At 44.0% G+C, this 57,671-nt stretch carries 60 protein-coding genes (2 of these 60 cut by a window edge); 24 read left to right on the top strand and 36 right to left on the bottom strand.

All coding sequences use genetic code 11. The annotated features are described in order from the left end of the window. The 4 genes from L5L97_RS09105 to L5L97_RS09090 form a co-directional block, all read right to left on the bottom strand. On the bottom strand, positions 1–322 hold the 5' portion of the coding sequence (locus L5L97_RS09105; RefSeq protein WP_263163187.1) for a fascin domain-containing protein. It extends 797 nt beyond the left edge of the window; 322 of the gene's 1,119 nt are visible here — the first part of the coding sequence; its start codon is at positions 320–322; the stop codon falls past the left edge of the window. Positions 323–666: 344 nt separating this feature from the next. Further along, a complete protein-coding gene (locus L5L97_RS09100; RefSeq protein ID WP_263181088.1) occupies positions 667–1,281 on the bottom strand; it encodes a hypothetical protein in 615 nt (204 codons plus the stop codon). A gap of 240 nt (positions 1,282–1,521) precedes the next feature. Beyond that, positions 1,522–2,007, bottom strand: a complete 486-nt coding sequence (locus L5L97_RS09095; protein WP_263181178.1) for a tyrosine-type recombinase/integrase — start codon at positions 2,005–2,007, stop codon at positions 1,522–1,524. A 507-nt stretch (positions 2,008–2,514) separates the two neighbouring features. Next, positions 2,515–2,733, bottom strand: coding sequence for an Arm DNA-binding domain-containing protein (locus L5L97_RS09090; RefSeq protein WP_081729045.1), 219 nt, complete (start codon positions 2,731–2,733; stop codon positions 2,515–2,517). 176 nt (positions 2,734–2,909) lie between these two features. Between L5L97_RS09090 and sbcB the strand changes: the two genes are divergently transcribed. Beyond that, positions 2,910–4,328 (top strand): exodeoxyribonuclease I, encoded by a 1,419-nt coding sequence (gene sbcB / locus L5L97_RS09085; protein ID WP_131524342.1) that lies wholly within the window; start codon positions 2,910–2,912, stop codon positions 4,326–4,328. 211 nt (positions 4,329–4,539) lie between these two features. Then, positions 4,540–5,430 carry a cytidine deaminase gene (gene cdd, locus L5L97_RS09080; RefSeq protein WP_212599913.1) on the top strand — a complete coding sequence of 297 codons (891 nt, stop codon included), beginning with the start codon at positions 4,540–4,542 and terminating at the stop codon, positions 5,428–5,430. Positions 5,431–5,555: 125 nt separating this feature from the next. Here the strand turns inward: cdd and L5L97_RS09075 are convergent, their stop codons facing one another. The 3 genes from L5L97_RS09075 to L5L97_RS09065 all read right to left on the bottom strand — a co-directional run bounded on the left by L5L97_RS09075 (position 5,556) and on the right by L5L97_RS09065 (position 6,921). After that, positions 5,556–5,789 (bottom strand): DUF1289 domain-containing protein, encoded by a 234-nt coding sequence (locus L5L97_RS09075; protein ID WP_131524340.1) that lies wholly within the window; start codon positions 5,787–5,789, stop codon positions 5,556–5,558. Continuing rightward, a complete protein-coding gene (locus tag L5L97_RS09070; RefSeq protein ID WP_105252887.1) occupies positions 5,764–6,114 on the bottom strand; it encodes a VOC family protein in 351 nt (116 codons plus the stop codon). The genes L5L97_RS09075 and L5L97_RS09070 overlap by 26 nt, the downstream gene beginning before the upstream one ends. Before the next feature lie 102 nt (positions 6,115–6,216). Further along, the gene (locus L5L97_RS09065) at positions 6,217–6,921 is read right to left on the bottom strand and encodes a DUF445 domain-containing protein (protein WP_105253144.1); all 705 of its coding nucleotides are present in this window, start codon (positions 6,919–6,921) and stop codon (positions 6,217–6,219) included. 434 nt (positions 6,922–7,355) lie between these two features. Here L5L97_RS09065 and L5L97_RS09060 point away from each other — a divergent pair, with 434 nt between their 5' ends. From L5L97_RS09060 to L5L97_RS09050, 3 genes are all read left to right on the top strand, one after another. Continuing rightward, positions 7,356–7,736: a VOC family protein gene (locus tag L5L97_RS09060; RefSeq protein ID WP_028760394.1), complete on the top strand. Its 381-nt coding sequence runs from the start codon at positions 7,356–7,358 to the stop codon at positions 7,734–7,736. Positions 7,737–7,991: 255 nt separating this feature from the next. Next, on the top strand, positions 7,992–11,372 hold the full coding sequence (locus L5L97_RS09055) for a DUF748 domain-containing protein (protein ID WP_263181090.1): 3,381 nt from the start codon (positions 7,992–7,994) through the stop codon (positions 11,370–11,372). A 302-nt stretch (positions 11,373–11,674) separates the two neighbouring features. Next, positions 11,675–12,031 carry a glutathione S-transferase N-terminal domain-containing protein gene (locus L5L97_RS09050; protein WP_028760396.1) on the top strand — a complete coding sequence of 119 codons (357 nt, stop codon included), beginning with the start codon at positions 11,675–11,677 and terminating at the stop codon, positions 12,029–12,031. 147 nt (positions 12,032–12,178) lie between these two features. Here L5L97_RS09050 and L5L97_RS09045 read toward each other — a convergent pair whose 3' ends face one another. Continuing rightward, positions 12,179–12,868 (bottom strand): energy-coupling factor ABC transporter permease, encoded by a 690-nt coding sequence (locus L5L97_RS09045; protein WP_263180074.1) that lies wholly within the window; start codon positions 12,866–12,868, stop codon positions 12,179–12,181. 132 nt (positions 12,869–13,000) lie between these two features. Here L5L97_RS09045 and L5L97_RS09040 point away from each other — a divergent pair, with 132 nt between their 5' ends. Beyond that, on the top strand, positions 13,001–13,462 hold the full coding sequence (locus L5L97_RS09040) for a hypothetical protein (protein WP_263180075.1): 462 nt from the start codon (positions 13,001–13,003) through the stop codon (positions 13,460–13,462). A 149-nt stretch (positions 13,463–13,611) separates the two neighbouring features. Here L5L97_RS09040 and L5L97_RS09035 read toward each other — a convergent pair whose 3' ends face one another. From L5L97_RS09035 to L5L97_RS09020, 4 genes are read right to left on the bottom strand one after another with little or no spacing between them, the layout of a single operon-like run. Further along, the gene (locus L5L97_RS09035; protein ID WP_006081200.1) at positions 13,612–13,791 is read right to left on the bottom strand and encodes a Trm112 family protein; all 180 of its coding nucleotides are present in this window, start codon (positions 13,789–13,791) and stop codon (positions 13,612–13,614) included. Between the two features lie 10 nt (positions 13,792–13,801). After that, a complete protein-coding gene (lpxK, locus tag L5L97_RS09030) occupies positions 13,802–14,797 on the bottom strand; it encodes a tetraacyldisaccharide 4'-kinase (RefSeq protein ID WP_263180077.1) in 996 nt (331 codons plus the stop codon). After that, the gene (msbA, locus tag L5L97_RS09025) at positions 14,798–16,606 is read right to left on the bottom strand and encodes a lipid A export permease/ATP-binding protein MsbA (RefSeq protein ID WP_219252834.1); all 1,809 of its coding nucleotides are present in this window, start codon (positions 16,604–16,606) and stop codon (positions 14,798–14,800) included. A 32-nt stretch (positions 16,607–16,638) separates the two neighbouring features. Continuing rightward, positions 16,639–18,957 carry a DNA internalization-related competence protein ComEC/Rec2 gene (locus tag L5L97_RS09020; protein WP_263181091.1) on the bottom strand — a complete coding sequence of 773 codons (2,319 nt, stop codon included), beginning with the start codon at positions 18,955–18,957 and terminating at the stop codon, positions 16,639–16,641. 32 nt (positions 18,958–18,989) lie between these two features. Here L5L97_RS09020 and L5L97_RS09015 point away from each other — a divergent pair, with 32 nt between their 5' ends. The 6 genes from L5L97_RS09015 to L5L97_RS08990 all read left to right on the top strand — a co-directional run bounded on the left by L5L97_RS09015 (position 18,990) and on the right by L5L97_RS08990 (position 22,131). Next, positions 18,990–19,499, top strand: a complete 510-nt coding sequence (locus L5L97_RS09015) for a DUF2062 domain-containing protein (RefSeq protein ID WP_028760402.1) — start codon at positions 18,990–18,992, stop codon at positions 19,497–19,499. Positions 19,500–19,756: 257 nt separating this feature from the next. Continuing rightward, positions 19,757–20,161 (top strand): phosphate-starvation-inducible protein PsiE, encoded by a 405-nt coding sequence (locus L5L97_RS09010; RefSeq protein WP_028760403.1) that lies wholly within the window; start codon positions 19,757–19,759, stop codon positions 20,159–20,161. 158 nt (positions 20,162–20,319) lie between these two features. After that, positions 20,320–20,622 (top strand): PilZ domain-containing protein, encoded by a 303-nt coding sequence (locus L5L97_RS09005; protein ID WP_105252894.1) that lies wholly within the window; start codon positions 20,320–20,322, stop codon positions 20,620–20,622. 76 nt (positions 20,623–20,698) lie between these two features. Further along, positions 20,699–21,367 (top strand): AAA family ATPase, encoded by a 669-nt coding sequence (locus L5L97_RS09000; RefSeq protein ID WP_028760405.1) that lies wholly within the window; start codon positions 20,699–20,701, stop codon positions 21,365–21,367. Continuing rightward, on the top strand, positions 21,354–21,698 hold the full coding sequence (locus tag L5L97_RS08995) for a replication protein RepA (RefSeq protein ID WP_105252895.1): 345 nt from the start codon (positions 21,354–21,356) through the stop codon (positions 21,696–21,698). Before L5L97_RS09000 ends, L5L97_RS08995 begins: the two co-directional genes overlap by 14 nt. A gap of 235 nt (positions 21,699–21,933) precedes the next feature. Continuing rightward, entirely contained in the window at positions 21,934–22,131 is a 198-nt protein-coding gene (locus tag L5L97_RS08990; protein WP_263181092.1) for a hypothetical protein, read from the top strand. Here the strand turns inward: L5L97_RS08990 and L5L97_RS08985 are convergent. Continuing rightward, a complete protein-coding gene (locus tag L5L97_RS08985) occupies positions 22,058–22,300 on the bottom strand; it encodes a YecH family metal-binding protein (RefSeq protein ID WP_263181093.1) in 243 nt (80 codons plus the stop codon). The two genes, L5L97_RS08990 and L5L97_RS08985, sit on opposite strands and share 74 nt — an antisense overlap. A 128-nt stretch (positions 22,301–22,428) precedes the next feature. Here L5L97_RS08985 and L5L97_RS08980 point away from each other — a divergent pair, with 128 nt between their 5' ends. The 5 genes from L5L97_RS08980 (at position 22,429) to L5L97_RS08960 (ending at position 27,770) form a co-directional block, all read left to right on the top strand. Then, a complete protein-coding gene (locus L5L97_RS08980; protein WP_028760408.1) occupies positions 22,429–24,126 on the top strand; it encodes a sensor histidine kinase in 1,698 nt (565 codons plus the stop codon). After that, a complete protein-coding gene (gene btsR / locus L5L97_RS08975) occupies positions 24,123–24,833 on the top strand; it encodes a two-component system response regulator BtsR (RefSeq protein ID WP_263171093.1) in 711 nt (236 codons plus the stop codon). Before L5L97_RS08980 ends, btsR begins: the two co-directional genes overlap by 4 nt. Before the next feature lie 199 nt (positions 24,834–25,032). Further along, a complete protein-coding gene (locus L5L97_RS08970; RefSeq protein ID WP_219252841.1) occupies positions 25,033–26,493 on the top strand; it encodes a carbon starvation protein A in 1,461 nt (486 codons plus the stop codon). Between the two features lie 182 nt (positions 26,494–26,675). Further along, complete coding sequence (locus L5L97_RS08965) at positions 26,676–27,059, top strand: VF530 family protein (protein ID WP_263181094.1); 384 nt, start codon at positions 26,676–26,678, stop codon at positions 27,057–27,059. A gap of 252 nt (positions 27,060–27,311) precedes the next feature. Then, a complete protein-coding gene (locus L5L97_RS08960) occupies positions 27,312–27,770 on the top strand; it encodes a FlxA-like family protein (protein WP_263181095.1) in 459 nt (152 codons plus the stop codon). A gap of 55 nt (positions 27,771–27,825) precedes the next feature. Here L5L97_RS08960 and L5L97_RS08955 read toward each other — a convergent pair whose 3' ends face one another. From L5L97_RS08955 to L5L97_RS08925, 7 genes are all read right to left on the bottom strand, one after another. Next, a complete protein-coding gene (locus L5L97_RS08955; RefSeq protein WP_263181096.1) occupies positions 27,826–28,773 on the bottom strand; it encodes a hypothetical protein in 948 nt (315 codons plus the stop codon). Positions 28,774–28,830: 57 nt separating this feature from the next. Further along, entirely contained in the window at positions 28,831–29,445 is a 615-nt protein-coding gene (gene ribA / locus L5L97_RS08950) for a GTP cyclohydrolase II (RefSeq protein ID WP_006087423.1), read from the bottom strand. A gap of 272 nt (positions 29,446–29,717) precedes the next feature. Beyond that, positions 29,718–30,074, bottom strand: a complete 357-nt coding sequence (locus L5L97_RS08945; RefSeq protein WP_028760414.1) for a YibL family ribosome-associated protein — start codon at positions 30,072–30,074, stop codon at positions 29,718–29,720. 114 nt (positions 30,075–30,188) lie between these two features. After that, positions 30,189–30,650 carry an anaerobic ribonucleoside-triphosphate reductase-activating protein gene (nrdG, locus tag L5L97_RS08940; RefSeq protein ID WP_105252903.1) on the bottom strand — a complete coding sequence of 154 codons (462 nt, stop codon included), beginning with the start codon at positions 30,648–30,650 and terminating at the stop codon, positions 30,189–30,191. Between the two features lie 104 nt (positions 30,651–30,754). Then, a complete protein-coding gene (gene nrdD, locus L5L97_RS08935; RefSeq protein WP_173496522.1) occupies positions 30,755–32,872 on the bottom strand; it encodes an anaerobic ribonucleoside-triphosphate reductase in 2,118 nt (705 codons plus the stop codon). A 261-nt stretch (positions 32,873–33,133) separates the two neighbouring features. Further along, entirely contained in the window at positions 33,134–33,823 is a 690-nt protein-coding gene (locus tag L5L97_RS08930; RefSeq protein ID WP_263181097.1) for a hypothetical protein, read from the bottom strand. Between the two features lie 119 nt (positions 33,824–33,942). Next, on the bottom strand, positions 33,943–34,431 hold the full coding sequence (locus L5L97_RS08925; RefSeq protein ID WP_105252906.1) for a MarR family winged helix-turn-helix transcriptional regulator: 489 nt from the start codon (positions 34,429–34,431) through the stop codon (positions 33,943–33,945). A gap of 146 nt (positions 34,432–34,577) precedes the next feature. On the opposite strand from L5L97_RS08925, the gene L5L97_RS08920 reads away from it, so the two are divergent. Next, positions 34,578–35,588 carry an NADP-dependent oxidoreductase gene (locus tag L5L97_RS08920; RefSeq protein ID WP_198572213.1) on the top strand — a complete coding sequence of 337 codons (1,011 nt, stop codon included), beginning with the start codon at positions 34,578–34,580 and terminating at the stop codon, positions 35,586–35,588. A gap of 135 nt (positions 35,589–35,723) precedes the next feature. Here the strand turns inward: L5L97_RS08920 and rssA are convergent, their stop codons facing one another. Continuing rightward, positions 35,724–36,671, bottom strand: coding sequence for a patatin-like phospholipase RssA (gene rssA, locus L5L97_RS08915; protein ID WP_263181098.1), 948 nt, complete (start codon positions 36,669–36,671; stop codon positions 35,724–35,726). 250 nt (positions 36,672–36,921) lie between these two features. Here rssA and L5L97_RS08910 point away from each other — a divergent pair, with 250 nt between their 5' ends. From L5L97_RS08910 to L5L97_RS08895, 4 genes are all read left to right on the top strand, one after another. After that, positions 36,922–38,277, top strand: coding sequence for a DEAD/DEAH box helicase (locus tag L5L97_RS08910; RefSeq protein WP_263181099.1), 1,356 nt, complete (start codon positions 36,922–36,924; stop codon positions 38,275–38,277). 203 nt (positions 38,278–38,480) lie between these two features. Beyond that, on the top strand, positions 38,481–38,918 hold the full coding sequence (locus L5L97_RS08905) for a DUF3010 family protein (protein WP_263181101.1): 438 nt from the start codon (positions 38,481–38,483) through the stop codon (positions 38,916–38,918). A gap of 48 nt (positions 38,919–38,966) precedes the next feature. Beyond that, positions 38,967–39,491, top strand: coding sequence for a M48 family metallopeptidase (locus tag L5L97_RS08900; protein WP_263181102.1), 525 nt, complete (start codon positions 38,967–38,969; stop codon positions 39,489–39,491). A gap of 90 nt (positions 39,492–39,581) precedes the next feature. Beyond that, the gene (locus L5L97_RS08895) at positions 39,582–40,037 is read left to right on the top strand and encodes a hypothetical protein (RefSeq protein ID WP_105253145.1); all 456 of its coding nucleotides are present in this window, start codon (positions 39,582–39,584) and stop codon (positions 40,035–40,037) included. Positions 40,038–40,408: 371 nt separating this feature from the next. On the opposite strand, the gene L5L97_RS08890 is transcribed toward L5L97_RS08895, so the two are convergent. From L5L97_RS08890 to L5L97_RS08875, 4 genes are all read right to left on the bottom strand, one after another. After that, positions 40,409–41,710 (bottom strand): peptidoglycan DD-metalloendopeptidase family protein, encoded by a 1,302-nt coding sequence (locus L5L97_RS08890; RefSeq protein ID WP_028760425.1) that lies wholly within the window; start codon positions 41,708–41,710, stop codon positions 40,409–40,411. A 264-nt stretch (positions 41,711–41,974) separates the two neighbouring features. Further along, entirely contained in the window at positions 41,975–45,031 is a 3,057-nt protein-coding gene (locus L5L97_RS08885; protein ID WP_263181103.1) for an AAA family ATPase, read from the bottom strand. Then, positions 45,028–46,173: an exonuclease SbcCD subunit D gene (locus L5L97_RS08880; protein WP_263181104.1), complete on the bottom strand. Its 1,146-nt coding sequence runs from the start codon at positions 46,171–46,173 to the stop codon at positions 45,028–45,030. The genes L5L97_RS08885 and L5L97_RS08880 overlap by 4 nt, the downstream gene beginning before the upstream one ends. A gap of 382 nt (positions 46,174–46,555) precedes the next feature. Further along, positions 46,556–47,329, bottom strand: coding sequence for a TSUP family transporter (locus tag L5L97_RS08875; RefSeq protein ID WP_263181105.1), 774 nt, complete (start codon positions 47,327–47,329; stop codon positions 46,556–46,558). A 156-nt stretch (positions 47,330–47,485) separates the two neighbouring features. On the opposite strand from L5L97_RS08875, the gene L5L97_RS08870 reads away from it, so the two are divergent. Beyond that, positions 47,486–48,373 (top strand): LysR family transcriptional regulator, encoded by an 888-nt coding sequence (locus L5L97_RS08870; RefSeq protein ID WP_263181106.1) that lies wholly within the window; start codon positions 47,486–47,488, stop codon positions 48,371–48,373. A gap of 153 nt (positions 48,374–48,526) precedes the next feature. Here the strand turns inward: L5L97_RS08870 and L5L97_RS08865 are convergent, their stop codons facing one another. The 5 genes from L5L97_RS08865 to L5L97_RS08845 all read right to left on the bottom strand — a co-directional run bounded on the left by L5L97_RS08865 (position 48,527) and on the right by L5L97_RS08845 (position 52,155). Then, complete coding sequence (locus L5L97_RS08865) at positions 48,527–48,928, bottom strand: ribonuclease E inhibitor RraB (RefSeq protein ID WP_028760430.1); 402 nt, start codon at positions 48,926–48,928, stop codon at positions 48,527–48,529. A 22-nt stretch (positions 48,929–48,950) separates the two neighbouring features. Beyond that, positions 48,951–49,181, bottom strand: coding sequence for an RNA-binding S4 domain-containing protein (locus L5L97_RS08860; RefSeq protein ID WP_028760431.1), 231 nt, complete (start codon positions 49,179–49,181; stop codon positions 48,951–48,953). 74 nt (positions 49,182–49,255) lie between these two features. Continuing rightward, positions 49,256–49,792, bottom strand: a complete 537-nt coding sequence (locus L5L97_RS08855) for a GNAT family N-acetyltransferase (protein ID WP_028760432.1) — start codon at positions 49,790–49,792, stop codon at positions 49,256–49,258. An 83-nt stretch (positions 49,793–49,875) separates the two neighbouring features. After that, complete coding sequence (locus L5L97_RS08850; RefSeq protein WP_028760433.1) at positions 49,876–50,154, bottom strand: peptidylprolyl isomerase; 279 nt, start codon at positions 50,152–50,154, stop codon at positions 49,876–49,878. Between the two features lie 171 nt (positions 50,155–50,325). Beyond that, positions 50,326–52,155 (bottom strand): DUF885 domain-containing protein, encoded by a 1,830-nt coding sequence (locus tag L5L97_RS08845; protein ID WP_263181108.1) that lies wholly within the window; start codon positions 52,153–52,155, stop codon positions 50,326–50,328. 79 nt (positions 52,156–52,234) lie between these two features. On the opposite strand from L5L97_RS08845, the gene L5L97_RS08840 reads away from it, so the two are divergent. Beyond that, on the top strand, positions 52,235–52,744 hold the full coding sequence (locus L5L97_RS08840; protein WP_028760435.1) for a diguanylate cyclase domain-containing protein: 510 nt from the start codon (positions 52,235–52,237) through the stop codon (positions 52,742–52,744). A 70-nt stretch (positions 52,745–52,814) separates the two neighbouring features. Here the strand turns inward: L5L97_RS08840 and L5L97_RS08835 are convergent, their stop codons facing one another. The 6 genes in view from L5L97_RS08835 to L5L97_RS08810 are tightly spaced (at most 13 nt apart) and all read right to left on the bottom strand, a layout consistent with a single transcriptional unit that may run on beyond the window. Next, entirely contained in the window at positions 52,815–54,062 is a 1,248-nt protein-coding gene (locus L5L97_RS08835; protein ID WP_212599897.1) for a tetratricopeptide repeat protein, read from the bottom strand. After that, complete coding sequence (locus tag L5L97_RS08830; RefSeq protein ID WP_131524316.1) at positions 54,062–54,685, bottom strand: energy transducer TonB; 624 nt, start codon at positions 54,683–54,685, stop codon at positions 54,062–54,064. The genes L5L97_RS08835 and L5L97_RS08830 overlap by 1 nt, the downstream gene beginning before the upstream one ends. A gap of 1 nt (position 54,686) precedes the next feature. Next, positions 54,687–55,091, bottom strand: coding sequence for an ExbD/TolR family protein (locus L5L97_RS08825; RefSeq protein ID WP_037428129.1), 405 nt, complete (start codon positions 55,089–55,091; stop codon positions 54,687–54,689). Between the two features lie 13 nt (positions 55,092–55,104). Beyond that, positions 55,105–55,632 (bottom strand): MotA/TolQ/ExbB proton channel family protein, encoded by a 528-nt coding sequence (locus L5L97_RS08820; RefSeq protein WP_113938836.1) that lies wholly within the window; start codon positions 55,630–55,632, stop codon positions 55,105–55,107. Continuing rightward, the gene (locus L5L97_RS08815) at positions 55,632–56,987 is read right to left on the bottom strand and encodes a MotA/TolQ/ExbB proton channel family protein (RefSeq protein ID WP_263181109.1); all 1,356 of its coding nucleotides are present in this window, start codon (positions 56,985–56,987) and stop codon (positions 55,632–55,634) included. Before L5L97_RS08815 ends, L5L97_RS08820 begins: the two co-directional genes overlap by 1 nt. After that, on the bottom strand, positions 56,987–57,671 hold the 3' portion of the coding sequence (locus L5L97_RS08810; protein ID WP_113938838.1) for a DUF3450 domain-containing protein. Its footprint extends 98 nt past the window's final position; the window shows 685 of its 783 coding nt (coding positions 99–783); its start codon lies beyond the right edge, outside the window; its stop codon occupies positions 56,987–56,989. Before L5L97_RS08810 ends, L5L97_RS08815 begins: the two co-directional genes overlap by 1 nt.

Raw genomic sequence — 57,671 nt, 5'->3', positions numbered from 1 at the left:
GAAACGCATTTGACGCTATGGAGGTTAAGACCCCACTGGCGCTGTCGCTTAGAACTGCGACATTGAACTTTTCCCAAGGACCAATCGATGCTTGGCAGTTTACGGTTCCAAATCCATTCCCATTAAAAACTGGCGAAGCTTCACCCGCCATTCGTAAATAGTTACTCGGAAAGGCCATAGACTCAAAGGAGACTGTGCCATCGCCGTTACGAATAGCGTTAAAAATCTCCCATGGGTTTTTATCTGGATCATTTTGGTCTGCCTGACAATTAACGGTACCAAAGCCATTACCATTGAACTGTGGTGAATCCTGTCCAGACATTCTCAATAAGCATTGTGGAAATTGATTGGATCTGATCATAACAGGAAATGTTGAGGGGAATATTGGATCACTATTTGAGGCAGAAGTGTTAAGCGTGCTCATAACAAAAGTCCTTTTTAGTTAACTAACAAAGCTATACATCGTCATTGATAACATAGCGTTTTAATGAGCTGAAAAACTGCATCTAGCAGCCCCTAAAAGAAGGCTGTAGCGATCAGTTCATCATTTTTAAGGTTAGTTCAAATGTGACGTTTAACAAAGGCTCACTTCGCTGGATGTTCAACAACAATCGCGTTAGTGGCAATAGTGAACTGATTGAATCATTCATGCGATATTTTGATGTTTTACCGCCCCACTTTATCGGGCGGCAGCCGAGACATTATGTATTCTAAACCTGCTTGATAGCCTGCGGTTTCTGTTGTGTCACCATTTTTGGCGACTAAATAAGTGGCTTTAAACATCATCAACTTACAGACGGTTAGATAATAAAAATCATCGTCTTGCTTGAAAGCACAAAACTTTTTCCACGGTATGGTGATGGATTTACCGCTAGGGGGCACAAACGTTAGCCTCGAGGCTGTGGCGGTCACTGTGTGGCGCCCTTCTAGGCTCGCAAGGCTCTGTAAAGTTGTGTTTTCAATCGTTCGATCCAGAGTGGTTATCTTGCCTGCAAATTTGTTAGCTTGATTTTCGGCGATGTTTTTTAATACAAATTTCCACACAAGAAGGTAAGTGATAGCGCAAATTGCGATTGCGATATATGTCTCTGGGGAGTGAATTTCTACGAAAAAATAAAACATTAGTAACGGGGATAATAACGGGACCCATAGGAGTAATGCACGAATGATAAGGGCATATAACCACTTAGCTAAACGAGCATTCTTTGCAATGCGTGCTGAATTTATTCTTTCCGCGATTGTGATTAACTGTTCCCGCGTGATTAAAAATTTTAGTTCCATGACGTCCTTGCTTAACGTTAATCCGAACACTGTGCCAAGTGCATGATTAATTGAGTTGAAATGACTAAACCATAAATAAAGCTAATATTGAACAGATAACAGTTTACCTTGTGTCGAATTGAGCTCCAATGCACCTAATTACAAAGGGGTGTTTCTGCTGCACTGCAACGCAACTGATTTACATACTGAATAAGCTCACCATTTTCTGCTGTCAGCGACAAACATGCCTACCCCTTCTTTCTAACACGACAATTTTTCTAACACGACTATTTTGCTATCACCCAGAGCGGCCAATCTCAGCTTATTTGTCCATTGTTCATAGGCCTCAGTTTGATCATCTAACCAATCATGTTTGTTGTACACCGCCATCACCCCGCCTAATAGATGGCCTAGCATCTTCTCTGCCACATGGGGCAACACCCCAGCTTCTAACATTCTGGTCGATAATGTGCGTCTAAAATCCTGAATACGCCAGTCAGGGATTTCTAGCCTTAGTTTGATCTCGCAGACCAGCTTATTTACTGAAGCGATGTTGCCTGAGCGCTTAAGATCGTTTGCTGCGGGAAAACTCCATAGTGAGTTATAGAGGTTCCACTGTTCTTGCAATATGTCGAATAAGGCGGGACTGATTGGCCTCCGGATTGACAAATTAGTTTTGCTATTATTTATCGGGAAGGTCCAGACCATCGACTCAAGGTCAAAATCAGCCCGTTTGGATTTTAATATTTCTGATATACGCCCCCGTTAGTAAACATGCCTTGATAGCATTGGTTACTGCTTTGGTCGCGCGGCATTTATCAAGCTCACGGATGATTTTGCCACACTCTAGAATGGTGAGTACTCGCGAACCGACTTTGGGCGCGGAGCCCACATCACTGACTCGTAATTGAAGAACATCAACAAGCGACATCATTTGTCGGCGAACGGACCAGCTAAGTACCGTCTTTAACTGTTTGAGTATCTCACCTGCGGTGACTCGACTATGAATTGCCTTTTTATCGAAAAATCTATCCACTCGCCGAGTGTGATACTTTCGACTTTGCGATCAGCAAAAGCATCATAGAGATGTGCTCTAAAGCAGGATTGCTACGTAGCAACAATGCTCGGCTTAAGTGCTGCACTTCGCGCCGATAAAAACTGTTCACAACAATCCCTCAGTGTTGTCTGGTCCACAAATGTGTTGCGCTGTTTCCAAAACGCATAGGGATCTATAATATTTACCCATGAATTTAGTCACACAGGAACCAGCTTACGTGCGTCAGTAAGCTCTAAATCCGGGTAACGACCAAAAGTTAAGCACCCTGATGGATTATCAATCCTAAATCGATACTGCCATGTTATAGTCCCTGCAGGGGTAATACGAACGCTTAAGCCGTCGCGGTCTGCAAGCTCTGGTTTCTCTAAATATGGTTTGCCGTTTATTGCACGTAACCAATTGTCAGATAAAGACATTTTAATTCCCCTGTGTACATGTGATTTTAGCTAATCTGACGCAGAACCCAATATATACAGATTATGTACTCACATCGAAGAGCTGCATACTAAATTGATGTGAATGACAACGAATCCAATTAAAGCAATTTAACTACTGATAACATGAAGTTACATGCTTTAGAGAACGAAAATAAATGAAGATGAAAGACGATAAAGCAGGGTCGATTTTTTGGCACGACTACGAAACATTTGGAGCGAACCCAGCGAAAGACAGACCCTCGCAATTTGCTGGTATTCGCACGGATTTAGATCTCAATATCATCGGCGAGCCTGAGACATTCTATTGTAAGCAAGCCACTGATTATTTGCCGTCTCCGGAAGCAATATTAATCACAGGGATCACTCCACAGTTAGCTAATTTAAAAGGCATCCCTGAAACTGAGTTTATGGGACGAATTCAAGCGCTATTTAGCCAACCAAACACTTGTGTTGCAGGTTATAACTCACTGCGTTTTGACGATGAAGTGACCCGTTATGGCTTTTATCGGAACTTTATCGATCCCTATGCCCGTGAATGGCAAAATGGCAACTCTCGTTGGGATATCATTGATTTAGTGCGCGCTTGTTATGCATTTAGGCCCGAAGGTATTAACTGGCCGACAAAGGAAGATGGCTCTCCGAGTTTTAAGCTAGAACATCTTACCCAAGCGAATGGTTTAAGCCATGAGAAAGCCCATGATGCTATGTCTGATGTGTATGCGACCATCGCTATGGCAAAACTCATTCGCGAGAAACAGCCTAAGTTATATCAGTACTATTTTGACCTGCGCCGTAAGCAAGCGGTTAGCGATCAAATCGATGTGCTCAATATGCAGCCTTTGGTTCACGTGAGCTCTAAAATTAGTGCGCGCAATGGTTGTGCAACGTTGATCTCACCCGTAGCGCACCATCCTACTAACAAAAATGCCGTTATTTGCGTTAATTTAGCCATGGATTTAACGCCGCTATTCGAGCTAGATGTCGAGCAAATTAAAACGCGCATGTATACGTCAAGGGCTGATCTTGCCGAAGATGAATTACCTATCGCAGTAAAACAAATTCATCTTAATAAGTGCCCTTTTATCACCTCGGCAAAAATCCTCAGTGATGAGCATGCCGCTCGTTTAGGCATAGATAAAGAATTTGCCAGAGAGCAGTATAAACGCCTAAAACGTCACCCAGAATTACGCGAAAAACTGGCGCTATTATTTGAGCACGATGACAGCAGAGCGACCACAGATCCCGATTTGATGCTGTATTCTGGTGGGTTCTTTAGCCAAGCTGATAAAGCAAAAATGGAAATCATCCGTCATACCCTACCGCAAAATCTAGCGGCGTTAGATTTGCAGTTTGATGATCCACGTATTCCTGAGATGCTGTTTCGTTACCGCGCCCGTAATTACCCTGAACTACTCGATGATACAGAGTCGCAGCGCTGGCGTGAATTCTGCCAAAGTCGCTTAGCCGATCAAGACTACGTACTTAAATTAGAAAATTTGCTACAAGAAACACAAGCGGATGAGACTAAGCAAAAGCTACTTGCTGCCCTTTGTCATTATTTGCGTGAACTTTAAATTGTGTAAATTCAAGCTTAAGTCTTTTGTTTTATAGTCTTAAGCTTATTTGTGTGCACCAATAGACTCACTCTATACGTGAGTAACATAAGTTTATCACTCTCAATAGCACTGACATTGACAGCGTATAAACGCGAGCTAACTCGCATTTATGCTGTAACAAAATTACTAGAATGTTCTTCCATGAACTTAACAAATAAGGAATAGGGAAATGCAAGATAGATTCATTCGTAGCATAACCCAACTGCCAACGCCGTTAGCCGATGCACTTATCCCAATGTTGCACCAGAATTTTGCTGGACACATTGATGCGCAGCAACTTGCTACGCTAACAAGTGCAAGCAAAATGACCGAAGCAGAAGTGTTATTAGCATTACTGCCGATAGCAGCGGCATTGGCCAAACCGCCTATCAGTGAGTTTTATGTCGGCGCGATAGCCAAAGGTAAAAGTGGCGATATCTACATGGGTGCCAACTTAGAATTACCCGGTGAAGCGTTATTTCATTCTGTACATGCAGAACAAAGCGCTATCAGCCACGCATGGCTCAGTGGTGAAAGCCAAATTGTTGATATCATAGTTAATGCCAGTCCTTGCGGTCATTGTCGTCAGTTTATGAATGAACTGGTTGAAGGGAGCAAGATCAGCATTCATCTACCCGCACAGGAAAGCCATCCTCTGGCCTATTATTTACCCTATGCTTTTGGGCCAAAAGACTTAAATGTCACTTCGCCCTTAATGGCCAAGCAACAAACTGAATTTGCACTAGATAGTGCCGATCCTATGATCATAGAAGGCTTAGATCATGCCGGTTTAAGCTATGCACCTTACACCCAAAGTTTTGCCGCCGTGGTATTAGAAACTCACGATGGTGCAACCTATTGCGGTCGCTACGCAGAAAATGCGGCATTCAATCCCTCTATGCTGCCCATGCAGATGGCCTTATCAAATCTGGCACGCCACAATCGTGAGTTTAGCGATATCAGCCGTGCGGTTTTAATTGAGTCATCTCAAGGAAAAATCAGCTTAGTTGGCGCGACTATGGATGCGCTCCATACCGTTGCCGCCATCGAACTTGAGCACATAGTGGTAGATCCAGTGTAACGTCTGCTTCAAATGCCAAGGGGGTTTCAGAATGCCAACGGCGAAATACGTTTATGCATATTTCGCCGTTCGATTATCCACTTAAAGCTTAAAAATCAATTATCGTAGGTAATTCTGACGGCTAATCATGCACCATCCTGTCTTCTACTAACCGCGTCATTGAACTTAGCCAGATACTCCCCCTTACGCTCCTCCATCCTGATAAAACAAGCTTGCCGCTCCACTTCCGACATAACGCGCCATGCTAAAATTTCATCAAGATGCCTGAAACAACCTAAACAAATATCTTGCTGATCTAAACAACAATTTCGAATACAAGGAGTGACATTAGGATCATTCTGACCAGACGGCATATTCATTGCCACAAGGTTCAACAAAATGGAATCGACGGCCTCCCGGAAAACTAAAGATGTCAGCTGTGATAATGCCACCAGCTGTTACGACAGCCGTCAGAGTCAATTCTAAGTTCTGGCTGTAGATCACAATCAGCGGGCAACCTTTTGCGAGGGTGAAATTCACATCGGCTTGATAGAATCCCCCAGTAATGCCGACATCCATAAAGCAACTGTATTCAGGGCCATAATCGACATAGGTCCATCCAAAAACCTGGCTAAAAAAAGCCTTAGAACTCGCAATGTCGCGACTTGGGATTTCCAAATAATTGATACTGTGGTGACGGTTCATAGACTTCCTTGCTATTTAATCAGGACACAAAATGATGAACATAAAATGCGTAAGTAAAAATGGGAGCCAAAGCTCCCATTCTATTCGCGGCTTTAACTCAGGTTAACCTTGGATTAAGGCTGCGGCAAGTCCAATCAGACCGCCAAACACGCCGCCCCAAATCACTAACCAACCTAAGTGCGTTTGGATCATGTCCTGAACGATTTGTTTCACCATTTGCGGTGTTAACTCGTTTAATCTTTGCTCCACTATGTTAGCAATTTTAGTTTGCAGATCGGCCATCACATTTGGCTGTTCAATTTCTTGTTTCAGCAACTCGTGAAATGCATCGCTTTGTGCCATTTCAACTAAAGAAGCTTTCATCTTCACAATAAACGGCTCTTTTAACGGCAATAAGGCATCTGTGCCACCAAACATAGACAACATGCCGCCAAAGGAAGATTGGGCGACTGTGCTAATTAACGCATCAAAAGAAGGCGCTAAATCAACCTTTTCAATCACTGGCGCCAAGTCTATTTTACTCAGCCCTTCTTTTTCAGACAGGAATCGGTCGATATTTTCAGTGGTAAAAAACTGTTTCATCATCAAATGAGCAATACCCGCCTTAAACTCTTCAAAACGAGAAGGCACAACTCCCGAACCATAGAGTCCGGGGACTTTCTCAAACAACATATAAACTGCAACCCAGTTGGTAATTGCACCCGATAAAGCAAATAATCCGACATTCAGGACAATTGCCGAATTCATCAGGTAACCCACAACGACCAAAGCAGCCGCCAATAAATTCGTCACTAAACTCTTATTCAATCTCATATCCCCTAAGGTGGCATCGATAAGATGCAAAACTCGCCTATATTAACAAGTTAACGGGAGTCAGGTCTAACACTCAAACCACAGTAAACAAACCCGTTTTAAAATCTGTTTTCAGTGCTAAGTCTTGGCGCAAGTGGCAAGATGAAGCCCATCAACTAAGCCGCAGCGCCACTGAGCCACAAGAAGCTGATTAGCCAGTACCAAATAAAGTGAATCTCCTTGTAGAACATTAAGTTAATTTAATGTTCTACAACCTAAAAAAGCAAAAATTTTAATTTACCGTCTGTGAATTATCAACTTGCCTCAACTACACTCAATCAAGATAACGCACAAAAAATATGGCTCAGAATACAGCTGGCACTGAACACTGACAGTTAACCTCGACTCAATACACAAAATTTACCCCAAATAGAATAAAGGATGCGCTTATGGAATCGGCTTTTAACACTGCAGGGGCGTTAAGTTGGCATGAATTGACAACCAATAATACCGAAGAAGCTATGCACTTCTATGCTGAGATTTTTGGTTGGCACTTTAAAACCGTCAAAATGCCCCACGGTAATTATCATATTATTGAAAATCAGGGCGTCAGCATTGGGGGGATCACCGATAGTTTGCTCCCAATGCTTCCCTCACATTGGACTGGCTACATTACCGTTAACGATGTCGATCAAGTCGCTATCAGCGCAAAAAAACTTGGCGGGGATATTCTGTTTGGTCCTGAAGATATACCCGAAGTAGGCCGTTTTTGTTGGATAAAAGATCCACAAGGCGCCATTATTGCAGCGATTAGTTATTTAAATCGCTGATCAAAAATAGCCTCCAATATAGCGAGTATTGACGACTCAAATCATCAGCCATAAGCTGAAACACATGTAGTTATCAATGTAGATGATAGGTTACCACTCAGGAATGTCTTAGATAAGAAGACGTTATTGTCTGTGTAATACCAAGATTTCATTGGTAAAAATATAAATAATTTCTGGAAACCTTAGCGTTATTCGCTAGAATGTCCGTACTTATGGAAGTTTTTCCCTGTCTTATGCATTGGAGCCTTGATATTAATGCTGACCCAGTTATCGCAATTCAGACACTCTTTTTTTGCCCTCCCAAGATACCTGCGAGTGATTATTTACCTAACAGCAGTCTACCTTAGCTATGTCTGCACATTAGGTTTAATCCTCCCCTATGCGATAACCACGCTGGCACCAGAAAAACTCTCAACTCTGCTCGGTCGTCCCGTCACCCTCGGTGATATACGCATTAACCCTTTTAATTTCAAAGTCGAAATCGACCAACTGGCCATTAAAGAAAAAGACGACAAACCTTTTGCTGGCATTGCACAAGTCCAATTCGAAATACACTTTTGGCGATCTGTTTTTAATCGCGCCGCCGTTATCGAAAACATACACATACAAGCGCCCTACGCACATATCATTCGCGTGGAGAAAAAAGGGAAAGCTGGATTCAACTTCGACGATATTCTGCAGACCCTGAACGAGCATTCATCCACGAGCACAGAAACAGCCCCCACAGAAGCCAGTTCACCCGTTCGTGTCCTGCTCAGCCAATTTGTGTTAGATGCGGGACAATTTAACTTCGATGACAAAATTACCCATGCTCAAGTGAACTACCCCAATATCAATCTAAAACTCAGTTCCCTTGATACTGAATATTTGATGGCGGCATCATCGGCATCGATAACACCAGCCATAAAAGTAAACAAAGTTGATAATACGACACCAAACGCCCAATCAACGTCTGACTCACCCATTGTGCCTATCAAGCACAATCACTATGCGATACAACTCAGTGATGATCATGCTGGTGAAATCAGTTTGCAGGGGCAATTCCAATTGTTCCCGCTAAAAGTTGCGGGTGACATCCAAGTCGCCAAACTCAAACTGACACCACTATGGCGATTTATCGACGATCAATTTAATCCCGTCCTCACGGATGGCGAGCTCAGTATTAAAACTCAGTATCAAGTGGATCTTGCCGAGAATGGCGAGTTACAAGTCATCAGCAACAATGGCCAGTTTATTGTTGAAAAACTTAACATTAACGACAAAGATCGCTCAGTGGTAAAGCTCCCCATGTTAGCCCTCGACGGCATTTCAGCCAACTTGAAGCAGCAGAAAGTGCATATCAACAAACTCCACAGCGATGGCCTAACAATGAGTGCCATTTTGAACCAAGACGGGCTCGATCTTGTTGGCTTATTCATGCCTAAATCGTTAAGCGCCTCCACAACGACTACGCAGCCGGTTGCTAAACCAACCGATGCTAAATCGCTAGAACGCGTACAAGTTGCGCAAGTCGAAGAAAAACGTCAAATAGCAGAGACTGCCACTGGTCCAAGCGATAGCGCAAACAAAGCAACGGAAAGCGAATTAGCCGCAACTAACGAGAGTGATAAAACAGAACAAAAGACAGAAGCAACCGCAAATGTCACCACTGATGCCACTAAAGAAACCGCTGCAGAAGTCGCTTCTGAGGCAGATCCTCTGCTGCCAATCAAGCAAACACCAGTAACGACGTCAACTGACACTTGGTTAGTGCAACTCGATGCGCTCAATATTGAAAACTATGACCTTAATCTATCGGAACAAAAGCTAACGGCCACACCGCAGCAATGGCGAGTGTATCCGCTTAATTTTTCAACTAAGGTCATAACGAGTACCTTAACCGCTCCGATTGAATATGAGCTACAACTCAGCCTCAATGGTCAAGGTACTTTGTGCTCTCAAGGCCAAGTCGATGTGACGGGCGAAACCATAGATGCCAATATCCAACTCGATAAGCTGGCGTTAACCCAATTTCAGCCCTATTTAGCGCCCTACGTGAATATCCAGCTCAAGAGCGGTCTATTAAGCTCAGCAGGCAAGCTGACCGCCGATGCTAAAGGCAAAGCCATTTACGGTGGCAGTGTTGAGCTCGATGATTTAGCTATTCATGACAAATTGCGTAATGCTCCACTGGTCAAATGGCAAAAGATGAATATCAATCAACTGGATTTTGACCAACAGAAAAATCAAATCAAAATTGATCACTTAGCCTTTAATCAACCCTACGCCAAAGTGGTGATAGCCAAAGATAGAACCACTAATATCAGCGATCTTATCGTTGAGGCTCCGGCTGCAAATAGCAAGACAACTAAAAACACAACCACAGCCAGTGCTAAGCAAACCGAGCTGCAAACGGCAAGCAAGACAACGCCTGAGTTAAACCTCGATATTCAAAAAATTAGCTTTAGCCAAGGCTCAGCTTACTTTGCCGATAACTCACTGACACCAAACTTTGCCTCAGGGATTGAGTTACTTGAAGGTAATATCACTCACTTGTCGTCAACGCCAGGGACTAAGGCCTCGGTCGATATCAAAGGTAAGATAGACAAGTATGCGCCTGTAACTCTAAAAGGCGATATTAACCCTTTGCTAGATATGCCATATTTAGATCTCGATTTAGTCTTTAAGAGCGTTGAGTTAACCTCAGTCAATCCTTACTCAGGCACCTATGCGGGTTACTACATAGATAAAGGGCAGCTATCACTATCGCTGAACTATCAACTCGATAAGAACAAGCTCAAGGGCAGTAACCATCTGGTCATAGACCAACTGAAACTTGGTAAACCCAGTGACAGTGACCTTGCCACTAGCTTACCCATCACGCTCGCGATTGCCCTGCTGCAGGACCGTAACGGCGTGATTGATTTAGGTATGGAGGTCTCAGGCGATTTAGACTCACCCAGCTTTAGTGTCGGCAGCATCATAATGACGGCGATTACCAATGTGATCACTAAAGCCGTCACTGCGCCCTTCACTTTCTTAGCTGGACTCATAGGTTCTGACGAAACCTTAGATAAGATAAGCTTTGCCGCAGGCAAATTCAGCCTAAGTGAAGATGAGCAAAAAAGTTTAGACAAACTCGCTAGCGCCTTACTCGACAGACCTATGCTCAAGCTCAGCGTTGAAGGGGAAGTCGATGCCATCAATGACAGCCAAGCCATTGCTGAGCGCATCATGAAGCGTAAATTGGCTAAATTAGCCAATATTGAATTTAGTGCGTTACCTGATGATTTAAGTCCGAGTCAATTCCCGACCCAAGGGCCGCTTGCCGATGCGCTAGTAAAGCTTTATGAACAAGAAGTTAAAGCCGATCCTGCCCAAATCAAAGACACTGTTATCGCAGAGGCCAAAGACGCGCAGCTTTCCGATGACGAAATCACCACCCGCTGGCATATCGCGTTATATAATCTGTCGGTAAAAGCGCAGAATGTTAACGATGGCATGTTGGGTAATTTGGCCCAAGAAAGAGCAAAAGCCGTTAAAGCTTACCTAGTGGACGTGAAAGAAATTGCCCCAGAGCGGATCTTCTTGCTCGAAAGCCGAGTGAGTTTAACCCAGAATGCAGCCCAAGTGAGTCTCACCATTGATGCTCAATAACTCAGCCAATTAACTGCTTTTTATATAAAACTAAGCCCGCTAAAGTTCGACTTTAGCGGGCTTTTACCTTATGGCTAAGCGTCATAACCAATCAAAAAACCATTCTTCTACAATCAAATCATCTATCTGTTAATTCACTCTAAAATGTTGGCCGTGCTTGGTGCCATAGGTTACACTCTGCGACCTTTATACAACTGAGATCACAGTTTTTAAACGACTGGGTCTCAGACTCGCCGCACGCTTTCTGTGGCGCCATGACGCACAAATGTTCTTCCACAAAAATTATCATTAAGGTCAATAACATGTTTATCATTCGCTGGATTTTAGGCAGGATTATTCTGTTTTTAAACTTCGTATTTAGCCCTAAGAAGCGCCAACGTCCACTGGCTGAGCAACAAAAAATTGATGCTCAAACTCAAGCATTAGCCCTGTATCAATATCCTGCATGCCCATTTTGTGTAAAAGTCCGCCGTGCAATGCGTCGCCAAGGACTCAACATAGTGACCCACGACGCTAAAAAAGCGCCGCATAAAGATGAACTCATCGCTCAAGGCGGCAAACAGCAAGTGCCTTGTCTGCGGATTGAAGAAAACGGTCAAGTACAGTGGTTATATGAATCAAAAGAAATCATTAACTACTTAGACCAACGCTTCGCCTAAATCACGGCGCAACGGTCAGCGCAAATATACAAGTAAGTGCGTCCAGTAACCTTTTCAATCGTCTGTTCTATGGGCCCTTACAAAGGGCTTTACGTTGGAATGACGAGGTTTCGGGCGCAGTTCTTTTATTGCGTTGTTTTATCGCATTTACTTACGCCACAAATATTCACGGTCAGAATAATCAAATAACCACTGGGGCTGATACACCACCAATAGCGTCACCGCCATACCATTAAGCAATGCCTCTGGGAATGCCAGCAAAGGGATGAGTATCAGGTAGTCGTCTACTAACACATTCCAATCGTAATCCGCTGCAGACCACAACCACATCGCCCAACTCAATTGATGAAACACAGTTGAGAGGCCCGCATTGATAAAACCACCGACGAAGATGAATACAAAAATATGTTTAGGAAATAAATGGTAACTGCGACTGTATAGGATAAAACACAGAAACAGCGGCACAGCCATAGCGAACAAACTAAAAGCACCAAAATCAGCGGGCTGCTTTAATACAAAAAGACTAAAAAAAGCGCTCGGCAATAGCAACACTAGAGTCGCAAGACGCCAGCCGAACATCAGCATACAAGTGACAATTCCCAGAAAATGCAGATGCAACCCAGTTTGGATACTGGCATTTAGCGACCACAGCGCATTGATCCCCACCAACGTCAGCAACAAACGTAATTGGAGATGTTTATCCCGCCGGAGCTGCACTAACTCTTCTTTTGGCCATATGGCGTAGATCCATAACGCCAAGAACATAAGGCATATACCTTGAGTCAGGCTCATATCCCATTCGATTTGCGCCCATTTATTTGACCAAAACGCCAACATTACTCGCCCATCCTTAATCCATTACACCTATCGGCGCGTACTCAGCCTATGAGAATGCCATAAATCCATGAACTTTAGGGCCATATTAAGGTATTCTTCTGTCAGTTAATAACCTAAGAGTTAAATTTGATTATGCCGTTTCGATATCTCAGCCTTGCCATCTTAAGTTGTTTCTCGCTCATCGCCTGCAGCAGTGCGCCAATTGACCCGAGTGAACTCGCCGGAAAATTACGGGATAAGTTAACGACGGATATTAAAAGCGATGGCCTTAAACTCTTCAGCTACAAAGCGCGGCTGGTCGATGAAAAGTCGACAATGAATGAGACAGACCGCCCTTTTCCACACGAGGCACGCATACGTAATATGCAAGATCCCCGTGAGCAACGTCGCGCGATGCAAGATCTACAGGACTCATTAGAAATTTGGGGGAGACAGGTTGATTTAGGTTTAATCAAAACCCTTGAAATGACGGGTTATTGCCGCGAAGGTTATATTGAATTAAGCCGAATTATCGAGCCTGGTCGAGGAGAAATCCGCGGTGAGTGCCAAGAGGGGGCAACCAATGCTGATAAACACAAATTTATGAGCTATTAACTAAACTCAATTTATGAGCTATTAACTAAACTCAAAGTAATGAAGAAACGTGCACAGTTACCAATACAAAAAACTTAAATCGGCTAAAAATAGCTAAAACGATAATAATAAGCATGCGCGTATGAGACAATACGCGCATTCACATCACACTAAACTGATTCGGTCAGTGGCACAGCACGATTTTCCAATAACACAGGGATACCTTCAGTGATCGGATAAGCAAGTTTATCTGCCTTACAAATCAACTGCTGCGTCGTTTTATCGTACTCAAGTTTTCCCTTACACACAGGGCAAGCCACTATATCTAACAATTTTTTATCGAATGCCATGGAAGTTTCCTTATTTAGCTGCAGCCACTTCACGAAGACGTGCGAGCAGCTGTTCATCAAATTGTGGGGATAGCTTGGCATCGACCGCCAAATACCACCAGTTTTCTTGTGCAAAATCGCGACATTTAACCGCATCTTTTTCTGTCATCAACAGTGGCAAGCGTTGGGCTAAATCACCTAACTGGGTTTTATCGTAGGCCTGATGGTCATCAAAACCATGGCAGAAGGCCAGTTGATAGCCTTGTGCGCGCAACGATTCAAAGAAACGCGCTGGATTACCTATGCCCGCCATCGCAACGAGCGGCAAAGACTTATCGAAAGTATATTCACCAGACGTCGCATCACATTTAACAGGCTTCACTGCCGTAGGTGTCAGTTGCATTTCGAACTGCCCTTTTGCCGCTGGGCCGCCATTACTAACGATAAAATCCACGGTATCGAGACGCCACGCGCCTTCACGCAATGGACCTGCTGGCAATAGCAAGCCATTGCCTAAACCGCGCTGACCATCAATCACCACCAGCTCAATATCGCGTGCCAGAGCATAATGCTGTAGGCCATCGTCACAGATGATGACATCAACACCAAACTCAGCAATAAGCGCATTAGCCGCATCGACCCGTTTAGCACCAACCACCATGGGCACTTGAGTACGCGCCACTATCATGGCAGGTTCATCACCCACCTCTGCCGCACTTGCACCTAAGCAAACCGATTTAACGCCTTGAATATCAACACCGTAACCACGACTGATCACACCGGGGTGAAATCCATGTTGGCGCAGTAATTCAATCAGATAAATCACAGTTGGCGTCTTACCGCTGCCACCGACGGTAATATTACCGACGACGATGACAGGTACAGGCATTGCAGTTTGTGATTTCATCCCGAGGTGAAACAAAGCGCGGCGCACATAAGTGATAACCGCGAATAAGCCAGATAAAGGTAACAAGAGCCATCGCAGTGGATGGCCCTGATACCAAATTTTATTCACTAAGGCCTGCATCTAACTACCAAATTGCATTTGGTATAATTTGGCGTACATACCATCTAATTCCAATAGTGTTTGGTGCGTCCCGCGCTCGACGATACGCCCCTGATCGACCACTAAAATCTGATCGGCACTTTCGATGGTCGACAACCTGTGGGCGATCACTACAGATGTGCGGTTTTGTCTGAGGTTATCTAACCCTTTTTGAATGGCTTTTTCTGACTCAGTATCCAGTGCGGAGGTCGCTTCATCGAGGATCAACACAGGCGCATCACGTAGCATAGCGCGCGCAATCGCAATCCGCTGCCTTTGACCACCGGACAATAACACACCATTCTCACCCACTTGGGTATCAAGGCCTTGGGGCAGCTGATCAATAAACTCCATCGCATAGGCCAAGGTCGCAGCTTCAATGATCTGCTCACGAGTGGCTTCACCTGGGTAGGCGTAAGCGATGTTATTGGCTATCGTGTCATTGAACAAAGTCACCTGTTGCGATACCAGTGCCACTTGATTACGCAGCGATTTTAGCGAGTAATCGTAGATGCTGACGTCATCAAGCAGAATATCGCCGGATTCAAGGCCCGTATAAAAACGGGTCACTAAACTCGCAATAGTCGACTTACCTGAGCCAGAACGTCCAACTAAGGCTAAGGTTTGTCCAGGTTTGACTTCAAAATCGACATTCTCAAGTGCACGACGATCTTGGCTGTCATAGGTAAAACACACATTATCAAAACGTAAATGCCCCTTAGCACGCTCGACAGTATAAGTTCCCGTATCGGACTCAGGCAGCGTATCCAGTAATTCAAACACTGTGGTACAAGCCGCAATACCCCGTTGAAATTCGGCATTCACTCGGGTTAAGTTTTTGATGGGTTGTAACATGGCCATCATGGCACCAAGAATCGTCGCGAAAGTACCCGCGGTAAGATCGGCTTTCATGCTGTCTAAGCTTGCCGCATAAAGTACAAAGGCTAAGGCGAATGAACCAATAATCATGATCAGAGGCTGACTAATGGCTTGTGCCACAGCTAACTTCATATTTTGATGGCGGTTTTGATCGTTTACTTTAGCAAAACGGGTTGCTTCGGTTTCCTGTCCACCAAAGGCCAATACGTTTTTATGGCCTTTAATCATTTGCTCCGTAGTCGCACTCACCCCGCCCATGGCGGTTTGAATTTGCTTAGAGACCTTGCGGAAACGACGACTAACCACCGCAATGACCATGCCCATGATAGGACCAATCACAAGAATACAGAGGGATAGCTTCCAAGAGTTATAGAACATCAGCACCAGCATACCAAACACAGTCACACTATCGCGGACGATGGAAATCAAAGCACTTCCCGATGCTCGAGCGATTTGCTCAGTATCAAAAGTCACTTTTGAGATCAAGTTACCGGTATTTTCCTTATCCATATAACTGACAGGCAGGCTCAGATAATGCTCAAACACTTGCTGACGCATGTCCATGATCAAACGTGCACTCATATATGAAATGCCGTAAGTCGAAACAAAGTTAGCAAAGCCACGTAGGGAAAACATAACGATAACCACAAGCGGCGCCATCATAAGCACGTCGTTGTTTGCGTGAAAACCTTCACTGGTTGGCAATGCTATGCCGTTGGTCACCGCAGCAGGTGCGCCGCCGGAGAAACCCTTATCAATAAAGGGGCCGATGAAAGCGATAAAGGCGGCATCGACGAGACCATAAATAATTAATCCCGCAACTGAAAGCATAAACATGCCTTTCATCTGTTTTATATAGCCCAGTAATCGTTTGAAAACTGTCCACATTTCGTCTTTAGGAGATGTTGTCATTGATAACACTAAATTATGGCAAAGTAGGCATTCTACTCTGGATTAATCAAGTCACCAAATCTAAACAGAGAGTTGTACCAAAATGGCGCTAAATCACCACGATAGGTCTTAACCTCTCGCTCAGACTGCTGAAAAATCACACTAATCTGCCCTTCTATACCTGTAGTTAGGCCCATAATCTCCCGTTGCTGATACCGTTCAACCACTGTGGATTTTGGAAATCCCCAGCGATTAGCAAAACCAGCAGGAAACAAGACTAACTTGGGGGCAACAGCATCAATAAAGGCTTCAGTTGACGAGGTTTTACTGCCGTGGTGGGGCGCAACGAGCACTTCACTTTGTAACTCATACTCACCACTTAGGGCACGACTTAATAGCGAAGTTTCGATTTGCTTTTCGATATCCCCCGTAAGCAGTAGACTCTGCCAGTCATCATCAATGCGTATGACACAGGAACCGTTATTACCCGCTAACGCTTGAGGCGGAGAAAGCAAATTCAAGCTCAGCCCTTGCCATTGAATCTGCTTTGGACGGCAATCTTGGCCGCTCAAGCCAGCCACGTCTGTGATCACTAAAGCCTTAGGGTAAGCCTCAATCAAAACAGGGGCACCACCGGCATGATCGTTATCGCTATGGCTGATAACAATATAATCAATCTCTTGAATGCCTTTAGCTTTTAGGAAAGGTAATATCACCCGCTCCGCATAACTAAAGTCATCACCAAAGGCGGCACCGGTGTCGTAAACCAGCCCTCTACCATTCTTTTCAATAACCACAGCTAAACCTTGGCCCACATCCAGTAAATGCATAGCCCATCGATTATTTTGAAAGGGTGACCACAGCGTAATACAGAAAAGCAAAGTGGGAATAAACAGTAAACTCAGCAGGCTTAACCAAGAAGTATAATTTTTATTTTTAGGCACATAGCGCCATAACACACCACCGATGAGCGCGTATAACCCCAAGGCTAATATCGTATCTGAAAGCGCTAACCAATGGGCTGGCAATTGCTGGCTTATGTCTAGCAACTGCGCATAGGGTGATAAACTCCAATCACTTAGGCGAAGCAGTCCCAACCAAGAGAACCCAAACGCAGTTCCAAACCACCAGCATATAAATCCCGCCATGGCTAATGGGATAACAACAAAACTAAACCATGGCACAGCTAGGATATTCATCCACAAGCTGTGTAAACTCACACCACCAAAGAGTGCTCCTTGCAGTAATCCAAGCCCAAGGCTCAAGCGCCACTGGATGGCCCAAAATTGCAAAAGCCCCGCACCTACACGCGTCCTTCGAGACGACACAGCCGTAAACTCTTTGGGCTGGATGACTAAGGTATATAAAATCACCCCTAAAGCACAAAACGACAGCCAAAATCCCGCACTTAAACAAGCAAGCGGGTCGAGTAACAATACGACAAACAATGCAAACAGCAAGCGCTCCCACGCAGTAGAAAATCGCTTTAATAAACTCAGTAGCATTAACAGTAAAATCATCATGAGTGCACGCTGAGTCGACACACCAAAGCCTGCAAGATATGCATAAAATGCGGCGCCTATACCTGCCGCGACTAACGCAAAAGTCATATTACGTCGACTCTGATGTGACACAAAACGACTCAATCCAAACAAAAGGCAAGCGTATACCCATGCCGCAACAACGGAGAGGTGCAAACCGGAAATCGCCACTAAATGGCCAGTGCCAGTCTGCCTTAGTGCTTGCCAACGAGCTTGTGAGATCAAATGCTTATCCCCCAAAAGCAAGGCGAGTAAAATGTCACCTTGAGGTAAAGAGGCTAATTCAGGTGTCAATGCGCTTATGAGGTCATTACGCAATGAAGGCGAAACCGCAAGTAACTGCGCCTCAATCACTCGTCCTTTACCGACAACATGTTGACTGATTAATTGTTTTTGTTCGTTGTAGCCGCCTTGATTTAGCACGCTAGCAATGCTCTTAGGTGTCAACGTAAACAGCCAAACCTGACCCACATCGACTTCTGGCGGATCTTTCCACGTGAGTCGCAATTTTGCGTTTGGCCCTAAGATTAAATTTGGTTTAATGAGCGATATATCCAAACTTAGCCAGTCGCTGTTTCGACTAACTAGTGATATGATTTCGCCCCTTACCTGTATAGGTTGTTGTAACACTGGCAAATCCTGCCTAGATAATCCTAAGCAAAAACCAGTTAGCCATGCTACCGCAAAGAGCCCACCTGCACAGACAGGGATTTTTCGGTGTAAGATTAACGCCCCAACAACAAGGTAGGGTATGTAACTGACTGGCGGCAGCGAAGGCCATAACATCGCTGATAACAAGATGGCACTAAAGCCAAACATGAATCGATTCATAGTGAATTAAGTTAAGACAGCAATTTCAGCATATGCCAAAAAAATTAATTAAAAGATTTATGCCTAAGCCTGAAACCTTGCGTGAGCATAAACACTTACGCATGTTCGGACGCTTGTTACATAATCCCAATCTATGGGCACTTAATCGAAAATCCGCCCCAGGCGCATTTGCCGTAGGGTTATTTGTCGCTTGGATCCCCATGCCATTTCAGATGGTTGTTGCAGCGGCTTTTGCCATTCTATTTAACGTTAATATTCCAGTTTCAGTTGCATTAGTATGGATAACCAATCCCTTAACTATGCCAGTGATGTTTTATGGGGCGTATTTGCTCGGTGCTAAAATACTCGGCCATGCTCCGCAAGATTTTGCCTTCGAAGCAAGTTGGCAATGGATTGAAGCATCGCTTGCGACCATAGGTCCGGCATTCTTACTCGGGTGTCTCGTGCTAGGAGTGGTTTTTTCCGCTGTCGGTTATTTGCTGATTAATAATCTGTGGAAATATTCAATTATGTTTAAGTGGCAGAAACGCAAGAATAAATAATCTTTTATATTCAAACCGCTTATGTTGGTACAACGATTGAGTCGAGGTAACAGCATAAGCGGATTAGCACATTCGCTCTCGCTTCCCTTTTGTTCATCATATAAATCACCTTCTACATACAACCACGTTAACTCCACTTTGCGCCGAATTTAAGATCGTACATATCTGTGAATTAAATCACACAGCGGCACCTAGCTTTTCCCTAAAAACAGATTTTTGCTGTTACTATTTATAAAAACATCAAGTAGGGAATATCCATGCCTTTTTATCATCAATATGGTTCTAAAAGCCTCAAAGCCGTTGAACACTTAGTCCTATTTATTATTGCCATTGCCACCGTTGTCGCAATAGGCCAAGAAATTGTGCATATCATCTCTGTACGTATGGTCGCACTGGCCGATTTACTCTTGTTATTTATTTTCTTAGAAGTATTAGCCATGGTGGCTAACTACTATGAATCCGGTAAGTTACCAGTACGTATGCCGCTTTATATTGCGATTGTCGCCTTGGCCCGTTACCTAATCTTAGATATGAAGAGCATGGAAGACTGGCGTATCGCAGCAATATCATTATCGACGCTAATTTTAGCGGCAACCGTGATTGTGATTCGTTGGGGTCAATTAAAAATGCCTTATCCAAAAAATCAAGAATACGACAATTAATCAAATACCTGAGTTGGTGCTATTGAAACCTAAATCAATGGCACCTGCTGTTCTCGTTTTAAAACTATTATCAAAGACCTAGCTTTCACATTGGTATTCTGCCAAAAAGCAATTATGCTAGTTTTACTTAGATCAATAATTTACGGGGCAATTGAGTTATGGGTGACCATACTACTGGTTTTGAAGAAAAACGCACATCGCTGCGAGTCGACATGGAAGCAGAGCGCGTGGTCTTGAATTGGATCGACACTCAAGGCATGAAGCAAACAGATGAAGGTGTGTGTATCGACTTAGCAAGACGCGGCATTTTATTCGATTATAAAAATCCGTTTGCACTCGGGGAACTCATCGAAGTGACCTTTAATCCCAATTCAACCCAACAAAATACCGTTAAAGGACAAGTCTGCCGTTGCGCGAGATGCCATGACCAAAGCTACCACATTGCTATGCAACTGCTTTAATTTAACTTAAATTTCGCAGCTTTAATGGCTCTGTTCTACACTCAATGAATTAAACAATTCATTAAGGGGCGTCAGTATGATCTTGCTGGTAGGTGGTGAAAAAGGTGGTAGCGGAAAAAGTTGTCTCGCTCAAAATCTTGCCGTTTATATTAAGCAAAAATTTCAGGCAAACGTCCTCATGGTCGATTGTGATCCCCAACGCACGACTTCAGATTGGATCCAAGCAAGAAATAATGATCCAAGCCTCCCAAGTATTAATTGCATCCAACTTTACGGCAAGATTCGTAATGATTTACTCAGCCTCAATGAGCGTTTTGACTACGTAATTGTAGATTGTGGTGGCCAAGATAACTTAGCCATGCGCGCAGCTATGTCTGTAGCGACTTATGTTGTGATCCCCCTCAGACCCAAAAGACGCGATCTCAAAACATTACCCCACATGGAAGACATGCTAAGTACGTGTAAGATGGTGAATCCTAAAATGATCGCGACTATAGTGCTAACCCAATGTCCAGCGCTTCCTACACAGTTTAAACGCATTTTAGAAGCCAAAGATGTGGTGCAATCCTTTGGACTAAGAGTGCTAAATTCAGTTACATTTTGCCGAAATATTTATGATGACAGTGAAGAAAGAGGCTCTTCAGTCGTCGAAATAGAACCCGATGGGAAAGCAGCCGATGAGATCCGCGCCATAGCGGATGAGTTATTCGCAATGCCACCAGAAAATAGCTATGAGCTTAACTGATCTTAAACGTAAGAAACCTAAGCAAATCATCAAGCCGGTTTCTGTCGATGATTTCATTGAAGATGCCAATAACTACGCCTTAGGTAAGGCGAGTTTATTAGCTGCGCCCACCACACACACCATAGTTAAGGGCTTAGATAAAAAATCGACTAAGATTTATCGCCACGCGACCTTTACCCTCACTGAAAACAGCATTTCTCAGCTTGACGCCCTATCGAAATCCACCAATATTGCAAAATCTCGATTACTGCGTATTTTGATCAATGAATTTACCCAACTCACCCCCGCACAGCAGGAGCAAATTGCAAATAAGCGCCACGATGAAACCTGAGCTTCAACAAACCGATTACACGTCTAAGTGACTAAAAACTAATCAACGAAATAAAATGAGTACGCTATGTCACTGTGTATTATACCAATCACATTAAATAGTTAGTCAGTTCAGAGCCTCACTGGCATCTCAATCCAAGGCGCATTGACGCAGAAATGGTCATTCCCTATTAAGTCAATGCAACACCAGAGTGGAATGCCTGTGTGGCTCCCGAAGGGCGGCTGATGTTAACTACATGGCAACGCCCTTTATACTGCGTTTAAGGCTTTTGACAGAGCACCACTATGCCTTCAAGCCTTCGCCTTGTCTAAAGCGCTTTGAGCTCCCGCTGAATGAACAGATATTTAATACGATGGGTATTAATGCCCACACTTTCGCCCAGCTACAAGTTGAATACCTTGGGACGTATCGTAAAACTTACCTTTACCTATGAGTAACTCAATTAATGCTTCGGCACTCAAATCAGTTGCACTACAAGTATGGTATCGAGCCGCCGAGCCAAACTTTTGCTCCATCATGGAAATTAATTCAGGCTTTATAATAGCGGCCCCTTGAGCTACCATCAGCGCCATAACATCATGACCGTGAACAGAATTGGACATATGTCCTCCTAAAGATGCAATATTATTGTTCTTTATATCCTAACGGTTAAATTCGAACCCTGATCTCGCGCACAAACTTTCAAATGGGGACGACTGCGCCGACATCTGTGACGATAATGTGAGCCATTATGTCTTTGATCCTATTACTGACCCAACAGATGTCGCTGTACTTAGTGATCGTTTACTTAGTCAGTAAAACACCACTGTTTAAACTGTTTGCCGAAACGTCTCCTCGTCTGCCACATAAGATTTTTATGTATCTGATTTTTTCGAGTTTCTGCATCATGGCCACTTATTTTGGTGAGCAAACCTCGGGAGCGATTGCCAACACTCGTGCTATGGGCGCAGTTTTGGGCGGATTATTAGGAGGACCCGTTACTGGTTTTCTGGTGGGACTAACTGGTGGGCTCCACCGCTACAGTATGGGCGGTTTTACTGATATAGCCTGCGCCATCTCCACCACCTTAGAAGGCTTATCCGCTGGGATGATAAGCTTCTACTTAAGACGCGCAGATAAAAGTGAGCTCATCTACAATCCATTACTCGTTTGCCTAGTGACTTTTTATGCTGAAATGATGCAAATGAGCATCATACTTTTGGTCGCACGCCCCTTCGATGATGCATGGGAATTAGTACGTCAAATCGCGCCGCCCATGTTGTTAGTGAACTCCGTGGGAGCGGCACTCTTTATGAGCATGATCCGTGACCAAAAAACCATGTTTGATAAACTCTCATCGAGCTTTTCGACTAAGGCATTAAAAATTGCCGAACGCAGTGTCGGATTACTATCCAAAGGATTTAACGAAGAAAGTAGTAGTCATGTCGCCCAAATCGTCATCGAAGAAACCAATGTGGGTGCAGTGGCCATCACGGACAGGGAAAAACTGTTAGCCTTTATTGGCATAGGCGCCGATCACCATCTCCCTGGTACACCGATTTCGTCCAAAATCACCTTAGAAGCCATCAATCAAAATAAGGTCATGTTCGCCGATGGCGTTGAAACGCCCTATGCATGCTCTATTTCATCTCATTGCCGTCTAGGGTCAAGTCTAGTGATCCCGCTGCGCAGTGATACTGAAGTCATTGGCACGATTAAACTCTATGAGCCTAAGAATAAACTTTTTTTGAATATCAACCGTACTTTAGGTGAAGGTATTGCCCGCCTATTATCAAACCAAATTCTTTATGGCCGGTTTGAGCAACAGCAAAATCTACTGACTCAAGCCGAACTTAAATTGCTACAGGCTCAGGTCAATCCGCACTTTTTATTTAATGCACTGAATACCATTAGCGCGATTATCAAACGTGATCCTGATATGTCTAAGCAGCTACTGCAGCAGTTATCGCAATTTTTACGGATCAATTTAAAGCGAACGACAGGCTTAGTGACGCTTGGGGATGAACTAGATCACATAGCGTCCTATCTCACCATTGAAAAAGCGCGTTTTATTGATAAATTACAAGTCAGTATCGCGATACCTGAATCACTCTACCACTGTAAAGTTCCCGCCTTTACCCTGCAGCCAATTATTGAGAATGCCGTAAAGCACGGCACTTCGCACATGATTGAGCAAGGGCAGATTAAAGTGACTGGCAAGCTCGAAAATGATGTGCTGGAGCTAGAAGTCACAGACAATGCCGGGTTGTATCAGCCCATTGAGGGATCAGAAGGCCTAGGGATGAACTTAGTGCATAAGCGAATTCAAAATATTTTTGGCGAACAATACGGCGTGACAGTGGAATGCGAGCCCGATCAATTGACTCGTGTCACCATAAGATTGCCCATAGAAAGCCCTGAAACATCAAATATGGATAACCGCACGTGATCAATTGTTTAATTGTCGATGATGAGCTGTTTGCTCGTGAAGAATTAGCTGACCTTTTGGGGCAAGAACACGACATCCAAATCGTCGGTCAATGCGCCAATGCTATTGAAGCATTACAGAGCATAACCAAAGAAAAACCTCAGTTAATCTTTCTTGATATCCAAATGCCACGCATTTCGGGCATGGAACTTATTGCAATGCTCGACCCCGATGACATGCCGAAAATCGTGTTTGTCACCGCCTACGACGAGTTTGCCGTCAAAGCCTTCGACAATCATGCCTTCGATTATTTACTCAAACCCATAGATGCCGACAGACTCAGTAAAACCCTCACTCGTGTGCGTAAAAATCTAACGCCTCAGGCTATGGACTCTATTACCCCAAAGAGTCTTGAACATATTCCCTGCTACAGCGGCAATAAACTCAAAGTCATTGCAATCCAAGATGTGGAATATGTGTTCAGTGACTTAAGCGGCATCCATGTGGCCAGCACGAAAGGCAAAGTCCATACCCAGTTGACCTTGAAAGTGTTCGAAGAAAAAACCCCACTGGTGCGCTGCCATCGGCAGTATTTGATTTCACCTAAGGCGATTGCTGAAATTGAGCTGTTAGATACAGGGGCAGAAGTCACCACTCATTTAGGCGATAAAGTCCCCGTATCACGCCGCTATCTTAAAAGCCTTAAACAGCTATTTGGCTTTCAATAAACACAATTAAAAAGTCATCTTAGCGACGTATTTTTAGCCATAAGATAGCCAACAACACTCACCGTTAACATACAATGGTAACCACTTAAGCTCACCTATTGCCGCTCACACTGCATTTTCGACCACTCATTGAGATTACAAAGTTTTATATCAACAACTTGTTTACACTCACCAGAACTCAAATGGGGAGATAACAAAAATGATGTGGTTCCTACTCTGTGTCGGTCTACTGATCGGCGGCTACTTTATCTACGGCGCTTTTGTCGAGAAAGTCTTCGGCATTAACGCTAATCGTCAAACACCCGCTTTCAGTCAAACTGATGGCGTCGACTTTGTGCCTATGTCTAAAGGCAAAGTCTATTTAATTCAATTATTAAACATTGCAGGCGTAGGCCCAATTTTTGGTCCTATCTTAGGTGCACTCTATGGTCCTGCAGCCATGTTGTGGATTGTGGTTGGCTGTATCTTTGCAGGTGCAGTACATGACTACTTCTCCGGTATGTTGTCAGTACGCAATGGCGGTCAATCCGTGCCAAACCTTGCGGGTAAGTATTTAGGTAAGAGCGCCAAACACTTCATGAACGTGTTTGCTATTGTGCTGTTACTGCTCGTCGGTGTGGTCTTTATCTCTGCGCCTGCAGGCTTACTTGGCAAGCTTACTGGCTGGGATGTCAGTATCTTCGTTGGTATAATCTTCGTCTATTACCTGATTGCAACTGTGGTACCTGTCGATAAAATTATCGGTCGTCTGTACCCCTTCTTTGGCGCTTTATTGTTCTTCATGTCGTTTGGTTTAGCTTTCGCAATTATGCTATCAAGCGAGCATACCTTACTGCCTAACGTACAAGCGGGCGATTTCTTCCAAAACTTAAATCCGAACGACATGCCACTTTGGCCTGCCCTATTCATCACTATTGCCTGTGGTGCAGTATCGGGTTTCCATGCTACTCAATCACCGTTAATGGCCCGTTGCGTTGAAAACGAGACTAATGGTCGCTTCGTCTTCTTTGGCGCCATGATTGGCGAAGGCATTATCGCATTGCTTTGGTGTGCCATCGCGTTGTCTTACTTTGGCGGAGTAGAAGGGTTAAGTGCGGGTATGTCAGGTAACCCTGCCAACGTCGTCTATGAGGCCTCTACCGGTCTGTTAGGCGCTATCGGTGGCTTTATGGCTATCCTAGGAGTGATTATTCTGCCGATTACCTCAGGCGATACGGCTTTCCGCTCTGCGCGTTTGATTCTGGCTGAATTTTTCAATATGCCACAAATCTCACTACCAAAGCGCTTAGTGTTAGCTCTCCCACTGTTTGTTATCGGCGGCATATTGACCCAAGTGGACTTTGGTGTGATTTGGCGCTACTTCGGTGTAGCAAATCAAGCCACTGCAGTATTAATGCTGTGGACGGCTTCGGCTTACCTGCTACGACATAACAAACTGCATTGGATTGCGACAATTCCAGCGATGTTTATGACCACTGTGGTAATCACCTTCCTACTGAACTCGTCAACCTTAGGCGCAGGTTTACCTATGACGGTATCAACCATAGCGGGCATAGTCACAACCTTAGTGATTACAGCACTCTTGATTGTGAAAACCAAAGGTAAAGGCGAAATTGATTTGCCGGTTGAAACTGAGCTTAAAGAGCCAGTCAAAGACTAGTCAAACAGTCCAAATGACCAACCTAAAACAGGCGCTTTATTGCGCCTGTTTTGATCATACTGCTCCACCAATAACAGCTATCACAGGTTTGAACTAGCAAGGTATTCAAGCTTGAGTCGATACCATTCCACACTGTATCAGGCATACAAAACTGCTATACTCCCACCATAGCACATTGCAACATGCATAATATGAATCAATCGAATAACCCGCTCCACGGCATTAAACTGGAAACGATCATCACTTATTTAGTCGAGAAATACGGCTGGGAAGAATTAGGTGAAAGAATTAATATCCGCTGTTTTACCCACGATCCCAGCATCAAATCCAGTTTACGTTTTTTGAGAAAAACAGAGTGGGCGCGGGATAAAGTCGAATATCTTTATTTAAGAGCCAATAAATTACCCTTGCCGCCACCCAAAGCAGACTCTAGTCAAACGGCTAAGAAGCCTGCGGCAAAAATTGCGACTAAAAAGCCCACTCAAACCGCTCCTGAAAAGCCGACTAAAAGCGATAAACCTAACACAGATGACAAAGTAAATTGCCATATTTGGGGTAACAGTTAGTCTTTGCCCTCTGCAGCCATAAAACGTGAACAGCCCTCACTTAAGGGCTATATTGTTAGAATGAATCAATAACTCATCGATTTTTCACTAACCCAAACCTTTAATTTAATTGTGACTAATAGCGTTTACTAAGAGGCTGTGAGCCATGAAGAAACACTCTTTTTGGCCGAGCGACAAAAAGTGACTTCAGTTTTCAAATTGATGGCCGATAAAAGTGTAGCATCATCCAAATTTGCATGAATGGAGTGTTGAATGAACATTAATGGAATAAACAATAACGCAACTGGCTCAGGTTTCACCACCGTATCAGGCGCATATATCGCAGCGACACCAGTTGCAACAAAAACACCAACAGCGAATAGTGAGTCTGCTGGCTCACAAGATACCCAAGACACAGTCTCCATTTCTAATGCGGGCCGCGCGGCTTTATCCAACGACTTTGGGGCCTCTTTGAGAGAAAAAGCATTAGCTAAAAAAAATGAAGCTGAAGTAACTCCAAAAGAAGAACCTAAAACATTAATTGATGAACAAATAGACAAAATAAAAGAAAAAATAAAAGAATTACAAGAAATATTATCCAAGCTCAAGGGAGATGACTCAGAAGCTGCAGATCAGCAACGTAAAATGCTGCAAGAACAAATAATGTTACTTAGTGGCCAAATCGCCACCTTGTTGGATAAAAAGATGCAAGATAGTAAAAAGTCAGATTAACTGAAACAGTATTCTACTAAACTAATACAAGACCAACCGACTATCGTTAACCCACTTAGATAGGAAAGCTAAACATTAAACGCCAAACATTGAGCCCATCGCCACGACGATAACTGAATCCGATGCGATCAACACTCAATAATTCACCGCCTAACGGCTTAGAAAACGCGAGGGAAAAACCGGCCTCATAACTGCCTGAAACTATGGTATCTTGCTCTATTTCGCTAATAAATCTAAGTTCATTGAAATACCAATAGCCTACGGCAAAGATCCTTGGTTGCACCTGCAGATCCCACCATTGCCAGCGTGGTGCTAACCCTAAATCAACACCTGTTTGTAGTACTGCAAATTGATCAGAAAACTTACCATAGTGCTCGCTGTACCCAGCAAAGCGTAATCTCGATACCCACACAGCATCCTGCCCTGCTAAGGTAAAGTCATACAAGCTACTAATCCCTGAGGCAATAATAGCAACGTTATCGTTTTTATCGAAGTTAGTGCCAAAACCGATATCTAAATACCCTTCCATTCTAGTATTTTCGCTCGCCTGCCAATGATGCTCAAAACCTGGGGTAACTGTCATAGTACCTATCGACGACGGCAACTCACCTTCAGTGATATCTTTGGCTAGATAATCAAAAAAGCCAAAGGAGGTAGGTAAACGTAACCAAGTTTGGCTACCGCTATCTTTCTTTAAGTCAAAAGTTAACGGAATGCTAACGACGGTGGCATTTTGGTTTGCAGCGCGGTAAACGCCAGTGCCAAGATAACTACCAAAGGCGTAAACGGAATTTGGATTAGTGCTAGTTTCTATCGGATTACTACCATTAGCATTACTATTAGGTGCATGATTGATAGAAAAGCTGGGAGCATCCGCTTGAGATGCAAATATGAATGTATTTGTAGCGGAAATACTATCGGCAAAGGTGGTAGAAATAACGCTCAGTAATGCCAAGCACATTAGCGATAAGCTTAATAGCAACCGACTGAAACAATGGCTCAATTGACTTAAACCTTCCTCATTTTTAACTCAATCGGTCGACTCATCATGATGACAAAACTACTTATTTTCATCCATAAAATGATATTCAGACATCATGTGTCCAAGCTCAGTGGATTTAGTTTTTAAGTACGCTTCGTTATAACGATTTTTACCAACTTGCAGCGGTACGCGCTCAACCACTTCGATGCCAAACTCCTTCATCGCTTTCACTTTACGCGGATTATTGGTCATCAAACGCACATGCTTCACCCCTATCTGTTCCAGCATAGGCTTGATCATGTCGTATTTACGCATATCCGCTTCGAAACCGAGTTGCTCATTGGCTTCAACCGTGTTGGCGCCTTTATCTTGCAGCTCATAGGCGCGAATTTTATTCAGCAAACCAATGCCACGGCCTTCTTGGCGTAAATAGAGGATAAAGCCACTGCCCGTTTCCGCAATATTTTGCATGGCAGCTTGTAACTGAAAACCACAGTCACAACGCAAGCTAAATAAAGCATCGCCGGTTAAACACTCGGAATGAATACGGCCCAACACAGGTTCATCCGCACTGAGCGTACCGAATGTGAGCGCAACATGCTCTTTACCTGATTCGGTATCTTCAAAACCATGCATGGCAAACACGCCCCAAGGAGTGGGTAACTTTGACGTCGCGACATATTTTATCGACATACTTAACCTTAACGACAACTCTCATTCCATGAGACGAATAAGATCCCTAGAAACAAAACGAGGATTAGGCACTTAGCCAACTAAGCGCACTATTCTAAAGTGTTTTCGAACAATCCAGAAATACTTTAGTGTTTTAATCAACTAAACCAAACATGAATGTCTTTTCGATGGGCAGCACGAAGGAATGGATTAAAACGAAGCAGTGCATTAAATACAGGAGCACAAACACGTGATCGACACTCGATCCCGTGCCAGTGACATCCAATCCCACATTAAAATTTTGCGGGAGCGTATCCAGTAACTTCCGTTAGCCCCATTTCACGGCCGATAGCCGTCATAGGGTGGATTACCACAAGCCCTTTGACAGACTTTTTCAGTTTGCCCATGTCCGCTTGTTCCGCTTTTGTCAAAGCACGATGGAAAGGCAAACCTTTGATATCTGACCCTTGCTTATTCAATAAGCGGGTTTGTTGCCCTTTCACACTGCCGATTTGCTTAGTGACCGCAGCGATTTCGCGTTTGAACTGGGCAATAATGACGTCATCGCCTCTTTGTTCAGCCGCAGCAAGTTTACGACGAAATTTATCTAATTTATCGTTAAGCTGCTGCAGTTCTTGCTTTAAATTCATTCTGTTACCTTAAATTACCTAAGTTAGCCACAGTAAAATCTTAGCTTGATTATGCTAGCGTCTGTGTCAAGGCCTGAGATTATAGCAGCAAGTTACAGATCCTCGTTACCGCTTTTATAACAAACGAATGATCTGATTGCTGCTACCGCGAAAGACAAGACTCGGATCGGCAAGACTTTGTTCAAATTTTCCGTCCACCAGCACATCAATATAGGCCAACACGGCGCGCTGTTCATCACTCAACTCATCGAGCACATAACCTGTCCACAGCCAAATATCCTTCCCCTTACACTCAGCCTTGACTCGTTTGACGAGCGTCAAAATGGCACTGAGATTGACAGGCAATAAAGGATCTCCGCCCGAAAGCGATAAACCACGGCGCACAATCCGCTGATCATTGAGATCGGCAATAATCCTATCTTCCATCGTCCTATCAAACACATGCCCAGAACGGGGATCCCACGTGCTTTGGTTGTAACAACCGCGGCACTGGTGCTCACAGCCAGAGACAAACAAGGTCGCACGGGTACCTGGGCCATTGACCACATCGATAGGGAAATATTGATGGTAATTCATTGATGGTCACTCATAGTGCATTTCATCTTTTAACACTGACACTCATCCCGTGGCACTATTTGATGCCACGGAATAAGTCTAACAGGCAGAATAAGGTAATAGTGTTACAAGTGTTTGATCCTGCGTTTTACTTCTTCTTGCTTGCCATAATTAAAGGGCCGCGCATCAGGACTGCCTAAGTAACCGCACACACGGCGCGTCACAGAAACCCGACTAGGCTCATGATTGCCACACTTAGGGCAAGTGAACCCTTTACTGGTACAACTAAATTCACCGGTAAAGCCACAGTCGTAGCATTCATCAATTGGCGTGTTAGTGCCATAGTAAGGCACGCGGCTGTAGCTATAATCCCAGACGTTTTCCAGCGCTTCGAGGTTATGCTGCATATTGGGATATTCGCCATAACAAATAAAGCCACCGTTCGCGATAGCGGGATATGGCTGTTCAAAATCAATTTTATCGTAGGGGTTAACGCTTTTTTCCACATCGAGGTGGAAACTATTCGTGTAATAGCCCTTGTCCGTCACCCCTGTGACTAGGCCAAATTGCTTCGCATCCAGTTTACAAAAACGGCTGCAAAGACTCTCACTTGGCGTGCTATACAGACTAAAGCCATAACCTGTTTCGGCCTTCCACGCATCGGTAGCCGCTTTAAGATAAGCAACAATAGCGACGGCTTTGTCCCTTAATTGTGCATCGTCAAATACATGGGTTTGGGTGCCATAGAGTGCATTCATGGTTTCATGCAGGCCAATATAACCGAGTGAAATCGACGCACGGCCATTTTTAAAGATTTGCGCCACATCATCATCTGCCCGTAAACGTACACCACAGGCGCCTTCCATATAGAGGATAGGTGCCACGCGGGCTTTAACACCGTTCAGTCGCTCAATACGGGTATCCAGCGCTTTACGGGCTAATACTAATCTGTCATCTAAAATGCGATAAAACTCAGTCTCATCGCCATTGGCTTCTAAGGCAATCCGCGGCAAGTTTAGACTGACCACTCCCAAATTATTACGCCCTTCATGCACAAGCTCGCCATTTTCTTCATAGGTGCCTAAAAAGCTACGGCAGCCCATTGGGGTTTTAAATGAACCGGTAACTTTCTCGACTTGCTCGTAGTTGAGAATGTCGGGATACATGCGCATTGTCGCGCATTTGAGCGCCATCTGTTTTACATCGTAATTGCAATCGCCCGCTTTATGATTAATACCATCGCGAATCGCAAACACTAGCTTAGGGAATACTGCAGTCTTGCGATTTTTCCCCAATCCCGCCATCCGCACTTTGAGCATAGATTGCTGAATTAAGCGTGATTCCCACGACGTGCCTAAACCAAACCCGAAGGTCACGAACGGTGTTTGGCCATTGGCAGTGTGTAAGGTATTGACCTCATATTCCAAAGACTGGAATGCATCGTGACATTCTTTTTCAGTTTGCGCCGTGGCAAAGGCTTTGGCGTCGGTAATCTTCCAATTCAGGGCAATTTGGTAATGCTTGTCGTAGCTCTTAGCGACAAATGGCGCTAACACTTCATCGATACGGTTGATAGTAGTTCCGCCATAGATATGACTCGCCACTTGGGCAATAATCTGCGCGGTCACCGCTGTCGCTGTTGAAATAGACTTAGGGGTTTCAATTTCGGCATTACCCATTTTAAAGCCGTGGGTCAACATGCCAGCTAAATCAATCAACATGCAGTTAAACATCGGGAAAAACGGAGAGTAATCTAGGTCGTGGTAATGGATCTCGCCCGCTTCATGGGCAGCGACTACATCCTTTGGCAAAATATGACTCTTGGCGTAATGTTTGGCGACTATGCCCGCGAGTAAGTCCCGCTGAGTAGGAATGACTTTTGAATCTTTATTAGCATTTTCATTGAGTAAAGCCGCATTGCTTTGCTCAACTAAACCACGGATTTCGAGGTTGAGTTTACTGGTCGCTTCACGGCACACATCTCTGTCGTGACGGTATTCGATATACACCCGCGCCAGGGACTTGTACGGCCCTTCCATCAGTAAATTCTCAACCGCATCTTGTAGATGGTGGATATCGACTTCTGCTAATGGCGCGACGCTCTGACTGATACACGCTGCCACTGTCGCTGCATAGTCGCCATCCTCTATTCCAACTGAGTTTGCAGCGGCATTCACTGCATCCCGTATCCTTGTTTCATCAAAAGGTGTGCGGCAACCATCACGCTTAATTACGACTGGCATTGTTCAGTTCCTCTCCATCTCGCCTAAAAATTAACACTACATCTAGTGATTTTAAAAGCATAAAACACAATATGTAGAGCATTAGGCTACAATGACGGTAAGGAGTCCATGATCCAGATCATAGTTTTTAGGATGAAATAAAAGAACAAACAAGAACTGCAGCTAGGCCCAATTATCTGAAAATTGCGCCTTGACCTGCTGATTAAACCCAGCTAGTTGAATGCGTGACAATTTGTGTTTATCACGCACTATGGATGTGAATTAACGTTTAGCAAGCGCAAGATAACTACTGAGTTGGCCCGATGCAGATTGATGTGCCCCCATAGATGAAGCGAGTTGCATCATAGATTTTAGCCCCTGCCACTGCTGCTTTTGAGCATCCGTAAGCGGAGGTTCAGAATTCAAATAATCCGTCAATTGGCTAAGGACTTTCGTGGCCTTCTGGGCTAGCACCGGCGACTGAGCATCATCCATATTGGTTAAGACGTTCTTAGCATCAACTAAGGTATTGATAAGAGGATTATTAGGTGATTTTTTAGCTAATGATTTGATTTCATCATCTAAAAAATCTTGCAACGATTGTTTAGTCGGCGTTGTTGTGCTCGGCACTGTAACACCGTTTTTCGATAAACGCTCGAGTTGCACATCCGATAAAATGCCATCTTTTTGTAAGCGCGACACCAATGCGGGAATATCGGCGACGCCAAATTGACCATCGGCAAAAAAATCCTTCGCCATCGATTGAATTTTCTGTGCGCGTTGCGCCCGTGGCGACAGCGCTATCTCATCGGTTTTACCTTTATCGGGTTTGGTAGCATCCGTCTGCGTTTTATTTGTTTCTGTCGTAGTATCGGTTTTAGCCGTGCTCGTCTTTTGGCTATTGGCACCATAGGCATCGGCGATACTGGCACTGCTGCGATTAAGATTAAAGGCATTTAAAATAGAATTCATCGTCAAAAATTCGGCGTCTAAGACTCAATGACGGTTTTAAAGCAAAAACTAAGCCAATCAAGTATTAATCAGTGCAACCCCTGAGTTAATAGCATCACTATGCATAAACCAACTTATATCTAGGACTGTATATCTTCGATCAAGGCAAGACATTGCCGCCTTAGTAAATCGAGTGCCTCAGCGTCCATCTGCACTTTATCAAGCAAGGTTTGCTTCAAGGCAAGAGCTTCGTGCCTGATACCCTCTCCTTGACTTGTCAGAGTGATCAGCTTTTTCCGCTCATCTTCAACGCAGGCTAATCGCGTAATCAACCCCTTCAACTCTAACCGCTTGACGATGGGCGTTAAGGTTCCCATATCGAGTTTAGTCGCCATTGATAGCTGGGTTTGGCTACAGCCGTTTTGACGCCACAGGGTTTGCATCACTAAATATTGAGGGAAAGTTAACTCGTATGCCTCGAGTAGAGGCCGATAAGCACGCACTAATGCATTGCTCGCAGAATATAACGCGAAACAAACATTATCGGATAAACAGAGTGGATCGCTAGAAGCTTGGCTATGAGTCTGTTTTGTAGCGTCTAGCTCAGGTTGAGGTAAGCAATTTTGCACGTTTAAGCGCCTGTCATTTAAACATAACGCTATCTTATCCGATCTGTCCCACCCCATCTAGTTTGCGCGCAAACTATTTGCATTCAATCTTAAAGCCACGTAGAGTTAACATCATTAGTTTGCGCACAAACAAAAGGTGAGTTTTTATGAAGAGTATGACTGAAACCCGTGAGATCCATCTAGCTAGTCGCCCAGAAGGCATGCCTACAGCACAGAACTTTACTTTAGTAAATAAAGCGTTAGCACCACTCGCTGATGGACAAGTGCTGATTAAAAATCTATGGATGTCGGTTGACCCTTACATGCGCGGGCGCATGGTTGATCGCAAGAGTTATGTTCCGCCCTTCGCCTTAAATCAAGTCTTAGAAGGCGGTGCGATTGGTGAAGTTATCGCGTCAAAAAACACCGAGTTCCCGGTTGGTACTAAAGTCAGCAGCATGCTAGGTTGGCGTGAACACGCAGTCACAGATACAGCAGGACTGACCGCTCTACCACTAACTACGCTTGATAATTCACATTTCCTCGGCGTACTCGGAATGCCAGGCATGACAGCTTGGACAGGACTGACTCGCATTACAGATTTAAAAGCGGGTGAGACACTGTTCGTTTCCGCAGCCTCTGGCGCAGTAGGTAGCGTAGCCTGCCAAATTGGTAAACTAATAGGTGCTCGTGTAATAGCCTCTGTCGGTTCAGATGAAAAAGCTGAATTATTAAAAAGTTATGGTGTTGATGCGGTCATCAATTACAAGACTTGTGGCAATCTCACCCAAGCGTTGACAAAAGCTGCGCCAGAAGGGGTTGACGTGTATTTTGAGAACGTCGGTGGCGAGCATTTAGCCGCAGCGCTGAGCAATATGAAAGATCATGGACGTATCGCTGTTTGCGGTATGATTTCGCAATATAACAACACAACTCCAACGCCTGGCCCTGACAACTTAGCCCTAATTGTAATGCGAAAACTCAAGTTAGAAGGTTTTATCGTATCCGAACATTGGGCGCATTATCCTGAGTTCACCGCCAAAATGGCTCAATGGTTAGCGGAAGGCAAAGTCAAAGCAGAACAAACAATTTATCAAGGGCTTGAACAAGCACCTGATGCTTTTATCGGTCTATTTGAAGGTAAGAATCGCGGTAAAATGTTGGTAAAACTAGCCTAAGTCACCAACAAAGCGGTATAAACATCTCAATATGAGATAACAAATAGTCGGTATCGCAAAAGTGATACCGACTTTTGTTTATTTTGCAATCAAACGCTATCTATATGAAAGCTTTTGACTCTACATTTTGCATCATCAGCCTTTCCAGAGCGCAGCTTCAATCAAGTGGGCGACTTTCTCCACCGCAGCTTCGCCGGCGGCAATCGCCTCATCAGCACGGTGAAACTCCATAGTGCCGATATTTCCCACCTCTGGCACAATACAAATATCTGGTGGATCGCCCATCAACCGCGCCCGTTTATACCTTTGCTCTAAAATACCCATAGATTGCGACATCACAGCAATCATCCCCGGATTCGATTTAGTGCCGAGTGAAAACTTATCGGTTAGGTTGCTGACATAATCTCGGCCACGGGCGAATAAATCCATAAAGCCCGTTTCTTGTCGCGCTGGCATATCCATTTCAGCTTGGACAGTCCTTTGGCTGGTCATATTCACGGGTAACACTTGGATACGCCCAGAATGATAGCCATATAAATCCACTGCAATCACCACATCAACGCCCATGGCGCGGCTGACCGAAACAGGAACAGGATTCACTACAGCACCATCGACTAACCAGCGTTCTCCTTGTCTGACAGGGGCTAAAATCCCCGGCATGGAGCAAGAGGCCCGTACCGCTTGCCGTAAATCCCCTTCAGTAAACCAAATTTCCTGACCAGAGTATAAGTCAGTCGCGACGGCTGCAAAGGGACGATTGAGATTTTCAATATTCACATCTCCTATACGTGCATGCAGCACATCGAACACCTTGTCTCCGCCGATAAGCCCGCCCTTACGCCATAGAATATCCATCAAGCCAAGCACGTCCCAACTAGAAAAACCGCGCACCCATTTTTCTAACTCGGGTAAATGATCATGGGCGTAAGCGGCCCCCACTAAAGCCCCTACCGAACATCCAGCCACTTTATCGGGCTTAATACCCATGGCAGCTAAACCATTCAATACACCTATATGTGCCCAACCTTTCGCCGCCCCACTACCCAAGGCAATACCTACCGAAGGGGTTGTTCCGTTAGCCATAAATCATTTCTCCTGTAACTCAATGCAGTACACGATAACGTAAAATCCTGCCATATCCACTGTCAATCGGTAAAAACGACACAATTAAGAGGTTGTAATACCAATGTAAATAAATACAATCAACAGAGCATAAATGGCACACTTTCTACATCAATCCGTGCATGAAGCAGAGATAATCACCGATGTGGATAGCTGAGCAAGGGCGATTAAGGCTATAATCTGCCCTTACTAAGATTTAGGGGATATACCTTTGCAATTTACCGATTTTTCTCTGGACCAGCGTCTGCTTCAAAGCATAAAACATATGGGGATCACAGAACCCACCGCCATCCAGGAACAAGCACTGCCTATCGCATTGGCAGGTAAAGATTTAATGGCGTCATCAAAAACGGGCTCAGGTAAAACCTTAGCGTTTTTGTTACCCGCATTGCAAAGAGTCATTTCTACCCGCTCACTGTCGAAACGTGATCCTAGAGTCTTGATTTTATTACCGACTCGCGAACTAGCACATCAGGTTTATAGTCAGCTTCGCCTCCTTGTCGCCAACACCCAATACAAGGCCATCAGCGTACTGGGCGGTGAAAACTTTAATGACCAAGCCAAAGCCTTAGCGAAAGAACCGCATTTTATTGTCGCGACTCCAGGCCGTATCGCCGATCATTTAGAACAGAAGCATCTTTTTCTCAATGGCTTAGAGTTATTAGTCCTCGATGAAGCCGACCGCATGTTAGATTTAGGCTTTGCCCCGCAGTTAAAAGCCATCAACGATGCAGCCGATCATAAACGCCGTCAAACGCTGATGTTTTCTGCCACGTTAGATCACGACGAAATCAATGATATCGCAGCAACATTACTAAAAAATCCAGCGCACGTGGCGATTGGCGCGGCTCACTCTGAGCATAACGATATTCATCAACGTATCTTTTTATGTGACCACTTAGACCATAAAGAAGCGTTATTAGCCCGTTTGCTCAAAAATGAAACCCATAAACAAGTGATTATTTTTACCGCGACGCGTCCAGATACTGAGCGCTTAGCCGCTAAATTAACCACGCAAGGTTTTGCAACCGCCGCACTCAGCGGTGATTTAAAGCAGGCCGCACGAAACCAAATCATGGACCAATTTGCCCGTGGCCAACAACAAGTACTAGTGACAACCGATGTCGCCTCTCGCGGCCTGGATTTGCTCAATGTGTCCTTGGTCGTTAACTTCGACATGCCTAAATTTGCCGAAGAATACGTGCATCGTATCGGCCGTACTGGTCGTGCCGGCGCAAAAGGTGATGCGATATCGCTCGTCGGGCCAAAAGATTGGGACAACTTTAAGAAAGTCCAAGTCTTCCTCAGAAAAACCTTTGAGATCAGCACAATTCCAGGCCTAGAAGCTAAATTTAGTGGTCTAAAAAGCAAAGCTAAACAAACGCCAGTAAAACGTGTTGCTAAAGCGGAGCTTGCTAAAGGTAAGAGCAAAAGAACCAAAGCAACCACACCAGCTCCGTCGCGGGATAAGCGTTTCATCACGGGCGTGGATGTCGGCGATGCTCCTATGCGTAGAAAACCTGCTGCGGCACAATTACTACAAGATAATGATACTGAAGAAGTTTAAAACTAATTTAAGCATAAAGGCCGGTGGATTTAACATCAGATATTATCTCTGATACAAATCACATAGGCATGATCTAATACTGGAAATTGACATACTAAAATTATCAGTCTGTCGCCAAGCGAATCAAAAGCGCATGGTAAACACTGATCCTCATGTCATTTCCAGCTACAATAGCGCTATTATCGATATTTTGAAGGTGTAACATGAGAGTTTGTGGTGTTGAATTAAAAGGTGGCGAAGCCATTATCAGTTTATTGAGCTATGAAGGTGAAACCTTCAATGTGCCAGAATGCCGTAAGGTGTCTTTCACCGTTTCCCAATCTGCTACCACAGAAGCTATTCGTGAGTTTCACTTCGCTTTTCATAAGCTTATGCAAGATTATCACGTTGATGAAGTTGTCATCATAGAACGTGAGCAAAAAGGTAAACTCGCGGGTTCAGCGACAAGCTTTAAACTTGAAGCAGCCATTCAATTAGGGGAATTACCTGTCAGTCTATTGTCTCCTGTCACTATCAAAGAGCAAAACAAGCGCAATCCCCCCCAAGTTGATTTCGATAGTTTAGATCTTAAAAAAGTACAGCAGTTAGCTTTCGAAGCCGCTTATGCCCATCAAAATCGCCGAATTTTTGGCAAAGTATAAGTAATGTGATGAACTCAGGCTCCGAAGTCATTCGGAGCTAAATCCTCTATGAATCCATTAAAGTACTTAAACGGTTACAGCCTTGATATTCAACAGCAGGTACAGCAACATCTCGATGCTGGCACATTACCCAAGCTATTGCTGAAACGTCATCCTGTCATACATAGCGTTCGAAGCGATAAAGCGCTGTACGACTATACTCAGACGATTAAAAATCAATTTTTACGCCAGTCCTCCCCGCTCTTAAAAGTGATATTTGATGACAAAATTAATATTAGCCATCATGCACTTGGCTTGCATTCTTACGTAGCACGAGTTCAAGGCAATAAAATCAAAGCGAAGAACGAAATTCGCATTTCTTCGCGTTTAAAGCGTGTGCCAGAACCTTTGTTGCGTATGGTCGTAGTACATGAATTAGCCCATTTAAAAGAAAAAGATCACAACAAAGCTTTCTATAATTTGTGTACCCACATGGAGCCGGATTATCACCAGTTTGAATTTGATTTGCGCTTATTATTGACTTGCATCGACGCTAACATATCCCCTTATTCTACAGATAAAGTCGACACCTAACCTTCGTATATTTTTCGCCCAAAACTTGACTGATAATGGTTTTCATTTAGAATACTGAAGTATCTCACGCAGGAGAACTCAGTAATGACAATGACGAAACAGAATATCGATAAACTTTTGAGCAAATGGTGTAAAAAACAAGCTAAAAAGTTACTCAAAACACAGGCGAAATCTGTTTCAAGTTCAGGAAAAGTGATTCCATCCTTATCTCGTCTGAACACCCTGACTGATAAATCTTTGACGAACAAAAAGGCTCAACGAAAGCACCTCACCCAATTACTCTCTAAGCATATTGCTCAGCAAGAATTTGCCCATAGCAATAAGTCAACACTCAAAAAACAATTAAAACTCGCGAAAGCTAAGTTTATTGCCGCAAATGATGCGACATTTTCATCGACTATTATTACTCGACTTTCTCCTTTACCCACGGAACACAGCTTTGCATTACGTCCCTTTAAAAAATCACCCTGTGGTGGCTGTCCCGCATTAAAAGGTAAATTGTGCAAGTGCGCATTAAAAGTGATGCAAAGGCGCCACGCAAGCTGATAGGCACGATTTAGCACTGCATATTGGGTTCTCTGTTCAGTCCTTAATAAAAACGTTATAAGCTCTTCAGCCGCACAATTTTCCTCTTCACAACCTTTTGAATGACTCGCTATACCACTTCTAACTGAAGATCCTATCTATTTTATCCCCTTATGTTTTATCGCCACGACTTCGAATCGAACAAATTTTAAGCTTTCATACAACTCGAACAGTACTCGTGATAGCAGGAAAATGTCTACCACAATAAGCATTTTGGAAACAAAAATGCCGATGAAATTTTCATTTCATCGGCATTGATAAACTCTTCTAGAAAGTCAGTGCTATTGTTTATTCAAACTTTGATACTATAAATTCTATTAGCTTAGGATTGGCTAACCTAAGTTCATTATAGCTTCACGACTCTTCACCATATTAGTGAATGTGCGTAAATCTTGATTCGCTAACTTGCTCGACATAGGAATATCGGCTTTCAACGGATCAACAGGTTTACCATTGATATGGAATTCATAATGCAAATGCGGGCCAGTCGAACGACCTGTATTACCAGATAAAGCAATCACTTGACCGCGAGTTACACGTTGACCTTTACGCACTAACGCCTTAGACAAATGTAGGTAACGGGTACGGTACTTACCACCATGTTCAATCACAATATACTTACCAGCAAACTGATGGTCCGTCACTAAACTGACAATTCCATCACCAGGTGCAACAACTTTAGTCCCGATCGGCACAGAAAAGTCTGTTCCATTATGGGGAGAAATACGCCCTGTGATTGGGTGTTTGCGATGGCTGTTAAAACGTGAACTCATACGCGGTTGTTTAGCTAACGGATAACGTTGGAATGCCCGAACTAAACTCTGACCTTTAGCATCATAATAACTACCATCAGAATATTGATATGCACTAATTTCAGAACGGCCACTTTTAATACTGACGCCTAAAATTTGGCTACTTCCCGTCGGTTCACCTTCAACATATTGATCATTTACCAAAACTGAGAATTTGTCGCCAGCTCGTAAATCACGGGCAAAATTCAATTTTTCTTTGAGTAAATCTTCAATTCGCTGAATATCTGCAGCGGCTAAGCCCATTTTTTGGGCTGAAACGTAGAAAGAACCTTTAATATCGCCAGTCAAAATTCGATTTTGCCAAACACCTTCAACGTTCACTTCTTCAACATTAAAACTACCGTCTTCATAACGCGTAAAAACCACTTGGCGGGCAGCGTTAAAATAAAGTTCTAATTTTTGTAACTGACCTTCACTATCAAGCCAAAATTGCATTCTGTTACCTGGTAACAAGGTATCAAGTGCCAAAATGTTTAAATCAGCTTCTAAAACCTTATACATAGTCTGCTGATCAACACCCGCCTTGGAAAATAACCCACTTAAGGTATCACCGGAAACGATAATTCGCTCAAACTGGGGAGCATTATTAATGAGTGCAGCTTGATCTAGGACTTCAGGTTCAGAAACTTGAGGGAGAATATTTTCAATATCGAGAACAACAGGGATACGCTGAGCAGTTGGCGTAACATGGTTATTATTCGGCATCAACATCGCAGCACCCATCAACAAACTACCCATTAATAGAATGTTCTTTTGGGTCGATGATAAGTTCTGCAAACGGGTTTGCGATAAGTTGATAAAGTTGGGTTTGCCTGTTTGCAACGCTTTTCACCTTTCGTTAACTTTGCGTTCTATTTTTGACCAGTCCCTTTGAGGGAAGCCCGAATTTTTTCCAACTTATATCAAAAAAACGATTATGACAAACGCTATTTCACTCTTTTGTTGCACCATTAATGAAAAACATGCGCTAGTTGGCATTTCCAACTCACTTTGTGTGTATTATCCGAATGTTAAACACACAGGAGATACAATAAATAACACTTATAAAACAATTTGTTATTTATCGCACTCTGTGAGAATGAGCAACTAAGGCAAAACTATCGTCATTTCGCTCCCATGTGAGGTTTTATTGATGTCGATGCGGGTATTTATCTGCTCTTTCATTTCCGACACGTGCGAGATCACCCCTATCATGCGGCCAGAGGATTGCAAATCCATCAGGGTCCGAATGGCCAGTTCTAAAGAATCTTGATCTAAACTGCCAAAGCCTTCATCGATAAATAAAGTATCGAGTTTAATACCACCTGCATAAGCTTGCACGACATCAGATAGGCCTAACGCCATAGATAATGCTGCCATAAAACTTTCACCACCGCTTAAGGTGCCCACAGGACGCACTTTGGAGGTATAAGCATCTTCTACTTCCAATTCGAGCCCAGAAGCTTTGTTACCCTTGGCCCTATCTTCCTTACGCAATAAACGATAACGCCCTTTGCTCATCAGATGTAACCTGTGGCTTGCCTCCAACAGCACATCGTCGAGCAGTACACTTAACACAAAACGTTGCAGGCTGATCTTATTACCCGTATTTCCATTAGCGACATCTGCAAGGGTGCCGATAACCGCATATTCATCTTCCAAAACCTTAGCTTTTGCATCGGCAATACTCAGCTGGGTTTGGGTTTGCATCAGTAATACTGTGCGAGTGTGAAGCAACTGCCATGCCTGCTCGGCAGCGTGTAATGCTTGCTGCGCGAACTCAAGCTCAGCAGCCAGCTTAATGCTATCGGGTAGTACTTTATCCTTAAGCTTAAGTGCTAACTGCTCGCACTGTGCCTTGGTCAAAGCACTGCGCTGCTGGTAAGCCTCAATCTCGCTGGCTAATGCACGCTGTTGTTCTTCATCCAGCATGGCCTCAAATAAGGCCTGTTGATCGGCAAAACCTGCTGCGACTAATTGCTGATTGAGTTGCTGCTGTGCACGCGTTTGCTGGGCTAATGCCGCCTCAGCAGCATTTTCAGCACCATTAAGTGCCGCTTTAGCCGCAACAAAAGATTGGCCAGTCTGTTGTTGGAGATCCCTAACACTAGTGATCTGTTGCTTAATTTGGCTGATACTTTGCTGATTTTGCGCGATTGCTGCAGTTAAGGCCTCAAGCGTTGCAAGCGCAGATGGAACACTTTGCTGCATGTGCGCTAACTGCCCCTGCAATAGATCCACTTTAGATTGCAGTGCACTGTCGTGTGTTTGTCCTTGCTCTAACTTTTGTTGTAAATGCGTTTCCTGTGCGTGCAACAATGCAATCTCTTGCTGTAACAGCTGTAACTGCTGATGGGCTTGCTCCGCTTGAGTGAGTGAGAAAGCGAATTGCGACAAGGTATGTATATGTTCGTCTAAAGGAATATCAACCGCAGTGCCCAATTGGACCGCGAGATCTTGTGCTTGCTGTTGCAAGGTTTCTAACTGCGTTTGTAGCCCACGATATTCCGCTCTGGCTTTGCTCAGGATTTCTTGAGCATTCGTTTCAACCTCTAGTGCTAATTGCAGCGCTTCATCACTTGGGAGTGGCTCTTGGCTTTGTGCTGGCTGTGGATGTGTTTGGCTACCACAAACGGGGCAAGGTTCATCTTGCTGTAATTGCCGCGCTAAAATAGCGGCCTGCCCTTGGTGCCAAGTCAACAATAAGGCTTTATATGCAACCTGTGCTTGCTGATGCTGAGCACTGAGTTGTCGCCCTTTGACTTTAGCCTCAACAAGTTTTGCCTGTGTCGACGATACCCTTGCCGCCACTTGTTGCCATTGCTGATAAGTCGACAATAACTGCTGTTGCTGCTGGTGCGCTTGTTGCAATGAGAGGCGTGTTTCGCTGTTGGCCTGTAGTTGCGGCAGAACGGATTCCAATTCACGGCGTTTTTGGATTGCGGTGGTTAACTCATTTTTGCTGTTCTGAAGTTGTGTTTTCGCACTAATTAGCTGCGTTTGCTCTTGTTCAAGGGTTTTATTAAGCCTATCCAATTCCCTGAGCTGCGGCCCTAAGGCATTCAGTTGTTGTTTAACCTGTTCCTGTTCGAGTAACGACGCTTCCAACACGGGCAAATCAGCAGCCTTAAGCTCTGCGTTATCGAAGGCTTGTTTAGCATTGGTTAATGCTGTTTTCGCATGTTCAAGGGCAAGACTTGCCGTCTTGGCTTCCTGCTCACGGGCCACAAACACCTCAAGCATGGGTGCCAAGTGCTGCGCCTGTTTAGCCAAATTCAGTTTGTAGGTTTGCGCAGCCATGTTTTCTTGCTGTGCATCAAGGGCTGCTGCCGTTTGCGTTAAGGCATCAAACTGCGCAAATTCGGCCAATAAATGCTGGGCGGCATCGCTGGTTTTTATCACCCATTGTTGCTGCTGTAATGCTTGTTCTTTCGCACTTTGGGCTGTTTCAAGTTCTGGCGTAAGCTTGGCTAATTCACAGCTAAGCTCGTCATCGGATGCTAAACCCGCACTTTGTAAGATGCCATCACGGCGACTGCGTTGATCTTTCACTAAGGCGCGGATATCTACAGCCTTATTTTTTAAGGAATCTTCAATACGTCGGTATATATGCGTTTGAAATAGCTGACTAAATATCAGTTCTCTGGCTTTAGAATCTGCCATTAACAATTCGCGAAATTTTCCCTGCGGCAACACCATCACTTGGCGAAACTGCTCCACATCGAGGCCAGTTAAGGCTTCAATCTCAGCAGTTGCCTCTGAGACTTTGCTCGCTACAAGCAAACTTTCATTACCCTCGGCGTCTATCTTATATAACTGAGCTTCGGGCTTCTGCACCGTTGAGCCGTCACCGCTTTTTTTAACTCTGTCTTGCTCTGGCACACGGCGAATACGATAACTGCTATTACCCAACTGAAAACTAAAAGTGACTTCTGTTAGCAAACTATCATCGGCCATATCGCAGCGCATCTGGCTGCCTTCACGCTCATTACCCGTGGTTTTGCCATAGAGGGAAAAGCAAATACCATCGAGCAAGGTCGTCTTACCCGCACCAGTGGGTCCATTAATCAAAAATAACGGATTAGTCCCTAAGGCCGTAAAATCAAGTTCTTGCGTCGATGCAAAGGGGCCAAAAGCTGACATGGAAAGGCTAAGTGGTCTCATGCTTGGCGCTCCTCATTGTGTAGCTTAGTCAGGAGTTCATCCATTACAGCTTGCTGTGCTTGTGTTAATGACTCACCGGACACTTGAGAGAAAAAGTCACGGAACATGTCCATCTCGCCTTTTTTGATATGATCTCGGCTCAAGGTGACTTGTTGCTGCCCCGCCATCAGACCAGTCCGCTCTAAATGCAGCACATTAGGGTAAACGGCTCTCAATTTTCCCATAGCATCTAAAATGGCATGTTTATCAAGAAGTCTGACCATAAGGTAGTCCTCACGCTTGATATCCGTTTTACCTTGGGCGAGTAATGTGGCTAACTCCCCTTCTAAGATGCGGACATCGCGTATTGACGTTAATGGCAATAAACTAATTTTAATCGGCGTTTGCGCGCTAAGTTCGACTAAGGTCACCGACTTATGTTGATGTTGTTCGCTAAAGGAATACTTCAAAATCGATCCTGAGTAGCGCACATGCTCTGCACCTTTGTATTGCGGTCCGTGCAAATGCCCAAGGGCGACATAATCAAACTCAGTAAATAGCGTTGGCGATATTTTATCGGCGCCACCAATGCTCAGTGGCCGCTCAGATTCTGACTCGCTGCCACCATCTAAAAAACAATGGCTTATCACCACTTTCGGCAAACCTTGGCTATCGTGCAGGCGTACTTGTTCAAGCAATAGCGTCATTGCGGCCTCATGGCTTGCCGCCTCACACTCAAAAACTTGGCGCACTGTGGCAGGTTCGGCATAGGGCAAGGGATAAAACACCACATCACCGCTTGAACTCGATAAAGTAATGGGATTAATGTCAGCACTCAAAGGCCCAATAATATGTAACCCACTTGCCGCCATTTGTTTTGCTGCAAAACCTAAGCGCTCGTGACCATCGTGGTTACCCGCAATCATAATGACTTGCAGGCCCAAATCATGCACTAAGCGGTTAAGCACATCATCTAACAGCGCAACCGCATTCGCAGGCGGAATCGATCTGTCATAAATATCCCCCGCCACAATCACGGCATCCACCTTGTGTTCATCCGCTAAAGCAATGATTTGCTCGAGCACAAAAGCTTGATCATCCAGTAGTGATTGATTGTGTAATTGACGACCTATGTGCCAGTCCGAGGTGTGGATAAATTTCATAATCGCTCTTTTAAAGAAGTGGTGGCGCTAAACCCGAGCGCACATGCCGCCCGTCGATGCAAATAAGACTGGCAAGATAGACACTGCACTTATATCAATCGGATTAAATATGTACACAATATTTAAAATACACGCCAAAACAATAAGAAGCCTAAAAAGTGTATTAAAAATGACAGGTAATACTATTCAAAAAACTTGAAAGAGTACACCTAACTCAAAGTAGGATGAGACGTTTTAAGTCGTCATTTGGCGGATCTTTTGGGTGATATCCACCTCGGCTTAACTTTTGAGCCAAAATGGACGTCACTAAGATACACTCATCCGCAGCTTAAAGAGCTTCTATTGATGAGTGAGTTTTATAAAATGCTTAATATCAAATAGTTTACGAAAAAAAATTATATTGGCTCGCCAAAAGTTTAAAACTCATAGCAAGGGACATAGTCACCACCAACGGCTTGATAATCTTTGTACCTTTAGTGATCACGAGACGAGAACCTAAAGTTGCACCAATCGCTTGCCCTGCCAGCATGACTAATCCTAATAACCAAATCACTTTTCCGCCCAAGGCAAAGAAGATCAGCGAAGCAATGTTAGTGGAGAAATTAAGTAGTTTTGCGTGGGCAGTTGCCTTCGCCAAACCAAACCCCGCTAGCGATACAAAGGCCAGCGCAAAAAAGCTCCCAGTACCAGGGCCAAAAAAGCCATCGTATAATCCCACGCCCAATGCTGCAGTAAAGGCAAATGCGGTAGGTGTCAGCACTTGATGTTTATCATCTTCTGAAATCTTTTTCGAAAATAAAAAGTAACAACCAATAGCCAAAATCAAAAAAGGTAACATCAACTCCAGCACTTCAGTATCGACAAGTTGAACTAGAATTGTACCTAATGCGGCACCGATAAATGCACAAATCAAGGCTAACTTAACGGATTTAAGATCAACCAGCCCTTTACGGACAAAGTACAAACTCGCAAAAAAACTGCCGCCACAGGCCTGCAGCTTATTTGTCCCTAAGGCAACCGCAGGCGGCAAGCCTGCCCACATAAGTGCGGGAATGGTCAGCAAGCCTCCGCCACCGGCGATTGAGTCAATAAAACCAGCCACCATAGCGACGGCAAAAAGTATCGCTGCGATTTGTAGAGTCAGTTCAAATTCCATGATGATTTATTATTCTTCTGATAAAAAATAGAGTGATTGCCGAACATTAGACTGCGTTTGCCAAATAAACGCAAAGGAGTTATTGTCGACACAGCGTGAGATAAACTCACACAAAATCCCGAGTCCTGTTCTGATTTTCCAGCAGTAGGAAATAAAATGTTTGCCGAACTACCGCCCCTCAATTCTCTCCGTGCCTTCGAAGCCGCAGCACGTTTACAGAGCATGACATTAGCTAGCAAGGAGTTGCATGTCACCCATGGCGCAGTCAGCAAACAAATCAGAGTATTGGAGGATTATTTAGGTTTTGGGCTCTTTGTACGCTTACACAAAAAAGTCGGTTTAACCGATGAAGCCAAACGCTATTTACCCCATGTTCAAGCCGCTCTGCAGACACTATCTAGTGCTACCAGTGACTTGCGCCGTCAGCCCACTAAACCGCAAACCTTAGCTATTAATGTGCTGCCAAGCTTAACCATCAATTGGCTCATTCCAAGAATGGAGCAGTTTAAATCCCGCCATCCACACTTGTATGTCGACTTATCCATTGGCGACTTTGCCGTGGATTTTAGCCAAGGTCGTTATGATATTGCGATCCGTAGTAGCACAGTCATCCCTAAGGGCGCGAATTATATCAAGCTGATGGATGAGGATTTATGCTTAGTTTGCGCGCCTTCGTTAGCGCCTAAACTGCAAAATATCGAGGACATTAATCACGTCACGTTACTGAAACACACCACCAGACCCGAACTTTGGGAGTATTGGGCGGAAAAGGTGGGTTTAACACTCACCCAAGCACAAACCTTTGGTGTCGAGCATTTTTATATGTTGAGTCAAGCGGCTGCGAGTGGCATGGGCGCAGCACTTATTCCGCGATTCTTCATCGAAGAACAACTGGCAAACGGCAGCTTAGTCATCCCCTTCGACGCCCCCTTTACCAGTCCCTATCGATATTATTTACTCACCCCAAAATCCCCAAGCCTGCCGTTAAAAGCTCAAGCTTTTATCGACTGGTTATTAGAGATTTTTGCGCCCTATCGTCATTAATCTACATTAAGCGTATCTCAGTTCAAGCGAGGCACAATAACGCTATAAGTGCCAAACGAGGCTATTGAGATCACTAACTGAGCGCAGAAAAACACTAATAAAAAACCACCCAAAAGGTGGTTTATTAGATTCAAGGCTTAAAGCGCATCAGAATTAGTGATTGCAATGCTCACCGTGAACATGGTCATGGTCATGGTCATCATCGTCCATAAACTCATCGTCACCGTCTTGATGTTGCATTACGCCCCAACCGTCGGTCATGCCGCCGAATTCGGCAGCAAAATCATTTAGCATGACTTCTTGTTCAACCAATGTATCGTACTCAGGCACCATATTGAGACAAACAATGATTTCCCACTTACCAAGCTCATCATTCAGATTCAGCTCAAGCTCGCCTTCCAAGTCAGAATTTGTTAATTCTTCTAACGCAGTTTCAGCATCGCGTTGGTCATCAAAAACCAAAAAGAAATCAACATCTAACTCTTTAGTTAAATCGATTCCCGCTTCAGCCATTGCGGCCAGCATTTTACCATTGTCATCATCTGGAAATTGCATTTCTTGCTCCACTGTTTCAGGCTTATTCTGCCGCAATGATTTGAACTGATTCACCATTAAAGCTGACGATGTCGCCCGCGATAATTTTTTTACGTTTACGAGTTTCAACTTCACCATTCACAGTGACTTGACCTTCGTCGATAAAATGTTTGGCTTCACCACCCGCATTGCTCATGCCTTGCACTTTTAATACTTTGTACAATTCAATGAAATCTTCGCCAGAATGCAAAGCCAATTGATTAATTTGCGCCACTTAATACACGCCTTCTAAAAATAAACCTGCGGCATTATACCAGCACAGTACAAAATTCGCTGAAGATAATTTGGCTAGAGACGTCTTTCATCGGCGAGTAGGCCAAAGGCTGATTCATCGAGCCAGTTTTCACCTATTTTGAATTGCTGCCTGAGTAAACCTTCAAGCCGAAAACCACACTTTTCGAGTACTCGTGCCGATGCGTGATTATCTTTAGCACAATGCCCAACAAATTTATGTACATTAAAACTTAAACAGGCCCAATCAATGACCGCCATTAAGCTCTCAGTCGCATAACCTTTACCGTGGCCCTCTGCCGCCAGTAAATAACCCACTTCGGCACGCTGTTCCTCGAAACTTTGACAATAAAGGCCCGTTAAACCGATAAACTGCCCAGTATCAACGGTCTCAATCACTAAGGTCAGCCAATCGCCAGAACCGTAGAACCAAGTATCGGAACGCTGCTGAAACTTACTGCGGATCACCTCTTGCGACTCTGGAACGCGTACAAAACGATTAATCTCAGGATCGTTATGCAGTGCATAAAAATGTTCCCAATCACTATCTTGTAAGCTCCTGAGTTTCAATCTATCAGTGTAGAGTTCCAGCATAGTGACTCCGTGATGAGCATATAAAACAAAACGGCAGCAAACGCTGCCGTATCAAACAAGCTGTATTAGATAAGCGGCAAAACTTACGCGCGGCTGGTCACTTCAAGTAAATGAAAGCCAAATTGCGTTTTCACGGGTCCTTGTACTTCATTTAATGGTGCACTAAAAACCACTTCATCAAACTCTCTGACCATCATGCCAGGACCAAATGACCCCAATTCGCCGCCTTGGGCACCTGATGGGCAAGAAGAGTGCGCGCGAGCAATTTGAGCAAAATCTGCGCCTTCCATTATTTGCTGTTTCAGCGCTTGACACTGCTCTTCACTGCTGACTAACAAATGTCTTGCTGTTGCCTGGACCATAGTAAAACTCCTGTAAGGATCATGAGACATTTGCCCCAAATATCATTGAGTTCCCACTAAAACATTCGTTTTAACAGGTTTGGAATCAACAGTATAAAAACTTTCTGTTGAATAAAAAAGTCTTAAAATGCCGTCACTGACAACAAAGTCAATTAACGGCATCTTACACGGCTAAGCTTGTTTCGACGCAATCCAACGATCGATCTTGTTTTCCATGACCGCCATGGGTAATGAACCTGATGTGAGGATTTGATCGTGGAACGCTTTAAGATCAAATTTATCACCCAAGGCTTTTTCTGCGCGGGCACGCAGTGCCAAAATCTTCAACTGACCGACCTTGTAAGACAAAGCTTGACCAGGGATCGCCATATAGCGCTCCACTTCAGCGACTATGTCACTCTCAGCCATAGGCGAGTTGTCTTTCATGTACTGAATCGCCTGTTCACGACTCCAACCTTTAGAATGAAGGCCAGTATCAACCACTAAGCGCATTGCACGCAGCATTTCATCGGAAAGCTTACCAAAATACTGGTAAGGATCGGTAAATAGCCCCATCTCAATACCTAAGTATTCAGCATAAAGTGCCCAACCTTCCTCGAAAGCGGTATAACCGCTAAAACGCTGGAACTCAGGCACACCGGTTAGCTCTTGTTTGATCGCGATTTGGAAGTGATGCCCAGGAGCAGCTTCGTGCAAAGATAAGGTCGTCATCCCCCACTTAGGCTGTGCTTTGAGGTTATAAGTGTTGATATAAAACACCCCTGGACGGCTACCATCCACCGCAGGCGCTTCATAAGAGGCACCCGCTGCCGATTGTTCTCTAAAACTTTCAACCGGCTTAACCACATAATCAGCCTTTGGCATCACATTAAAGTAGTTAGGTAAGACATGATTGATTTTATCTTTTAATACCATATAACCATCAATCAAGCCTTGGCGATCGCTATAGAAATACTGCGGCTCTGAAGATAAAGACGCAAAAAACGCCTTCAAATCACCCTTAAAACCGACCTGCTCACGCACCTTATCCATCTCAGATAAAATTCGCGCCACTTCACTTAAACCAATTTGATGAATTTCATCTACAGACATAGTGGTGGTCGTATGTGAGTTCGCCAGATGCTGATACCAAGCTTTACCGTTAGGCAAACCTGACCAACCATCAGTCGCCCGCGATTTAGGTAAATAGGTTTGCTTAAAGTAATCGCGTAAGTTCGTTAACGCTGGCACGATACGCTCGGCTATCATGGCTTGATAACGGGTGGTCAATTCCGCTTTATCTTGCTCTGAAAAACTCTCGGGGAAATGCTGGATTGGCGAGTAAAAAATGCTCTGAGTCGCATCCGTCGTTAACATAGCATCTAACTGAGGAATAATGCGCTCTACCAACACTCGAGGTAGTACCACTTTACTTTCAATGCCTTGATTCATACGATTTTCAGCAAGTGCGACCCACTTGATGAAACCATCGACTCTCTGTTCCCAATTACGATAATCTTGGACAGTCTTAAAAGGTTGTGCACTTTCGCCACTTCCCAGCTGCACCATAGTAATGACAGTGCTATAGAACTGGCTTATCGGCATAAAGCGTGAAGGGAAAGTTTCGTCCACTAACGCCATATCACGGTCATAGACGAACAGGTCATAACTCAACTGTAAATCCGCAGGCAGTTGCTTTGGATCTATCGCACGCACCTGAGCTAAATAGTGAGTATTAAGATCATGGCGAGCCTTGAGGTAATCCTCAGTTAAATCCCCACCGAAATCGGCGTTATAGTCATTAACGCCGACAAAAGTGGCGTAGATGGGCTCAAGCTTTAGGTAATCTTTAAAATAAGCATCCACAAGCGCTAAGTAACGCTGCTCTGCCGTTTGTGTTTCGCCCTGCACTGCTGGCGTATTGGCCGAGCTATTTTCTTGAACTGCAGTGGCTTCAGGCTTAGAACAACCTTGAAGGGTGAAGATTAACGCTATCGAACCTGCCAATAAACCCAATTTCATTTTAATATTTCTCCTTTTTGGCCCGCTATTGCAGAACTGTTTCTATACTTAGTTCAAGGTCTGCTATCGGAGTTAATCTATGATCTACTCGTTCCGCAACTCAGGTTTCAGGGATCCAGAAACTGGAGTCTATAACCAAACCTATTTCATGGAAGTATTCAACCGAGAATGGCATCGTCACATGAGAGACCACCAAAGCTTGGCACTATTGTATCTGTGCCCTCACATTCATGAAACCGTCAAACAACCCCATTTACTGGAATTCTTTACTAAACAAGTGCAAGAAGCGCTATTAAGAGCAACAGATATGATTGCTAGGCTAGATCACAATCACTTTGCGTTGGGTTTGTTCAATATAGATGAGGTGGGGACGGAAGTAGTGTTAAAACGAATAGAACAACAAATATCTGACTTTAATCAAGATTTTGGTAAACATCATAAACTGACAATCGACTATAAACTGGCTGCCTGTATTTGCCTACCTACACAGGAAAGTAAAATAGAGTCACTCTTCAGTAATGTCAGCCAACTTTCACAACAGCTTGAAAAAAATCATGATCAATCACAAGCTTTAATCCGATTACAGTAAATAGGTTTATTGATACCAAAGAAAAAGCCCCTTGCGGGGCTTTCGATTCAAACACTAAACTGCGAAGTAATTACAGCGTGATATTATGCATACGTGCTTTCTCTTTAATATAAGAGATATAGCTATTTGCACTCTTCTGTGTCTTCTTATCATTAGCAGCTAACACTGCACGGTTATAAGCCGACTTATACTGTTTCAAACTTAAATGAGCCAAAGCTAATTCGAAGTTTGCTTCACCAGGATGATCAATACCCATTGATATGGCTTTTTCAAGCACAGGGATCGCAGCTGTATATTGTTCATTCAAGTTTAATAAGCGACCTTGTTTCAAGTAAGTCTTGCCATCATTGGTGATGGCTGCAGCTTTACCGTAATACTCAGCAGCTTGCTTAAACTCTTTCGCATTTTGATAGAAACCCGCCAAAATCTCTAAAGACTTAGCGTCCTCAGCGATCATGCCTGATTTCATATGTTTCTGATAAATTTTAGCAGCTTGATAAGGAGCACCTTTTTGTGCCATTAACTGCGCTAAACGCGTAATGTTGCCCGCGCTATCTAAGAAACCATTTCTATAAGCCAAATCGTAAGTTGCAAGAGACTTGTCATAGTCTTCAACCATCAAATAAAACTGTGCTAATTGAACCCACAATCTGCCATCATCCGGGAATAAAGGCACCATGACTTCTAACACGCCAACAGCTTTCTTGTACTTCTTCTGATTGAAGTAAGCTGTCAGTTTCATTTGATACAGACCTTTGTCGGGAGCTTCAGCTAATGAAAGACCTTTGTCGGCCACTTCAATCACTTTATCCCACTGCTTAAGTTCTGAATGCGCAATACCAATACGGCGATACATTTGAGAATCGGATTTACAAGTAAATTCCATCCACTTGTAATAATAAGGAATCGCTTCCTTAAACTTTTTCTCTTGTAATAGCAAATCAGCATAAAGGCGCATAGTTGCTGCATGATCTGTACCACCTAAAATATCAGCTTCAACAGCTTGTTTTAGGTACTTGATCGCGGTATCCATTTTGCCTTTCTCGGCATAAAAGTTACCCAACATACGTGCAACATAGGCTTTATCGAAGTCGTTCTTGGCATTTGCCTCTAGCAAAATAGCAATAGCTTCATCGACCTGACCATTGGTATAAGCTTCAAATGACTTCTGAACTTTCTTCGCCGCACCTTCGCCCACGGCTTTAGATTGACGTTTGTCGATAGCACACTTTTCTTCTGCGACTGCAGATGAAAGAGTTAATGAACCTCCACAAACAGAAAGCAATAATAGAACTGCGATTTTATTAACATTACGCATTATTGGTTGCCTCCTTTATCTAAGGTGAAGTCTAGTTGTACTGTCATACCAGGTTGTTTCAATGGCTTGCCATCAACAATCTTAGGCTTGTACTTCCACTTCTTCAGTGCACGAATAGCTTCTTTATCAAATAAGCGTTTTGGTTCTGCTTGAATAACTTCAACGTCGTCGATACCACCGAGTTCGTTAATGGTAAAACGAAGTTGTACCCAACCTTCTTTACCATCACGCGCCGCAGCAATTGGATACTGAGGTTCGATACGAACGATAGGTGTAGCATCACCATCGCGAGTCATCATATTGCCTAATTTAAAACCGGTACTTGGACCACCAGCTTCTACACCCCCCATATTGAACGACATTGCTGTGTCAATATTGCTCGAAGATTCTGGCGGCGTTGCCTCAGGCTTCTGTGGCTGTTCTGGCGGTGGCGGCGGCTTAGGCACTACCCTTGGCTTATTCTGTGCTTTTGAATCCTGTCTATCCATAGTGATTTCAATTACAGGGGTCTCGGCCGATGTTTCGCCGCGCTGTGCGCCGCCACCGACCAAGAACGCCATAAAAGCGAACAGACCAAAAGTCACAGCAGCACCAATAATGATCGATACTAGTGCTCTTAGCATATTAATCGTTCCCCGCAGATACCGAAATTTTATCTATACCAGCCGCTTTGACTTGGTCTAGAACTTTAACAACTAAGCCGTGCATTGCGTCTTTATCAGCCTGAATCAATACAGCAGCTTCAGGAGCTTCAGCCAGCATGCGCTCAACGTTTGCCGTTACACGCTCGATATCAACCTGACGGTTTTCCATCATGATCACGCCTGTTTTACTGACGCCGATAAAGATGTTAGCCGAAGGCTTTGAAGTCGCTTGCGAAGCTTTTGGTTTGTTATAATCCAAACCAGAAGGTTTCACAAATGACGTTGTTACAATGAAGAAGATCAACATGATAAACACGATGTCGAGCATCGGTGTCATATCAATTTGCGCTTCCTCGTCTACACTGGAATGCTTTTTACGTGCCATGTTCAATCTCTCTCTAGTGGTGCGGCATGCTGTCTTTTAGCTTTTCTAAACTGATTTTCATTTTTACATCCAGACGAGTACTAAAGAATACTCCCGATAATGCTGCAACCATCCCCGCCATCGTGGGCATAGTCGCCATTGAAATACCAGCCGCCATTAAACGAGCATTACTCGTCCCCTGAACTGCCATCACATCAAACACTGAAATCATACCGGTTACGGTACCTAACAAACCTATCATAGGACAAATAGCTACTAAGGTTTTAATCATCAGCATACGTGCATTCAAATCTTGCTTCGCTTGGGACAGCCAAGCTTCACGGATACGGTGTGCGTACCAAGAGGTTGTTTCCTCTCTAGCATCCCACGCAGATATGATAGCTTTATGTTGCTTTGGTGATATCCAATTAAGATACCAATAACGCTCAAGCATCAATACCCACATGAAGAACAATACAAACGCAACCAACCAAAGGACGTTTCCTCCAGCGGCCATGAAGCCCCTGACGGAATCCCATATGTCCATCAGGTATAGCATCATTAGTTAGCCCTCTTCTCAGCATGTGCTGCGATAATGCCCGCACTTTGCTCTTCCAAAATTTGGGTGATTGATTTGCTACGCGCAACGAGTATTGCATGTAGTAACATCAGTGGCAGAGCCGCAACCAGACCTTGTACTGTAGTAACCAGAGCCATAGAGATACCACCCGCCATCAGTTTTGGATCACCAGTACCGAACAGTTGGATACTTTGGAAGGTCGCAATCATACCAGTTACTGTACCTAGCAGACCTAACATTGGGCCGATAGCTGCAATGACTTTCAAAATTGAAATTCGAGCTTCTAATGCAGGCGTTTCTTTCAGAATAGCTTCATCCAGCTTCAACTCTAATGTTTCAACATCAACATCTTTGTTTTCATGGTAAACCTTCAGGATACGACCAAGGGCATTGTTACCTGGGTTATCAACATTCTTAGCTTGGCGTTTAACTTTTGCACCGATAGCTGCCAGCACAATGAAACGCTCAACCGCAATTAATAAACCAATAGCAAGTAATATCAGAATAATATAACCAATGGTACCGCCTGACTCGATACGATCTTCCATGCTAGCTTTGTTCGTAAAGATGTTTAACAGTACGCCACGTGCAGGGTCAATATAGAAAGGTGCTGTACCAGAGGCCGTTTCTTCCCATTTAGCAACAGCGCTAACTTGATAGCCTTCAGGTTGTTGAGATAACTGCTGAATTAAACCTAATTCAGGGTTATATACAACGTATTTACCGTCAGCCGTTAAGTTATAAGCACCAATACGATGAATAGTAGTCGTTTTCACGTTACCATCAATTTCGGTAACAGAACCTTCAAATTTAACCACTTTGCCAGATTGCGCCATTTCAAATAGCTGCTCTTGCCAAAATTGTTCTAACTCTTCAATTTTTGGCAATTGCTTACGGGCACCTAAATCAGCGATAAATTTATCGCGATTTGGGAATTGAGCACTGATGTTTGAGCTTGCCAGTTTACCAGCGAAATCACCGGCTTCACCTTTAACTACACCAAACATTTCACCCAAGTCACCTTGAGCCGTTTTTAGATCTTCTTCTAACTGAGCAATTTTACGCTCGTTATCTAAGAACGCTTGGTTTAAATCTTTACCACGTTGCTTTTCAGCAGCTAACGCATTTTTTTCTTTTTGCAGTAAAGCGGCCTTATCGCCACGCTCTGCTTGGAACTCTTGCTCACGCTTGCTGTTGACTTTACCTTCTGAAGCGCGTTCAACTTTAACTTGTTGCAATAATTGGTCAATTGACTTAGGCGCATCAGCAGCGCTCGCCATACCAGCAGTTAAAGAGAAACTTGCAGCCAACACAGCTGTAGTAATTAACTTCTTCATTATTGTGCAGTCTCCGCAGCAGGAATTGGTAACGCGAATAGATCTAGAGCGCCTTGTTTACGGGCAATGCGGATACCTTTGGTCAGTTCACGCAAATAGCTGTCATCTAACTTATCCCAACCCTTAGATTCTGGGTTGTACATCCAGCCAGTCTTTTGATCTAAACTCTGTGCATAAAGAGCAACACGACCTAAGTTAAAGAAGTCAACCAACACTTCTTTACCATCTAGGTTTAACTTACCTTGGTTAACGGCAACAGCACTACCGTATTCACGCTCAATACTATAAGCATCAAGAATTAGACGATATTTTTCTGCTAGTGTAACTTCGGCAGTATTAAGAAGTTTTTTCAGTTCATTAACACGATTAGTGCGTATTTCAGAATTAAAAGGTAAATCTAATTGAACAAACTGTTCTAATGACTCAACCATTTTAAACATTAATGGCACAACACCTTGGCGAAGTTTATCAACACCATTGATGTCACCCTGCACTGAATCCATTGTCTTTTGTTGATCAGCGACTAAGCTTGCAACGTAATCGTTATATGATTTCAGTGATTCGCGCTCATCTGCGACAGAACCATACTCAAAAAGCATGTCTTGTGCTTGATCGAAATACTTATCAACGTTCTTTTGCGACGCAGCAGCATCAGCATGGATCATACTATCCGCTTTCTGCACG

The sequence above is a fragment of the Shewanella sp. SM71 genome (assembly GCF_025653905.1).
In the GTDB taxonomy this organism is placed as follows: Bacteria; Pseudomonadota; Gammaproteobacteria; order Enterobacterales; family Shewanellaceae; genus Shewanella; species Shewanella oncorhynchi.
The sequence above is the reverse complement of the archived record's forward strand: the minus strand, read 5'-3'. Positions and strand labels throughout refer to the sequence as shown.

Coding starts and splice junctions, on each gene's coding strand:
- L5L97_RS09100 (WP_263181088.1), bottom strand. CDS start 1,281: ATGGAACTAAAATTTTTAATCACGCGGGAACAGTTAATCACAATCGCG.
- L5L97_RS09090 (WP_081729045.1), bottom strand. CDS start 2,733: ATGTCTTTATCTGACAATTGGTTACGTGCAATAAACGGCAAACCATAT.
- sbcB (WP_131524342.1), top strand. CDS start 2,910: ATGAAGATGAAAGACGATAAAGCAGGGTCGATTTTTTGGCACGACTAC.
- cdd (WP_212599913.1), top strand. CDS start 4,540: ATGCAAGATAGATTCATTCGTAGCATAACCCAACTGCCAACGCCGTTA.
- L5L97_RS09075 (WP_131524340.1), bottom strand. CDS start 5,789: ATGAATATGCCGTCTGGTCAGAATGATCCTAATGTCACTCCTTGTATT.
- L5L97_RS09070 (WP_105252887.1), bottom strand. CDS start 6,114: ATGAACCGTCACCACAGTATCAATTATTTGGAAATCCCAAGTCGCGAC.
- L5L97_RS09060 (WP_028760394.1), top strand. CDS start 7,356: ATGGAATCGGCTTTTAACACTGCAGGGGCGTTAAGTTGGCATGAATTG.
- L5L97_RS09055 (WP_263181090.1), top strand. CDS start 7,992: ATGCTGACCCAGTTATCGCAATTCAGACACTCTTTTTTTGCCCTCCCA.
- L5L97_RS09050 (WP_028760396.1), top strand. CDS start 11,675: ATGTTTATCATTCGCTGGATTTTAGGCAGGATTATTCTGTTTTTAAAC.
- L5L97_RS09045 (WP_263180074.1), bottom strand. CDS start 12,868: ATGTTGGCGTTTTGGTCAAATAAATGGGCGCAAATCGAATGGGATATG.
- L5L97_RS09040 (WP_263180075.1), top strand. CDS start 13,001: ATGCCGTTTCGATATCTCAGCCTTGCCATCTTAAGTTGTTTCTCGCTC.
- L5L97_RS09035 (WP_006081200.1), bottom strand. CDS start 13,791: ATGGCATTCGATAAAAAATTGTTAGATATAGTGGCTTGCCCTGTGTGT.
- lpxK (WP_263180077.1), bottom strand. CDS start 14,797: ATGCAGGCCTTAGTGAATAAAATTTGGTATCAGGGCCATCCACTGCGA.
- msbA (WP_219252834.1), bottom strand. CDS start 16,606: ATGACAACATCTCCTAAAGACGAAATGTGGACAGTTTTCAAACGATTA.
- L5L97_RS09020 (WP_263181091.1), bottom strand. CDS start 18,957: ATGAATCGATTCATGTTTGGCTTTAGTGCCATCTTGTTATCAGCGATG.
- L5L97_RS09015 (WP_028760402.1), top strand. CDS start 18,990: ATGCCAAAAAAATTAATTAAAAGATTTATGCCTAAGCCTGAAACCTTG.
- L5L97_RS09010 (WP_028760403.1), top strand. CDS start 19,757: ATGCCTTTTTATCATCAATATGGTTCTAAAAGCCTCAAAGCCGTTGAA.
- L5L97_RS09005 (WP_105252894.1), top strand. CDS start 20,320: ATGGGTGACCATACTACTGGTTTTGAAGAAAAACGCACATCGCTGCGA.
- L5L97_RS09000 (WP_028760405.1), top strand. CDS start 20,699: ATGATCTTGCTGGTAGGTGGTGAAAAAGGTGGTAGCGGAAAAAGTTGT.
- L5L97_RS08995 (WP_105252895.1), top strand. CDS start 21,354: ATGAGCTTAACTGATCTTAAACGTAAGAAACCTAAGCAAATCATCAAG.
- L5L97_RS08990 (WP_263181092.1), top strand. CDS start 21,934: ATGGCAACGCCCTTTATACTGCGTTTAAGGCTTTTGACAGAGCACCAC.
- L5L97_RS08985 (WP_263181093.1), bottom strand. CDS start 22,300: ATGTCCAATTCTGTTCACGGTCATGATGTTATGGCGCTGATGGTAGCT.
- L5L97_RS08980 (WP_028760408.1), top strand. CDS start 22,429: ATGTCTTTGATCCTATTACTGACCCAACAGATGTCGCTGTACTTAGTG.
- L5L97_RS08970 (WP_219252841.1), top strand. CDS start 25,033: ATGATGTGGTTCCTACTCTGTGTCGGTCTACTGATCGGCGGCTACTTT.
- L5L97_RS08965 (WP_263181094.1), top strand. CDS start 26,676: ATGCATAATATGAATCAATCGAATAACCCGCTCCACGGCATTAAACTG.
- L5L97_RS08960 (WP_263181095.1), top strand. CDS start 27,312: ATGAACATTAATGGAATAAACAATAACGCAACTGGCTCAGGTTTCACC.
- ribA (WP_006087423.1), bottom strand. CDS start 29,445: ATGTCGATAAAATATGTCGCGACGTCAAAGTTACCCACTCCTTGGGGC.
- L5L97_RS08945 (WP_028760414.1), bottom strand. CDS start 30,074: ATGAATTTAAAGCAAGAACTGCAGCAGCTTAACGATAAATTAGATAAA.
- nrdG (WP_105252903.1), bottom strand. CDS start 30,650: ATGAATTACCATCAATATTTCCCTATCGATGTGGTCAATGGCCCAGGT.
- nrdD (WP_173496522.1), bottom strand. CDS start 32,872: ATGCCAGTCGTAATTAAGCGTGATGGTTGCCGCACACCTTTTGATGAA.
- L5L97_RS08930 (WP_263181097.1), bottom strand. CDS start 33,823: ATGAATTCTATTTTAAATGCCTTTAATCTTAATCGCAGCAGTGCCAGT.
- L5L97_RS08920 (WP_198572213.1), top strand. CDS start 34,578: ATGAAGAGTATGACTGAAACCCGTGAGATCCATCTAGCTAGTCGCCCA.
- rssA (WP_263181098.1), bottom strand. CDS start 36,671: ATGGCTAACGGAACAACCCCTTCGGTAGGTATTGCCTTGGGTAGTGGG.
- L5L97_RS08905 (WP_263181101.1), top strand. CDS start 38,481: ATGAGAGTTTGTGGTGTTGAATTAAAAGGTGGCGAAGCCATTATCAGT.
- L5L97_RS08900 (WP_263181102.1), top strand. CDS start 38,967: ATGAATCCATTAAAGTACTTAAACGGTTACAGCCTTGATATTCAACAG.
- L5L97_RS08895 (WP_105253145.1), top strand. CDS start 39,582: ATGACGAAACAGAATATCGATAAACTTTTGAGCAAATGGTGTAAAAAA.
- L5L97_RS08885 (WP_263181103.1), bottom strand. CDS start 45,031: ATGAGACCACTTAGCCTTTCCATGTCAGCTTTTGGCCCCTTTGCATCG.
- L5L97_RS08880 (WP_263181104.1), bottom strand. CDS start 46,173: ATGAAATTTATCCACACCTCGGACTGGCACATAGGTCGTCAATTACAC.
- L5L97_RS08875 (WP_263181105.1), bottom strand. CDS start 47,329: ATGGAATTTGAACTGACTCTACAAATCGCAGCGATACTTTTTGCCGTC.
- L5L97_RS08870 (WP_263181106.1), top strand. CDS start 47,486: ATGTTTGCCGAACTACCGCCCCTCAATTCTCTCCGTGCCTTCGAAGCC.
- L5L97_RS08865 (WP_028760430.1), bottom strand. CDS start 48,928: ATGCAATTTCCAGATGATGACAATGGTAAAATGCTGGCCGCAATGGCT.
- L5L97_RS08855 (WP_028760432.1), bottom strand. CDS start 49,792: ATGCTGGAACTCTACACTGATAGATTGAAACTCAGGAGCTTACAAGAT.
- L5L97_RS08850 (WP_028760433.1), bottom strand. CDS start 50,154: ATGGTCCAGGCAACAGCAAGACATTTGTTAGTCAGCAGTGAAGAGCAG.
- L5L97_RS08845 (WP_263181108.1), bottom strand. CDS start 52,155: ATGAAATTGGGTTTATTGGCAGGTTCGATAGCGTTAATCTTCACCCTT.
- L5L97_RS08840 (WP_028760435.1), top strand. CDS start 52,235: ATGATCTACTCGTTCCGCAACTCAGGTTTCAGGGATCCAGAAACTGGA.
- L5L97_RS08835 (WP_212599897.1), bottom strand. CDS start 54,062: ATGCGTAATGTTAATAAAATCGCAGTTCTATTATTGCTTTCTGTTTGT.
- L5L97_RS08830 (WP_131524316.1), bottom strand. CDS start 54,685: ATGCTAAGAGCACTAGTATCGATCATTATTGGTGCTGCTGTGACTTTT.
- L5L97_RS08825 (WP_037428129.1), bottom strand. CDS start 55,091: ATGGCACGTAAAAAGCATTCCAGTGTAGACGAGGAAGCGCAAATTGAT.
- L5L97_RS08820 (WP_113938836.1), bottom strand. CDS start 55,632: ATGATGCTATACCTGATGGACATATGGGATTCCGTCAGGGGCTTCATG.
- L5L97_RS08815 (WP_263181109.1), bottom strand. CDS start 56,987: ATGAAGAAGTTAATTACTACAGCTGTGTTGGCTGCAAGTTTCTCTTTA.